The 57,671-nt window shown below is 42.6% G+C and carries 49 protein-coding genes and 2 pseudogenes (1 of these 51 running past the window's edge); 30 read left to right on the top strand and 21 right to left on the bottom strand.

What is annotated here, in order from left to right; genetic code table 11:
- Positions 1-173, bottom strand: partial view of a HetZ-related protein gene (locus AABK37_RS10845; protein WP_432551579.1) — the beginning only. It extends 1,048 nt beyond the left edge of the window; only the first 173 of its 1,221 coding nucleotides appear in the window; the start codon lies at positions 171-173; the stop codon falls past the left edge of the window.
- A 59-nt stretch (positions 174-232) separates the two neighbouring features.
- On the opposite strand from AABK37_RS10845, the gene AABK37_RS10840 reads away from it, so the two are divergent.
- Positions 233-457: a hypothetical protein gene (locus AABK37_RS10840; RefSeq protein ID WP_432551578.1), complete on the top strand. Its 225-nt coding sequence runs from the start codon at positions 233-235 to the stop codon at positions 455-457.
- Between the two features lie 62 nt (positions 458-519).
- On the opposite strand, the gene AABK37_RS10835 is transcribed toward AABK37_RS10840, so the two are convergent.
- Complete coding sequence (locus AABK37_RS10835; protein ID WP_432551577.1) at positions 520-1,176, bottom strand: L-threonylcarbamoyladenylate synthase; 657 nt, start codon at positions 1,174-1,176, stop codon at positions 520-522.
- A gap of 249 nt (positions 1,177-1,425) precedes the next feature.
- On the opposite strand from AABK37_RS10835, the gene larC reads away from it, so the two are divergent.
- The gene (gene larC, locus AABK37_RS10830) at positions 1,426-2,697 is read left to right on the top strand and encodes a nickel pincer cofactor biosynthesis protein LarC (protein WP_432551576.1); all 1,272 of its coding nucleotides are present in this window, start codon (positions 1,426-1,428) and stop codon (positions 2,695-2,697) included.
- A gap of 79 nt (positions 2,698-2,776) precedes the next feature.
- Here the strand turns inward: larC and AABK37_RS10825 are convergent, their stop codons facing one another.
- Together AABK37_RS10825 and AABK37_RS10820 are read right to left on the bottom strand one after the other, a co-directional pair.
- The gene (locus AABK37_RS10825) at positions 2,777-3,325 is read right to left on the bottom strand and encodes a DUF6658 family protein (protein ID WP_432551575.1); all 549 of its coding nucleotides are present in this window, start codon (positions 3,323-3,325) and stop codon (positions 2,777-2,779) included.
- Between the two features lie 116 nt (positions 3,326-3,441).
- Positions 3,442-4,002, bottom strand: a complete 561-nt coding sequence (locus AABK37_RS10820) for a DUF6658 family protein (protein ID WP_432551574.1) — start codon at positions 4,000-4,002, stop codon at positions 3,442-3,444.
- A gap of 577 nt (positions 4,003-4,579) precedes the next feature.
- Here AABK37_RS10820 and AABK37_RS10815 point away from each other — a divergent pair.
- Positions 4,580-5,503 (top strand): lysylphosphatidylglycerol synthase domain-containing protein, encoded by a 924-nt coding sequence (locus tag AABK37_RS10815; protein WP_432551573.1) that lies wholly within the window; start codon positions 4,580-4,582, stop codon positions 5,501-5,503.
- A gap of 66 nt (positions 5,504-5,569) precedes the next feature.
- On the opposite strand, the gene AABK37_RS10810 is transcribed toward AABK37_RS10815, so the two are convergent.
- Positions 5,570-7,003 carry a hypothetical protein gene (locus AABK37_RS10810; RefSeq protein ID WP_432551572.1) on the bottom strand — a complete coding sequence of 478 codons (1,434 nt, stop codon included), beginning with the start codon at positions 7,001-7,003 and terminating at the stop codon, positions 5,570-5,572.
- A gap of 1,136 nt (positions 7,004-8,139) precedes the next feature.
- On the opposite strand from AABK37_RS10810, the gene AABK37_RS10805 reads away from it, so the two are divergent.
- The 7 genes and pseudogenes from AABK37_RS10805 (at position 8,140) to AABK37_RS10775 (ending at position 14,671) form a co-directional block, all read left to right on the top strand.
- Positions 8,140-11,610 carry a GAF domain-containing protein gene (locus AABK37_RS10805; protein ID WP_432551571.1) on the top strand — a complete coding sequence of 1,157 codons (3,471 nt, stop codon included), beginning with the start codon at positions 8,140-8,142 and terminating at the stop codon, positions 11,608-11,610.
- Positions 11,607-11,867: a hypothetical protein gene (locus AABK37_RS10800; protein ID WP_432551570.1), complete on the top strand. Its 261-nt coding sequence runs from the start codon at positions 11,607-11,609 to the stop codon at positions 11,865-11,867. The genes AABK37_RS10805 and AABK37_RS10800 overlap by 4 nt, the downstream gene beginning before the upstream one ends.
- A complete protein-coding gene (gene ndhL, locus AABK37_RS10795; RefSeq protein WP_039754797.1) occupies positions 11,858-12,070 on the top strand; it encodes an NAD(P)H-quinone oxidoreductase subunit L in 213 nt (70 codons plus the stop codon). The genes AABK37_RS10800 and ndhL overlap by 10 nt, the downstream gene beginning before the upstream one ends.
- A 29-nt stretch (positions 12,071-12,099) precedes the next feature.
- Complete coding sequence (locus AABK37_RS10790; RefSeq protein WP_432551569.1) at positions 12,100-12,399, top strand: DUF3007 family protein; 300 nt, start codon at positions 12,100-12,102, stop codon at positions 12,397-12,399.
- Positions 12,400-12,629: 230 nt separating this feature from the next.
- A pseudogene (locus AABK37_RS10785) lies at positions 12,630-12,710 on the top strand (tryptophan synthase subunit alpha); the annotation flags it as partial.
- A gap of 432 nt (positions 12,711-13,142) precedes the next feature.
- Positions 13,143-13,760: pseudogene (trpA, locus tag AABK37_RS10780) on the top strand (tryptophan synthase subunit alpha); the annotation flags it as partial.
- 260 nt (positions 13,761-14,020) lie between these two features.
- On the top strand, positions 14,021-14,671 hold the full coding sequence (locus tag AABK37_RS10775) for a heterocyst differentiation related protein (protein ID WP_432551568.1): 651 nt from the start codon (positions 14,021-14,023) through the stop codon (positions 14,669-14,671).
- Positions 14,672-14,815: 144 nt separating this feature from the next.
- Here AABK37_RS10775 and AABK37_RS10770 read toward each other — a convergent pair whose 3' ends face one another.
- Positions 14,816-15,070 (bottom strand): hypothetical protein, encoded by a 255-nt coding sequence (locus tag AABK37_RS10770; protein ID WP_432551567.1) that lies wholly within the window; start codon positions 15,068-15,070, stop codon positions 14,816-14,818.
- A gap of 1,424 nt (positions 15,071-16,494) precedes the next feature.
- Here AABK37_RS10770 and AABK37_RS10765 point away from each other — a divergent pair.
- The 6 genes from AABK37_RS10765 (at position 16,495) to AABK37_RS10740 (ending at position 29,558) form a co-directional block, all read left to right on the top strand.
- Entirely contained in the window at positions 16,495-17,415 is a 921-nt protein-coding gene (locus tag AABK37_RS10765; RefSeq protein WP_432551566.1) for a DUF11 domain-containing protein, read from the top strand.
- Positions 17,412-21,320, top strand: coding sequence for a hypothetical protein (locus tag AABK37_RS10760; protein WP_432551565.1), 3,909 nt, complete (start codon positions 17,412-17,414; stop codon positions 21,318-21,320). The genes AABK37_RS10765 and AABK37_RS10760 overlap by 4 nt, the downstream gene beginning before the upstream one ends.
- A gap of 261 nt (positions 21,321-21,581) precedes the next feature.
- Entirely contained in the window at positions 21,582-23,852 is a 2,271-nt protein-coding gene (locus AABK37_RS10755) for an OmpA family protein (protein ID WP_432551564.1), read from the top strand.
- A 678-nt stretch (positions 23,853-24,530) separates the two neighbouring features.
- A complete protein-coding gene (locus AABK37_RS10750) occupies positions 24,531-28,148 on the top strand; it encodes an SdrD B-like domain-containing protein (RefSeq protein WP_432551563.1) in 3,618 nt (1,205 codons plus the stop codon).
- 281 nt (positions 28,149-28,429) lie between these two features.
- On the top strand, positions 28,430-28,900 hold the full coding sequence (locus tag AABK37_RS10745) for a nuclear transport factor 2 family protein (protein ID WP_432551562.1): 471 nt from the start codon (positions 28,430-28,432) through the stop codon (positions 28,898-28,900).
- A 118-nt stretch (positions 28,901-29,018) separates the two neighbouring features.
- On the top strand, positions 29,019-29,558 hold the full coding sequence (locus AABK37_RS10740; RefSeq protein ID WP_432551561.1) for a hypothetical protein: 540 nt from the start codon (positions 29,019-29,021) through the stop codon (positions 29,556-29,558).
- A gap of 194 nt (positions 29,559-29,752) precedes the next feature.
- Here the strand turns inward: AABK37_RS10740 and AABK37_RS10735 are convergent, their stop codons facing one another.
- Positions 29,753-31,726: a protein kinase domain-containing protein gene (locus AABK37_RS10735; protein WP_432551560.1), complete on the bottom strand. Its 1,974-nt coding sequence runs from the start codon at positions 31,724-31,726 to the stop codon at positions 29,753-29,755.
- A gap of 160 nt (positions 31,727-31,886) precedes the next feature.
- Between AABK37_RS10735 and AABK37_RS10730 the strand changes: the two genes are divergently transcribed.
- Entirely contained in the window at positions 31,887-32,372 is a 486-nt protein-coding gene (locus tag AABK37_RS10730) for a hypothetical protein (RefSeq protein ID WP_432551559.1), read from the top strand.
- A gap of 243 nt (positions 32,373-32,615) precedes the next feature.
- Here AABK37_RS10730 and AABK37_RS10725 read toward each other — a convergent pair whose 3' ends face one another.
- Positions 32,616-33,629, bottom strand: coding sequence for a DNA cytosine methyltransferase (locus AABK37_RS10725; protein WP_432551558.1), 1,014 nt, complete (start codon positions 33,627-33,629; stop codon positions 32,616-32,618).
- Positions 33,630-33,848: 219 nt separating this feature from the next.
- Between AABK37_RS10725 and AABK37_RS10720 the strand changes: the two genes are divergently transcribed.
- The 5 genes from AABK37_RS10720 to AABK37_RS10700 all read left to right on the top strand — a co-directional run bounded on the left by AABK37_RS10720 (position 33,849) and on the right by AABK37_RS10700 (position 36,152).
- Complete coding sequence (locus tag AABK37_RS10720; RefSeq protein WP_432551557.1) at positions 33,849-34,244, top strand: BrnT family toxin; 396 nt, start codon at positions 33,849-33,851, stop codon at positions 34,242-34,244.
- A gap of 184 nt (positions 34,245-34,428) precedes the next feature.
- Complete coding sequence (locus AABK37_RS10715; protein ID WP_432551556.1) at positions 34,429-34,638, top strand: hypothetical protein; 210 nt, start codon at positions 34,429-34,431, stop codon at positions 34,636-34,638.
- Positions 34,635-34,814, top strand: coding sequence for a type II toxin-antitoxin system RelE family toxin (locus AABK37_RS10710; protein ID WP_432551555.1), 180 nt, complete (start codon positions 34,635-34,637; stop codon positions 34,812-34,814). The genes AABK37_RS10715 and AABK37_RS10710 overlap by 4 nt, the downstream gene beginning before the upstream one ends.
- 200 nt (positions 34,815-35,014) lie before the next feature.
- Positions 35,015-36,001, top strand: a complete 987-nt coding sequence (locus tag AABK37_RS10705; protein ID WP_432551554.1) for a YgfZ/GcvT domain-containing protein — start codon at positions 35,015-35,017, stop codon at positions 35,999-36,001.
- A gap of 1 nt (position 36,002) precedes the next feature.
- On the top strand, positions 36,003-36,152 hold the full coding sequence (locus AABK37_RS10700) for a hypothetical protein (RefSeq protein ID WP_432551553.1): 150 nt from the start codon (positions 36,003-36,005) through the stop codon (positions 36,150-36,152).
- A gap of 6 nt (positions 36,153-36,158) precedes the next feature.
- Here AABK37_RS10700 and AABK37_RS10695 read toward each other — a convergent pair whose 3' ends face one another.
- Both AABK37_RS10695 and AABK37_RS10690 read right to left on the bottom strand, forming a co-directional pair.
- Positions 36,159-36,965 (bottom strand): DUF5331 domain-containing protein, encoded by an 807-nt coding sequence (locus AABK37_RS10695; RefSeq protein WP_432551552.1) that lies wholly within the window; start codon positions 36,963-36,965, stop codon positions 36,159-36,161.
- A gap of 45 nt (positions 36,966-37,010) precedes the next feature.
- Positions 37,011-37,325 (bottom strand): (2Fe-2S) ferredoxin domain-containing protein, encoded by a 315-nt coding sequence (locus AABK37_RS10690; protein ID WP_432551551.1) that lies wholly within the window; start codon positions 37,323-37,325, stop codon positions 37,011-37,013.
- A 313-nt stretch (positions 37,326-37,638) separates the two neighbouring features.
- On the opposite strand from AABK37_RS10690, the gene AABK37_RS10685 reads away from it, so the two are divergent.
- Together AABK37_RS10685 and AABK37_RS10680 are read left to right on the top strand one after the other, a co-directional pair.
- Positions 37,639-37,848 carry an FHA domain-containing protein gene (locus tag AABK37_RS10685; RefSeq protein WP_432551550.1) on the top strand — a complete coding sequence of 70 codons (210 nt, stop codon included), beginning with the start codon at positions 37,639-37,641 and terminating at the stop codon, positions 37,846-37,848.
- Positions 37,849-38,009: 161 nt separating this feature from the next.
- On the top strand, positions 38,010-39,818 hold the full coding sequence (locus tag AABK37_RS10680) for an ABC transporter substrate-binding protein (protein ID WP_432551549.1): 1,809 nt from the start codon (positions 38,010-38,012) through the stop codon (positions 39,816-39,818).
- A 30-nt stretch (positions 39,819-39,848) separates the two neighbouring features.
- On the opposite strand, the gene AABK37_RS10675 is transcribed toward AABK37_RS10680, so the two are convergent.
- The 3 genes from AABK37_RS10675 to AABK37_RS10665 form a co-directional block, all read right to left on the bottom strand.
- Complete coding sequence (locus AABK37_RS10675; protein WP_432551548.1) at positions 39,849-40,823, bottom strand: cysteine synthase A; 975 nt, start codon at positions 40,821-40,823, stop codon at positions 39,849-39,851.
- Between the two features lie 125 nt (positions 40,824-40,948).
- A complete protein-coding gene (locus AABK37_RS10670) occupies positions 40,949-41,170 on the bottom strand; it encodes a type II toxin-antitoxin system HicA family toxin (RefSeq protein ID WP_432551547.1) in 222 nt (73 codons plus the stop codon).
- On the bottom strand, positions 41,167-41,370 hold the full coding sequence (locus AABK37_RS10665; protein ID WP_432551546.1) for a type II toxin-antitoxin system HicB family antitoxin: 204 nt from the start codon (positions 41,368-41,370) through the stop codon (positions 41,167-41,169). Before AABK37_RS10665 ends, AABK37_RS10670 begins: the two co-directional genes overlap by 4 nt.
- A gap of 202 nt (positions 41,371-41,572) precedes the next feature.
- On the opposite strand from AABK37_RS10665, the gene AABK37_RS10660 reads away from it, so the two are divergent.
- On the top strand, positions 41,573-42,643 hold the full coding sequence (locus AABK37_RS10660; RefSeq protein ID WP_432551545.1) for an HlyD family secretion protein: 1,071 nt from the start codon (positions 41,573-41,575) through the stop codon (positions 42,641-42,643).
- A 54-nt stretch (positions 42,644-42,697) separates the two neighbouring features.
- On the opposite strand, the gene AABK37_RS10655 is transcribed toward AABK37_RS10660, so the two are convergent.
- Complete coding sequence (locus AABK37_RS10655) at positions 42,698-43,285, bottom strand: Uma2 family endonuclease (RefSeq protein ID WP_432551544.1); 588 nt, start codon at positions 43,283-43,285, stop codon at positions 42,698-42,700.
- 287 nt (positions 43,286-43,572) lie between these two features.
- Here AABK37_RS10655 and AABK37_RS10650 point away from each other — a divergent pair, with 287 nt between their 5' ends.
- The 3 genes from AABK37_RS10650 to AABK37_RS10640 all read left to right on the top strand — a co-directional run bounded on the left by AABK37_RS10650 (position 43,573) and on the right by AABK37_RS10640 (position 48,318).
- Positions 43,573-43,920, top strand: coding sequence for a hypothetical protein (locus tag AABK37_RS10650; protein ID WP_432551543.1), 348 nt, complete (start codon positions 43,573-43,575; stop codon positions 43,918-43,920).
- An 18-nt stretch (positions 43,921-43,938) separates the two neighbouring features.
- Entirely contained in the window at positions 43,939-46,014 is a 2,076-nt protein-coding gene (locus AABK37_RS10645) for a dynamin family protein (RefSeq protein WP_432551542.1), read from the top strand.
- A gap of 126 nt (positions 46,015-46,140) precedes the next feature.
- Positions 46,141-48,318, top strand: coding sequence for a dynamin family protein (locus tag AABK37_RS10640; protein ID WP_432551541.1), 2,178 nt, complete (start codon positions 46,141-46,143; stop codon positions 48,316-48,318).
- Positions 48,319-48,321: 3 nt separating this feature from the next.
- On the opposite strand, the gene AABK37_RS10635 is transcribed toward AABK37_RS10640, so the two are convergent.
- Complete coding sequence (locus tag AABK37_RS10635; protein WP_432551540.1) at positions 48,322-48,954, bottom strand: Uma2 family endonuclease; 633 nt, start codon at positions 48,952-48,954, stop codon at positions 48,322-48,324.
- Between the two features lie 220 nt (positions 48,955-49,174).
- Between AABK37_RS10635 and AABK37_RS10630 the strand changes: the two genes are divergently transcribed.
- Complete coding sequence (locus AABK37_RS10630) at positions 49,175-49,327, top strand: hypothetical protein (RefSeq protein ID WP_432551539.1); 153 nt, start codon at positions 49,175-49,177, stop codon at positions 49,325-49,327.
- Here AABK37_RS10630 and AABK37_RS10625 read toward each other — a convergent pair.
- The 5 genes from AABK37_RS10625 to hpsL all read right to left on the bottom strand — a co-directional run bounded on the left by AABK37_RS10625 (position 49,287) and on the right by hpsL (position 55,497).
- A complete protein-coding gene (locus AABK37_RS10625; RefSeq protein WP_432551538.1) occupies positions 49,287-49,925 on the bottom strand; it encodes a peroxiredoxin in 639 nt (212 codons plus the stop codon). The genes AABK37_RS10630 and AABK37_RS10625 overlap by 41 nt on opposite strands.
- A gap of 116 nt (positions 49,926-50,041) precedes the next feature.
- Positions 50,042-51,262 (bottom strand): hormogonium polysaccharide biosynthesis glycosyltransferase HpsP, encoded by a 1,221-nt coding sequence (gene hpsP / locus AABK37_RS10620; RefSeq protein WP_432551537.1) that lies wholly within the window; start codon positions 51,260-51,262, stop codon positions 50,042-50,044.
- 114 nt (positions 51,263-51,376) lie between these two features.
- Entirely contained in the window at positions 51,377-52,561 is a 1,185-nt protein-coding gene (gene hpsO / locus AABK37_RS10615) for a hormogonium polysaccharide biosynthesis glycosyltransferase HpsO (protein ID WP_432551536.1), read from the bottom strand.
- Positions 52,562-52,694: 133 nt separating this feature from the next.
- Positions 52,695-53,720 (bottom strand): hormogonium polysaccharide biosynthesis glycosyltransferase HpsN, encoded by a 1,026-nt coding sequence (hpsN, locus tag AABK37_RS10610; RefSeq protein ID WP_432551535.1) that lies wholly within the window; start codon positions 53,718-53,720, stop codon positions 52,695-52,697.
- Between the two features lie 133 nt (positions 53,721-53,853).
- Positions 53,854-55,497 (bottom strand): hormogonium polysaccharide biosynthesis protein HpsL, encoded by a 1,644-nt coding sequence (hpsL, locus tag AABK37_RS10605; RefSeq protein WP_432551593.1) that lies wholly within the window; start codon positions 55,495-55,497, stop codon positions 53,854-53,856.
- A 41-nt stretch (positions 55,498-55,538) separates the two neighbouring features.
- Here hpsL and AABK37_RS10600 point away from each other — a divergent pair, with 41 nt between their 5' ends.
- On the top strand, positions 55,539-55,760 hold the full coding sequence (locus AABK37_RS10600; protein WP_432551534.1) for a hypothetical protein: 222 nt from the start codon (positions 55,539-55,541) through the stop codon (positions 55,758-55,760).
- Here AABK37_RS10600 and glmM read toward each other — a convergent pair.
- Positions 55,749-57,221 carry a phosphoglucosamine mutase gene (gene glmM, locus AABK37_RS10595; RefSeq protein ID WP_432551533.1) on the bottom strand — a complete coding sequence of 491 codons (1,473 nt, stop codon included), beginning with the start codon at positions 57,219-57,221 and terminating at the stop codon, positions 55,749-55,751. The genes AABK37_RS10600 and glmM overlap by 12 nt on opposite strands.
- Positions 57,222-57,671 lie beyond the last annotated feature (450 nt).

Genomic DNA, 57,671 nt, shown 5'->3' with positions numbered 1-57,671 from the left:
ATGCGTTTGACTACAGATTCTACACTCGCAGGTGTAGCTTTCACAGCCGCTTGCATTTCCTTGCATAGTAGCTTTATCAAAGCATCGGCGTTGCTTGCAGACAATTCTTCGGAGGATACGTAGCTGTCTAAAGATGGCTCAGAAATTGGTAGATTGGCGAGGTTAAATTTCATGACTTTTCCTAGGAGGGGTATAGCACCGTAACTTCAAGCAGACACAGCATTTAAAGCAAGTGCTTCATAATTCGCCGCAAGCGCTGCTCACATATATGTATGACTCTAAAGAATATGCAAAAGTTACGGGGATGCCGGTGTGTCGGTTTTTTCATCAGCAACCGGATAGCGACTGGCACAAGGCTATGTGCCAATGCCTAAAATCGGTTAGAACCGTTGCTGTGCCGACTTTTGCCGCCATCCCGATTGTAGCCGCTCCTAGCTTGATCGGTATGACAATATGAAAACTGGAGCATCTTTTTTGTCATTTTCCGAAATTACCGGGGCAGTATGTGAAGTAAACTTATTACACCCAAGCTACTGCTTCCTCCCAGCCTAAACCCCGTCTAGTAATCGTTGGTTCCTCTCCCGTCAAATCCAAAATAGTAGACACTTCATATGTAGGTTCCTCGCCAGTATCCACAATAACATCTACCAAATTGTCCAAACGATCAAATAAATCTGCTCGCGACAGGATATCTTCTATATCTACCTCAATTTCCTCATCTTCTTTATCTGCGGGCAAATGTGCCGAAGTCGAAATAATCGGATTTTCTAAAGCTGCCAATAACGCCAAACACACTGGATGATTTGGTACGCGAATCCCGGTAGTTTTCCGCTTGGGACTTTGCACCAGTCGCGGTACTAACTTGGTCGCAGGTAACAAAAATGTGTAAGGTCCAGGAATCAAGCGCTTCATAATTCGATAAGCTGTGTCACTCACCAAAGCATAAGTTGCCACATTTGAAAGGGAAGGACACAAAAACGTCAGTGGTTTATCATTTGCTAGCTGTTTAATTTGCCGCACTCGTTCCACCGCCGATTTAGCATTCAAGTCACAACCGATCGCGTAAACTGTATCGGTAGGGTAAAGCATTACTGCTCCACCAGCAAGTGCTTCCTTTATTTCTTGTATTCGACGGCTTTGGGGATTATCAGGATGGACAGAGAAAATTGTTGCCATAGGGGAGGGGAAGGGGGAGGGGGGTGTTTGAAAACATCTAAAACCCTCAGGCTGAAGCCTGGGGCTATACGAACAAAGCCTGCCTTCGCAGGCTAAGAAAAAAGAGTTTTTAGCCTGCCTTCGCAGGCTTCGGTCGTGTAGCCAAAGCACCGCCGTGGGCGGGTTTCCCGACTTGAGGCGTGTGCGCGCACCCTTCCAGGGTGTCGGTGGAAAGCGAAAACGCTAATAATTAAATTATCAGGAAAAAATATGAGTAAATTCGCTTATATTCAATGTCCGACGGGTATTTCTGGTGATATGTGTCTGGGAGCGTTGGTAAGTCTAGGTGTTCCGGAAGAATATTTAATTGAAAAACTGAATAAGTTGGGAATTGAGCATGAGTATAAATTAAGAACAGAACTTGTTCATCGCAACGGTCAGCAGGCAACTAAAGTTCATGTAGATTTAACTCACCACCATCATCATGAGGATGAACACCATCACCATCACGGACGCCATCTGCCAGAAATTGAGCAGATGATTCTCTCTTCAGAGTTGCCATCACGAGCATCAGCTTGGAGTTTGGCGGTATTCCGGCAGCTAGCAGTGGCAGAAGGAGCGGTGCATGGTATTGCACCGGAAAAAGTTCATTTTCATGAAGTGGGTGCGGTGGACGCGATCGCTGATATTGTCGGTACAAGTCTTGGTTTGGATTGGTTGGGCATTGACACCAACGATAAAGGAATGCCCTTACTATACTGCTCGGCGTTACCGACTGGTGGGGGAACAATTCGCGCTGCACACGGTCTGATGGCAGTACCAGTACCCGCTGTGTTGAAGTTATGGGAAATGCGGAGTTGTCCGGTTTATAGTAATGGCATTGACAAGGAATTGGTGACACCCACAGGAGCGGCGATCGCCACTACTTTAGCTGCTGATTTTGGTGCCCCACCCCCAATGACAATTAAACAAGTCGGATTGGGAGCGGGTTCGTTGAATTTACCGATTCCCAATATTTTACAACTTTGGCTGGGTGAAAGTACAATTTCTACTGTTGATGATAGGTTGATTGAAACGATATCAATATTAGAAACTCAAATTGATGACTTAAATCCGCAGGCGATCGGTTATGTTTTTGAAGCGTTATTTGCCGCTGGTGCTGTGGATGTATTTACACAGGCGATCGGCATGAAAAAATCTCGTCCTGGGATTCTACTAACTGTAATTTGCCATCCGGAAAATTTACTTAAGTGTGAAGCCATTTTATTTCGTGAAACTACCACTTTAGGAATTCGTCGCTTTACTCAACAACGCGCCATCTTACAACGGCAAATTCAACAAGTAGAAACTCAATATGGTGTAGTGCGCGTAAAAGTTGCATGGATGGGGAAAGAAGTCATTGCCAACGTGCAGCCAGAATATGAAGATTGTGCAGAATTAGCGCGAAAAAACAATATTCCCTGGCGCGAAATTCAACAGATGGCATTACACAATTGGCATACAAAAAATAATATATACCAGTCCGATCAATCGAAGAAGTGAAAAGTTAGATTCCCAACTTCTTTAAGAAGTCGGGAATCAGTTCCACCGCCGTTTATAAAGCTGTTAGGAAGACCTTTATTTAATCAGCCTCTCTAACTGTTCTGTTCACAGCGCTGCTTGCATCTTGAGCTGTACGCTGAACATTTGTCTTGGCATCATCAGCCGCACCTTTAGCACCTTTTGTCAAGTCACCGGCAGCATTCTTAGTGTTGTCTTTGATATTTTCAATTCCTCGCTGAACTCCCTTGGCGAAATTATCAGCGGAATTGCCAACTTTCTGTTTTGTACCCTCAGCGGTTTGCTGAAGGTTTTTGCCAAGGGGGTTTTCGCCCGTAGGACTTGTTTTGTTAGTGAGGTGTTGTTCAGCGTTTTCCTTGAGATCTTCAGTTTTGCTTTTGACACCAGTTGATCTGGGGTCTGTATCGCTGAAGTTATTCATTCCACCTTCGTAGGAATTAAGAACTTTATCACCTTTGGGAACGGATAGCTCAGAATTAGCTCCTGCTTTTGGTTCTCCTGCTGTTACCGAACCACAAGCTTGTGTAACAATCAGTAAAACCCCCATACACAAAACCGTCAATATTTTGATTGGGCGAATGTTTTTTACCCAAGCAATTACTTTGCTCATGTTGTTACTCCTTGTGTTTGTGTGAATAAGTTAAACTTTAACTAAGATAACCGAATGATTTTAAGTTTGAGATTTGGGATTTCTGCACAATCTCAAACTTAAGGTAAAAAAGAGTTTTATTTGCTGCGTGCTGGATTTGGTTTTAATTCAGGTCTTGCACCCGCTTCATCTGCCTTATCTTTCAAAAAGCTTGAAGCTTCTTTAACTTCTTCTTGAACAGTGCCAAGTCGCTCTTTTAGTCTATCTCCAGCATCTGGGAGGCGTTGAATCAAAGCACCTTGTTTAGGACGAAAGTTTTTTTCAGTGATGATTGGTAATTCGGCTTCTTTTTTAGCTCTACCTTGTGGTGTTTCTGCACCTGGGTAAAGTATCCTTGGATCGTCATTTGTAGCAATCAATAGTTGTCCGCTTGGCTGTATACTAGCTTGATCGCCCTTATTGGCTTTGGTGTTATTAACTTTATTGTCTGTGGACAAATTGTAATTTGTGTATTTGTCTCCACCACTTTTATAAGGATTGTTTGCCCCACCAGCTTGCACAGCCGGATTTTGGGGATTTGCACCTTGAGCATTTGCCCCACTACAAGCAGTGCTAACTAACAATAAAAAAGAAGCAAAAAAAACTATTACAATCTGGCGCAGTTGTAATTTTTTCCAAAAAGCTCTCAAACCGTTCACGAAGTCCTCCTTTCAACTTGAACAAACCAATTTTTTTCAGTCAACAGATTTGTTTACCTTTAAGTTGATGAATATTTAATCAACGCTTGTCAAGCTTAAAGTAAAAAAGGCAACCTTTGCCTCTAGCGAAGGTCACATTTTCACTACTATATTCACGTCATCGTTCTCTAACTTAAGAGAGATATAAGCTACTATAATTAGCTTTGGATTCGATGCATGTTAATTTTGTTTTATTCTATCTTATATGAATATTTAGTTATCAATTTATGCTTGCTTATGTCAGCCTTGAGATTGAAGTTAATTAGTCTATGGGAAACTCTCAATGCGGCTTTACATAAAATTACACAAAATTTGTAGTTGTTCGCCGTTTTCAAAGAAGGAGAATGCCAACACTGATTTTTTCCTAAATGAAAAAATTGAATCAATGATGGTAAAGATACAAAAATTCGTTAAAACAGCTACACAAATATATATAGCATCTTCACAAAAGTTTTATAAAAGCTGGGTATATTTGGCTTATTTACCATAATATTTTAGGTGTTCAGCCATAGGAAAGTTTATCAGTTAAATTACCAAAATGATGAAGCAATTTTTACGCTGGCTAATTTTGGGGGGAACGCTATTTTTTTTAGCCAGAGCTTTTAAGGATCACTGGCTTGAGGTGACAGCCATCCGCATTGATGCAGTTGGATGGGCAATTATAGCGATCGCCACAGGCGTAACAATGCTAGCACACACTTGGGCAGGCTGGGTATGGACTTGGGTTCTGCAAGAGTTAAATCAACCTGTAGAATCTGTCCATTTTATTCAAGTTTACCTGAAAACAAACATCGCCAAGTATTTGCCAGGTAATATCTGGCATCACTACGGGCGAATTGTCGCCGCCAAAAATGCCAATGTTTCACCAAGCGCAGCCACCTTGAGCGTATTGCTAGAACCGTTACTGATGGCAGCAGCTGCTTTAATTATCATTGTCTCACTTGGTGGCACATTTGCAGCAGGCAATGTCAACTTGTTCGCGCAAATAACACAAATGCTGGCTTTGCTAGGAGTGCTTTGTGTAGTTCATCCCCGATTTTTAAATCCGGCTATTAGCTTTTTGCAACGTTTGAAGGGGAGAATGTCTAATACTACTACCGAGTCAAACCCTAGGGTGAGTATTAGACGCTATCCGGTGCGACCATTGTTAGGAGAACTCGGCTTTTTAGGACTGCGAAGCGTTGGGTTTATATTAACTATGTTCGCTTTAGGTCCGTTCAATTTCAGTCAAATTCCTTTATTAATCGGTGCTTTTAGTTTCGCTTGGTTAGTCGGGTTTGTTGTTCCTGGGGCACCTGGGGGTTTGGGTGTGTTTGAAGCCACAGCGATCGCCTTATTACAAAATCGCTTTCCGGCTGCTATAGTCATTAGTGCGATCGCTCTCTATCGTCTGATTAGCATTATCGCTGAAACCGCTGGTGCAGCATTAGCTTGGCTCGACGAACGTCAAACTCAATCATAAGTGCGATCGTGCGATCGTTAGGAATTAGGAGTTAGGAGTTAGGAGTTAGGAATTAAAAGTTAAAAGTCAAAAATCACCCTTGTCCCCCTTGTCCCCCTTGTCCCCCTTGTCCCCCTGTCTCCTTGTCTCCCTGTCCCCCCCATCCCCCCATCCCCCCATCCCCCCATCTCCCCTTTGAAGTGCATCTACTTTTAACTGAGAAAACACACGATAACCATCTAAATTCACCATTGGCTGAGAGGTTTGCTCATCTTGTTTTATGTTAATCAAGTTATATTCAACGTTTTCGGCATAAATTGCAAAAGTGATATTAAAAATTTCTATAAAATTAATAACCCATTGGCATTCCTCTTCGGGATATTTGTCGTAATAACCTATCAAATCAGCCATCCTAATTTCTAAATGACTGCGGGCGTTTTTACAAATCAAAATTACTTTTAGCAGTACAACCACCAATGTTAAAGGATGACCCTGAGAAAGTAATAAAACGAATAATTGTGAAGGTTCTCGTCCCTTTTCTGTTGTTAGACAATCAATCACTCGATTACAGGTTCTCAACAACAATTCTTTGCTGATAGTTTGTTCATCATATTCTTTCTTCCAAGGCGATAGTTTATCTGACAACTGCTGTTTCAACGTTTCTACAAAATCTTGACGTTCTACAGAAAAAATCAGATATTTTTGTAAGCTGTCTTTAAAGTCTTTAAAACTTTGATTTTGAGTTTGTCTGAGAAATATATTCGCCAGATTTTCGTGGCTGAATGCGCCTTTTTTTAAAACAATTGTCTTGATTAAATGCAAAACATTATCTCCCAAAATAGTGGGATTTCTGTAGCGTGTTTCGCTTGATTTAGCAGACTGAGAACGAGCAATATACATTGCTAGTTCAAACTTAAATTTGTCTTTCATCTGCTTGGAGAGCTTTAAAGCCGCTTCTTGTTGCTCTTTTGGATTGTTTTTATCAAAAGATTGAGCAACTAATAAATATGTTGTGTAGCGATTAGTCCAATGACCTTTGTTTTGTTCTTTATGTCTAAGAGCAAATAACTTTAATTCTTCATAGTCGTTGCTGTTAACAAAATTTATTAACCACTTTTGGTAAATGTTTATTTTATTTGAACCAGATTCAGCAGTCCATACCTTGATTTTGTAATTAACAAATAATTCTACTAATTCTTTGATGTATTTGTGTTTTCTCTGAGAATCCCAGTTATTAACTATAATGTAGCAACATCGCTTAAGTGTATGGCGAAACTCTTGTTCGTTATTCTCAGAAAACATTGCATATATACTTGGCGCGGAATTTAAATCAACTGAATCAAGACAGTCTATAAATAAAAGCTTAAATTCTTTTAAAACGTCTTCTGGCGACCATTTTTGCACAATTTCTACTAAAAAATTATAAGTTCTCTCTTGTGCAGTTTGCAGATTTATCTGTCTAGAGTTAGACTTAACAAAATGCTTATTTCCCTGACTTTTCTGTAATCTATTTGCGGTCATTGCAGTTCTCAAGACCAAAAAGTTTGCCGATATTATTATCAGCTTAACCTTGGCGAACAAGAGTATCAATCTATTATTCAAAGATTAAGTAATCTTTTTATATAAATTTGATAAACAGGATATGAAATTAGTTGATTTATTCTGTATTTATATATACCTACGTATTTATTTATACTATTTCTTGTTTTAAATTACGAAGTACCTGCAATTGCCATAATTACTAACAGGACAAAAGCTGCGTGTCACACATAAAACGTAAATTTAGGCTCGTAGTAAGCGCTTATAGCGCTTATTTTAGGCACTGAAGTGCCTACTACAGCAACTATAAAAACGACAATAGGCTTGCAGAACAAGCCTATTTGAACCTTGACTTTTTTTTAGTGGGGGTGGAGGGACTTGAACCCACACGACCTTTTACGGTCAACGGATTTTCATTCTCCCGCAGCTTTCGCTACTGCCTAATCGGTTTTACCTTCAGGTTTTGAGAATTGGACTCTCCCTTTACCCTCGACTTGACGTTAGGGTAGCTCCCGTCGGGTCTCTGCACCTTCCCTGAATTTTAAATTTGGGATTTTGGATTTTCGATTGAAGAGCAATCACAAATCTAAAATCTAGAATCTAAAATCGCTGGGCTTGGCTCAGGATTGCCATGTCTGTTGCCAGATTTAGGTTTCCCTGAGTTTGAGAGCGTTCACTTGAGGGATTTCTCCTTCAAGGCTCAGTTAGCTAAGTCCGTAGCGTCTACCATTCCGCCACACCCCCATTAGCTATTTGGGATTTGCTTATTTTATTGAGGCAGCAAATCCTCCTTATCTATTCCACCATCAATTGCGTCTTTTGTCCAACAGAATTAAAAAAATTTTTTTCTGGCTTAGGGTAACAGTGGTAAGTGGGAGACGATCGCTCTTCGAGGTAGCGAATCATCAAACTTATATCAGACAAAGGCTTTCACGCTTATAAGTAGATTTTACAAAGGTCGCCATTTTGTGCCAAAGCTACGCAATTGAAATTAGCCATAGTTTAATTTCAAATTTTATCTATACGTGTTTTTACGAGTGTTTAATATAACTATTTATAACGAAAATAGGACAATATCCAAACCAAAAATTTTTAGATATTCAATAAGAGTAGAACATATGGGAGATCCGCTTACTAAGCATGTAGGTCTTACTCAAGAGATTTTTTTACACCGCATTGCAAATCGCATTCGGCAATCTTTAGAACTTCAAGAAATTTTATCGGCGACGGTTGCGGAAGTACGTTCGTTTCTCGACACCGATCGCGTAAAAATTTACCAGTTTCAACCTGACAGTCATGGATTAGTAATTGCCGAATCAATTCAGTCAGGACGTTTACCTCCTTTGCTAGGGCTGAATTTTCCCGCAGATGACATTCCCCCCTATGCGCGTGAATTGTATGTTCGGGCACGCCAGCGAACAATAGTCGATTTGACAACACACGAAATTGGTATCAGTCCTCTTAATTGCCGAGAAACAGGCGAATTGTTAGACCAGCAAGATATTCGTTATCGCCCGGTCGATCCTTGCCATGTGGAATATTTAACGGCAATGGGTGTAAAGTCTTCGGTTGTAGTGCCGATTGTTCTAGAAAATAAGGAAACTGGTAAAGATTCTTTACCTTCTTTACAGCAATCATCTCAATTATGGGGGCTGTTGGTGTCTCACCATTCAGAACCACGGGTAGTAACAGAGCAGGAATTATTATTTATTCAGTCTGTAGTCGATCAAGTGGCGATCGCTATTTCTCAGTCGATATTGCTCAACCAAGTGCGACAGCAAGCCCGCCAAGAAGCCATTATTAACCAAGTTACCGAGCAATTGTATAGTACTCCCATTGTTCAGCTTGAAGCTGCCTTAGAAGAGACTGTGGCTGCCTTTGCTGGCTCTGGAGGACGGCTCTACTTGCTGCCAGATAACGAGCAAAGCGCAGAAATCTACATTTGTGGGGTGCAGCCTACCCAACTCGATGGCGGACAAGGTAGACACATTGAGGAGCATCGATTGTGGCAAAAATACCTTTATTCTGCCTCAATGTCGCCCGTCGGCAATCCAGAACAGCCCAGTACTAAATCTTGGTCGGTAAACTGGATGAGAGCCGTTTATGCTTTGACTACTCCACCCAACGAATTAACTTCAGACTCAAATGTGTGGGCGATCGCCGACGTTTATAAAGAACCTTTATTTCGCTCGCTCGCTCCCTGCTTCCAAGCAACCCAAATTCGCGGCTTGTTAATTGTACCGCTTCAGCATGGTTCTACCGTCGTTGGCTGCTTGACTATTTTTCGAGATGAAGTAGATATTGAAACGATTTGGGCTGGCAGTTTTTCTACTGATTCTCGCCAAATGATGGCGCGTCAGTCGTTTGAAGCGTGGCGCGAACTGAAAATCGGGCAAGCACAACAGTGGGGAGAATCAGAAGTCAAGCTGGCGCAAGCATTAGGTGAGCGCTTTTCCACTGCTGTGAGGCAATACCGACTTTACCAACAGGTACAAACTCTGAATACAAATTTAGAGCAACAAGTACGCGATCGCACTGCGGAACTGCAACAAACTAACACCGACTTGCAACGCTCAACTATTGAGTTAAAGCGATCGTTTGAACGGCAGCAAGCAATGGCTGGGATCATAGCCAAAATGCGCCAGTCGCTGGATGTGGAAAATATTTTTCAAACCACAACAGAGGAAGTTTGTCAACTACTCAAAAGCGATCGCGTCGCAGTTTATCGTTTTAATGCTGATTGGGGAGGTGAATTTGTCAGCGATTATGAATCTGCAAATCCCCGATGGCACAGAAGCGTCAAACTTGGAGTGGGCATGGTATGGGACGACACCCATTTACAACAAACCCAAGGGGGACGCTATCGCCATAATCAGCCGTTTGTGGTCGATGATGTCTACAGCATGGAATTTAGCCAGTGCCATTTAGATATACTCGAACAATTTCATGTGCAAGCGTTTATGATTGCGCCGATTTTTGTCGGGCAAGAGTTATGGGGTTTATTGGCAGCTTATCAACACTCAAGCAGTCGGCATTGGGAAGCTTTGGAAGTAGAGTTTTTCACGCAAATTGCAACTCAGCTGGGAGTAGCGGTGCAGCAAGCTGAATATCTAGAACAAATGCGATCGCAATCGATACAATTGGCTCATGTGGCAGAACAGCAGCAAACCCTAGCGAGTGTCATAACCAAAGTTCGGGAATCGCTGGACTTGAACGAGATTTTTCAAACCACCACGCAAGAACTCCGCCGAGTACTCAATAGCGATCGTGTTGTTGTTTTTCGCTTCTACTCCGACTCTGAATATGAGGGTGGCGAAGTTATTGCAGAAGATGTTGCCTCTGGTTTGCCATCAACCTTAACCGCAAAAGTGTACGATCGCTGCATAGGTGAGAAGTATACCGAGAAATTCCGTCAAGGTCACATTCATGCAGTTAATGATATTTATAACTCTGAGCTAGACGATTGTTATATATCAATGCTGTCTCGCTTCCGAATCAGGGCAAACTTGGTAGTTCCCATGATCAAGCAAGATAAGCTATGGGGCTTATTGTGTATTAATCAATGTGAAAAATCCCGTGAGTGGCAAGAGTTAGAAATTGAATTTGTCAGCCAAATTGCCTCTCAGTTAGGAGTTGCCCTCGAACACGCAGTACTGCTCAAACACACACAGCAGCAAGCCACACAACTTTCCCAAACACTCGACCATTTAAGGCAGACTCAAGCTCATTTAATTCACAGTGAAAAAATGTCGAGTTTAGGACAATTAGTCGCTGGGGTAGCACATGAAATTAACAATCCGGTCAACTTTATTTACGGCAATCTCGCCCATATTCAAGATTACACGCAAAACTTGATTGAGATGCTCAATCTCTATCAACACTACTATCCCGAACCCGACCCAGAAATTAAACGACAAGCAATAGTGGCAGATTTAGAGTTCATCGCAGAAGATTTGCCTAAACTATTTTCTTCACTGGAATTAGGTGCTGAACGCATTCGGGAAATTGTTCTTTCGTTAAGAAACTTCTCTCGTTTGGATCAAGCCGAAGTAAAACCCGTTAATATCCACGAGGGACTTGATAGCACCCTGTTAATATTGCAGCATCGTCTTAAGCCTAATTCATTGCATTCAGGCATTGAGTTGATCAAGCAGTATGGTGAGTTACCTTTAGTAGAGTGTTTTGCCGGACAACTCAATCAAGTCTTTATGAATCTGCTCTCCAATGCAATTGACGCATTAGAAGAGTCGTGCCGTCAGTCTCGTAAAGCGGGTAATAATAAATATCATCCGAGTGTCACTATGAAGACGCAGCTTTTAGAAAATGATTGGGTACAAATTTCCATCAAAGATAATGGAACCGGCATGAACCAAGAAGTACACGCGAAGCTATTTGACCCTTTTTTCACCACAAAAGAGGTGGGTAAGGGTACAGGTTTAGGACTCTCAATTAGTTACCAAATTGTCGAAAAGCACCAAGGCAAATTACAATGTGTGTCCCAACCACAAGAGGGGGCTGAGTTTTTGATCGACATCCCCGTAAAACAACCAGCAAAAAAAATTGCCAGACTTTCGTCAAGCGTCATGTGAGGAGTGGGGGAGTGGAAGAGTGGGAGAGTGGGAGAGTGGGGGAGTGGGGGAGTGGGGGAGATGAGGGAGATGAGGGAGATGAGGGAGATGAGGGAGATGAGGGAGATGAGGGAGGAATTACCCATTCCTCATTCCTCTTCCTCATTGCCCATTGCCCATTGCCCATTGCCCATTGCCCATACTTTAAAAATAATCGGCGTTCAGCCTATGATGGAAAACAGATGCACCTCTATATAGAGACACAATTATGGTTGTAGCCCTACTGTATTTGATTTTGGCTGGAGCTTATCTATTAGTCATACCAGCAGCAGCCTTGGTGTACCTCACACAGCGGTGGTATGTGGCTAGCTCCTTTGAGCGCGGTTTTATGTACTTTCTCGTGTTCTTTTTCTTACCGGGTTTGTTGCTTTTGTCACCTTTTGTGAATCTTCGACCCAAACGGCGACAAATTGAAGTTTAACGATATTTGATTGGTAGGTCATAAATCTCATGCGACGGATTGACGCTGTTGGAATTGTCTTTGGCGTTTTTGTAGCTGGCGGTTTGGCTTATGTATTATTTCTGCTAGTAGGCTTAGATAGCCAAAAAGCCGGTATTTGGAGCCAAGCCTTGCTAGTCTGTGGGTTGATTGGCTGGGTAGCAACCTATCTTTTTCGTGCGGTTGGGCAAAAAATGACCTACCATCAGCAACGGGAAGAATACGAAAAAGCTTTTTTGCAAAAGCGACTCGACGAACTCACCCCAGAAGAACTTGCAAAACTTCAAGCCGATATAGAGAGTAAGGACTAGGAGCATGGGGGAGGCAGTGCGGTCTTGGGGATCACCTGCGTGGAGCACCTGCCGTCATGGGGATTTAAAGAGGGGGAAAGGGAAAAGCGGAAAATCTGATCGGAGGAAACCTCCGATCAGACTTTTTCAAGACAGGGAAAAGGGAAAAAAAGAATTATTACCAATGCCCATTAAACAATTGCGATAGGCCCCAATGCCCATTGCCCAATTCGAGCGTGCCCAATGCCCAAATTGAATTGGGTGTTCCTTATTCAGATCTTCTGGCGGATAGACCAGTAATTCAAGCTGCTGCTACCCGCGCTTTACCAAAAAAAATGGGTCTAAAGCCTCCCCCTAGAAGGGGGACTTTATTGTATAATAGTAATGGTTGGAATCCCCACGGTGGTGGCATGGCGCACGGCTCCTAGAACCGGAAAGCTTGTTCAAAGCAGCATATTGGGTAGCGAGAACCAAGAAAAACATAGCTAGAATTTCTAACGAAATCAAACCAGAAAAACCAAACAATTTTTAAGTATGGTACCGTGGGGCGCACGGAAACCGGGGAAAAGAGGAGGAACAACTTCGCTCGTAGTACCCAAAGCCTGTGGAGATGATGCCCGATGGAACTATTTAAGTCAGGCTCGGTTCTTGGTTCTATTGAACGGGTTCATGGTCTGGGTACTGCTCGCAAGAGATAGATAGTTGCAAGGTATGTCAAAGAACCAGGAAACCCAAAAAGCAATTTTTGGAATCTCCGCCCTAAAAGTGCGGAGAGAACGTCAAAAAAAGGAACGAAATTTGATTCTGTGCATGGAAATGGTGAAAGCAACTATTCCAAGTTTGCGATCGCCTATTATCCTATTCACTTATTACAACCCGATTTTGTACCTGGGAATTGAAAAGTTTCTCACTCAGATTGTAGATGCTGGGGTGGCGGGATTGGTAGTTCCGGACTTACCTTTAGAAGAAGCTCAAGGTTTGTTGCAACCTGCTTATAAGATGGGAATTGATGTTACCTTATTGGTTGCTCCCACAAGTTCAACCGAAAGAATAGAAGCGATCGCTCGTTCTTCTCAAGGATTTATTTATTTGGGAGCGCGTCACCTTAGTGACGGTCAGGCGCGAAGCCCTCTTCAATCACGAGTGTCAGATTTACTTAAACAAATTCGTGGTGTTACTGACAAGCAAGCTCGGTGTTGGCTTTGGTATTTCCCAGCCAGAACAAGCTCCTTGATGTGCGCTCCTTGGGCGCGGATGCAGCAATTGTTGGTAGCGCTTTTGTCAAACGTCTGGCAGAAGGCAACTCAGAACAAGGATTAAAGGCGATCGCAAAGAGCGATCGTCAAACCCTCAAGCAAAGCCTTGAAACTTCTGACAAGTAGCACAAATACTCCGGCTTGCTCAAATCGGTAAACTAGATTAAAAAAATTAAAGTGCAAAGTTTTTTTGCCCTGACTTAGTAGACAATTTAAGCGATATGTTCTTGAATATTAACAGCAAATATCAAGCTGTAAAAAAAATAGCTGATACGTCGGCTTATAGTTTGAGTATTATGTAAACTTGAATAGGTTATAAATAATGAGTGTGAGAGTGAATAAGTCACAAATGGATATAATTAGGTCGCACTTGAGGGGGACAGGCGATGAGTGAAAGTATGGCATTTATCGGCGGAGTTGCTGTAGCTGGTCTAGCAGCGCTCGTATTGCTCAAAGGGACAGGTACTCCAAACCTACAACCTAATATTGCTGTTGCCCCGCAAATGCCAGGGACTGTAGTCGCACCGCAAATGATGCAGCCCGGACAATATCCTGCTTACGGGCAACCATACCCGAATCCAGCGCCGATCAATCCCAGCGGTACTGAAGAGTTCAGAATGCAAATGGAACGGCAGAAAAGTCAGCTAGACGTGCTACAGCGAGAAAACGATCAGCTTAAACAGCAAATTCCCCAACTTCAATATCAAGTCGAAAATTATAAAAACCAAGCTCAATTAAGCGTCAATAACCAAGCCGCTCAACAAGCAGCATTGAAGCAGCAGACCGAAACTCCTTGGTCGTCTTCACCCATAGTTTGGGCAGTGGCAGGTATGACTCTAACGATTGGCGGTGGTGTTGTTGTAGCTGGTGTGTTGGCTTTGTTCTCACCACGGCAGCGTTCTACCCGTACCGTACAAGTAATTCATCCTTATAACGGTCCTACACCGCCATTGGCTCCTGTACGCCGCGCTGAGTTTCTCCCCCCTCGTGTAGAAACCAGACGAGTTGAAGCCACAGAATACGACGAAATGCATTGAAGTTGAAGCAGTTGTAAGCACAGTTCAAAGCAATACCCTATGGTCAGCTCAGTTACGGGCATCTAGGGTGAGAATTATCTTGGGTAAAGCCAATAAATTCTCGCCTCGGAGTTTTGTATGTAAATTATTTCTTTACGCCTAAGTTTAATTGGGTAAGGTTTTGTCTATGATAAAAAAATTACCCATAGAAACTTTGTATAGATAAGTAGAGGGCATTGGGCATTGGGCAATGGGCAATGGGCATTGGGCAATGGGCATTGGGCAATGGGCAATGGGGATTTGAACAGGGGTAAAGGGTAAAGGGTAAAGGGTAAAGGACAAGAAAGAAGAAATATTTTCCCTTTCCCCCTTCCTCCTGCCCGATGCCCCATGCCCGATGCCCCATGCCCGATGCCCCATTACCAGTTTTCTACTTATGTCAAGAAAATTACTTTAAATATTAAACTATTAGTAAGAGAAATGCGCTATAAATGTAATCCTTGCAGTGTATGATTCATCATTGCAACCATACAAATCAAGACAAAAGTCGGATGGTTTTTGATAATTACCTTCTTACTAACTGATTGGTATCATCTTTTATAAACTTTATTTACTCAGCAGAGAATATACTGGTACGTACAAAAAAACTACTAAAAACGATAAGAAAAAATACTGTATAATTTTTTTTATCCCTGATGGCTTAAAGATGATTTGTGGGTATTATTACTTAAGTGTTACCTGAAGATAGTGATTCGGCAGATGATCGTATCCATTTTTTAATTTGCTCACTTTGCTTGATGTTCAAGTGAGCGGAAAATAAATACGCATACAGATGTTTAGTTGTTTGATGATACATCAATCACGACGCTTTATATTTTGCAGCTTGATTTTCATGCAATTGCTGCATCGAGGCACTGTCATACATGCGTTAAATAAACTAACCAGATTATCGGGTGGTGTTAACTTATTGGCAACAACCTGGTAGAATCGCAGAATCATCAGTTGTGTTCATCTGTTGGCAGCAATTGCCAATACTTTTTATTCTGCACATGAATTTGAAGTAGATATATTTATCTTGGCAGTTAGCGTAAAAGTAACAAGTTGTGTTTTTAAAATTGACACAGTTTTGATAACATGCTCTAATCACAAAAAAATAGAAATGTTTTTCAGGAGTAGTTAGCAAAGCGTAATTGTATTAGGGTGCAGTAGATACAAGCAGTTAGTAAACGGTAAGCTTTCTGCCTGCTTAGTCTTGGAGTTAATTGGGAGCAAAAAAGACATTTCATCTACCAAAAGGAGGAGATTTTATAATATTTTGCATCCTGAAGACTGAATTTAATTCCACTCAATCGACAGCATTACCCCGCAAGACAAAGGAAAAAAGAGCAAGCGGACTAAGGAAAGCTGTTTTTGGGAATTGATAAAAGCAAGTACAGTTCTGTAGGCTATTTTTCATGCGTTGCATTGAAATTTAGCTAATATTTCTGTGATTTAAGTTTCACAAGTATCAGTATTGCTAATATCATGGCAGCAATAATCGCAGTGATTTAATCATTAGAACTGAAAATAGAAACGGCATTCGCACGTCAAATCATCCATTATGTGTTGAACTGATTGACACATGTTGAAAAATATGCTCTCCTGCCAAAAAAAGTTAATTAAAGATTGTGTAAAAAAAATTGTGAAAAAACTGCAATTGTATCAAAGTTAAAACACCCCTTGTTAAGATTTAGTGATACGATGCTTGCGTCTAAAAAAATTTGAATTCATCCCAAAAAAGAATTAGGTTTTTCCACAAAAACCTAATTCGATAACAATCCTCTGCTATTGCTTGATGCCTTCCAATGACATCTATAAATTCATGGTTGAGGCATAAGAGCCTCTTTTTTACCTTTTTTTCATTTAGTATATTTACTTACGGAGTTATACCTGTTCTTGCTCAAACAGGAATAATCAGGAATACCGCAGGTGCAGGTGCCGATAATCTTCCACAAGTTCGCTCAAACGAGGTGACTTTAAGCGCCGGACAAGCAGCTTTAGAGATTATCAAAACAGCTGACAGGGCAGCAGCCGAACCGGGCGAAACAGTAGTTTACCGTCTTGCCATCAGAAATGCTGGTCGGGCAGCAACAAGCCAGATATCGGTTACAGACAGACTGCCCTTAGGAGTGCGATTAATCGACAGGTCGCTAAGAGGTACCATCGGCGATCGCCAAGTCGCCTTAACCGCTGACCGGGGTTCAAATCGGACAGTGACAATTAATGCTAGTTCCGGACTGCAACCGAACGAAACCTTAGTTGTGGTATATGCCGCTGAAGTAACACCCGATGCAATTCGAGGAGATGGTAGAAACCTAGCACAAGCCAGAGCCGGAAGTTTGACAAGTAACCAATCCAGCTATCGGATACGGATTAGACCTGGCATTCTTTCGGATTGCGGCACCTTGATTGGTCGCGTGTTTGTCGATAAAAACTTTGACGGCGAACAGCAACCGAACGAACCAGGAGTACCGAACGCCGTGATTTATATGGACGACGGCAATCGCATCGTCACCGATGCCAAAGGACTCTTTTCCTTGCCAGCTGTTATATCCGGTTATCGTTCGGCAACGTTGGACTTGAGTAGCTTACCAGGTTACGCTTTAGCACCTAACACGTACTTTATCGAAAAAAATAGCCAATCACGCATGGTGAAGTTAGCACCTGGTAGTATGGCACGAGTCAATTTTGGGGTTACGCCTGCGTTTTCAGGGGGTAAGCGATGAAAACTAGAAAACCTTGTGTAAATTTTGCCAAAAATTTGGGGATGAGGCAGAACAAAGTCGGACATCAGCTACAATCCTCGATTTCATTGCGCTTTGCCCTACTTCCCAAAGGTAGTGTCGGCATATTGCCTGTATTTTTAGCGATCGCCGCACCCTTTTTCTCCAGCAGTGTTTATGCTTCCACCTTAGGCGATCGCCTCCGGGGAGTTGCCGAAACATCGACCGCAGTAGGGGAGATGGGGGGACAAGGGGACAAGGAGATAGGGGGACAAGGGGACAAGGGAGACAAGGGAGACAAGGAGGACAAGGCAGATAAGGGAGACAAGGGAGATAAGGGAGAATTTACTTCCTCATCCCCCTCATCCCCCACTCCCCCCCTCTCCCCCTCCCCCACTCCTCGACTCCTCCCATCTCTCATCTCACAAATTTCCCAACTTAGCCCAGATCCAGGCGGATTTCCTGAAGATCCGGCAACTCAGTTTCAACAAAATCCGGCTTCGCCAATTCAACAACCCATTTCCCCACCGTCGCAACAAACACCGCTACAAGCACCACCGACGACTCAGGAAGTCTTACCCAACAGTACACCGCAGACCGTTGGCGATCGCAAAGCACGCATTGAATTTGCACCTGTAGGCGATCCGCGAGTTCAAGCTGATGGACGTTCTACCATCAAGCTTTCTGGGCAAATTACCGACGATAAAGGTCAACTCATCACCCAAGACGTGATGGTGACATTGACCACCACAGCAGGGAAATTTGTTGGGGCAGACCAGGATAAAGACCAACCCGGATTTCAAGTTCGGGCTATAGGTGGTGAGTTCGTCGCCACTTTGCAATCAGAAATTAAACCCCAACAAGTCAGGATTCGAGCCGGGGTAGACAAGATTAAGACACGGAACCGCTTTAGGCAACTACCACCGCGAGCGATCGGGCAACCATCAATCCCGTATATTGGGGAAACCGATACTACTGGCGAAAGCAAACCATTTCCGCAACAAAACGATACCTCTTTATTTGAATTAATTGGCAACAAGCCATTAGAAGCTTATACCCAAGTTGAATTCACAACTTACCTGCGCCCATCGTTGGTGACAGGGATAATTAATTTGCGGATTGGACAGCGGGGAACTGATTATTGGGGGAGTAGAAGCGATTTTCTCGTTCCTGGTGAAAGTGGCGGTACTCAAGTCGATTTTTATAGTGCTGTCTTTGCCACAGGTAAAGTCGGAGATTGGTTATTTACCGGCGCGTATAACAGCCAACGTCCGCTTAACCAAGATTGTGAAGATAGAAATCGCCTGTTTGGTGGAATTCAATTCTGCGAACAACAATATCCCGTCTACGGTGACAGTTCTACTTTCACATCAACCGCGCCCTCAATAGATAGCGTCTATGCTCGCTTTGAGCGCAGTTCTTCAGTACCTGGAGCAGAGACAGACTACTTGATGTGGGGGGACTACAACACCCAGGAATTCAACCGTTCCTCGCAGTTGTATACGGCAACCTCGCGCCAATTACACGGCTTTAAAGCTAACTACAACTTTGGCAACTTACAAGTAACTGGTTTGTATGCCAATAACATTGAAGGTTTCCAACGCGATACCTTCGTCCCCAACGGAACTAGTGGAAATTATTTCCTCTCCAAACGGTTGATTGTTCCAGGAAGTGAAATTGTTTATGTAGAAACAGAGGAAATTAATCGCCCGGGTACAGTGTTGAAGCGCGAACAGTTGTATCGCGGACAAAATTATGAAATAGATTACGATCGCGGCACATTACTCTTTCGCCGTGCCATCCTTGCCACAGACCTAAATCCCTTTGACAAAACTTTGGTTCGACGAGTCGTAGTCACCTACCAAAATGAAGGTGGTGAAGATTCAAACCTATACGGCGGACGACTGCAATATAATCTCTCCAACGATCTGGAAAACAAAACTTTCTTTGCCGGTTCTTATTTAAGAGAAGACCAAGGCGATCAAGATTTTGAATTGTATGGAGCAGATTTCTTAGTTTCCTTGGGGAATTCAGGTAGGATTGTTGGGGAATTTGCCCGTTCTAACAGCGATTTGCTGACTGGGGGAGAAGTCACAGGTAATGCCTATCGCTTAGAAGCATTTGGTAATATTGGTGACAGATTGAGCGCCAGTGCTTATTACCGGGGAGTTGAGCCAAACTTCGCGAACAACGCTACCTTTAGTTTTGCACCCGGACAAACACGCTACGGCGCGTCGTTATTGGCAAGGGTGACTGATACCACCAGCTTTACTGTTGGTTACGACTTGGAAGAAAACTATGGTAGATCTACAGGCAGGATTGTAGACTTTTTTGACTTATTCGATCCGCAGCCACAAACGCGAGTTGGGGACAGAGTTAATAATGAGTTGAGAACCTTCCGCGTCGGCATTTTGCAAAGAATAGGAAATGCAGATGCGAGTTTAGAGTATGTGAACCGATCGCGTGATGATAGAGTAAGCGATCGCTTTAGTGGTAATGCTAATCAGTTAGTATCTCGCCTCAAATTGCCTCTAACTCAATCATTGACCTTTCAGGCGCAAAATGAACTGAATATAAATGGCTCTGACCCACTTTATCCCAACCGCACCACCTTCGGCTTAGATTGGAAAGCTTTACAAGGCGTGACAGTACGACTCGCTCACCAATTCTATGATGATAGCGAGTTACTTCGCGGCAATTCCTTCACCACCTTGGATACGATTTTCGATCGCAAGTTAGCCGAAGATACTGCGATTACAGGTCGCTATTCGGTGCTATCCGGTTTCAATGGCTTGCAAGGTCAAGGCGCTGTAGGATTGGATCAAGGTTTTCGGGTTGCCCCAGGATTAAAGGTGAATGTTGGATACCAGTATATATTTAGAAATATCTTTAACGCCACCGCTGCTGGAAACCGCAACGAACAATATTACGCTGTTGGTCAAACCGCTTCCTCACTCGGACTGTTTGCTGGTTCAGTGTATAGTGTAGGGCTGGAATATACTGATAATCCGGATTTCAAAGCAAGCACTCGCTTTGAATATCGTGATGGCGACGAAGGCAATAATTTAGTTATTTCCGCCGCCGCTTCCGGTAAACTCTCTCCCGCTTTAACCGCACTGGTTCGCTTTCAACAAGCAGGTGAGGCAAACGTCTTTCTGCCAACTTCTGCGGGTATTGTCAGCGATGGAGTCAGATTTCAAGAACTCGGCGACACCTCCAACTTGAGATTTGGTATAGCTTACCGCGACCCCAGCAACGATAAATTCAACGCTTTGCTGAAATATGAGTGGCGGCAAAACTTTGACTCAATTCCGGAAGCGCAATTGACCGGCACCACCGCCACCGGACATGTCTTTTCTGCTGAAGCGATTTATGCCCCAAACTGGCGCTGGGAATTTTATGGCAAGTACGCTTTGCGTAATGGGGTCACTTTTTACAGTGGCGATAGATACGACGGTACAGTTAACTTGGCGCAACTGCGGGCAAGTTACAGACTCGGTTATCGCACTGATTTGGCAGTAGAAGGACGCTGGATTGGGCAAAACTCTAACAGCGGCACTGATTACGATGAATTTGGCATCGCTGTTGAATCTGGGTATTATTTAACGCCTGATTTGCGCGTGGGTTTGGGCTACAGCTTTGGTAGCGTCGATGACCGGGACTTCACCGGCTATAGGTCTGAGGGCGGTTTTTATGTGAATATCAGCTTGAAGTTGAATGAACTTTTGGGCGGCTTTGGATTGCAAAAACCCGTACCCAGACAGCAACAAGAGTCAGAAGTGCAACCAGTAGTTAGCAGAAATAATAATTCTCAAAGCAACTTGATTAACCGTCTGCGGCTTCCGAGAGCGCAAAATTCATCGGATAAGTTGGTTAGCCGTCTCAAAGGACTGGGGACTGGGGACTAGGGAGCCAGTCGCGTGCGGTGAGTCCACTCGGCGGTGTCGGTTTCCGGAGCCAGCCGCGTGCGCGGGTTCCCCGCGTTGAGCGGACTGGCGTTCCCGTCGAAGTGGCGAACCCGAAGGGAGGTGTCCTCCGTTGAGCGAACTGGCGTGACTGAAGAATAGGAAAAGAATTATTACCAATGCCCAATGCCCAATGCCCAATGCCCAATGCCCAATGCCCAATGCCGGAGAATGCGAGGTGTACAGGAGTGAGTAATGTCTGTTATGAAATTTCGTTTATTGTTGCTGGTTAGTGGTATAGCTTTCGTTGTGAGTAAAAAATTCTCGCAACAACTATCAACTAACAAATATCAATTAACAATTCTTTACCTTTTGCCTTTTGCCTTTTGCCTTTTACCTTCAAAAGTTGCATTTAGTCAAACACCTACTCCCCCAGCTTTGCGGGTGGTGGTGAACAGTAACTCTGATGGTAATATTCAAGCTGATTCAGTACTGACATTGCGAGAAGCGATCGCTCTGGTCAATGGTACGCTAACAGTTGAACAACTCAGCAGTAGCGAAAAAGCTTTAGTCCAACCACAAACCGGCGGGGGTTCGCGCATTGAGTTTAATTTGCCCAATGGCGCAACCACGATTCAATTGCAGCAACAATTACCCGATTTGTCAAGTCCGGGATTGGTGATTGATGGTGCGACGCAACCGGGATATGATGCAGCTACTTCAGCTACAGCAGAAATTGCCATTCCGGTGCCGGTAGTGACAATAACTCCAGCGACAGATAAAGAAATATTTCGCGGCTTGACTATTGTCGCCGATGGTGTAACTATCCGCGGCTTAAGTATTTATGGTTTTAATGCCAGTCCGCTTAAGCAGCAGCTAGGCAACTTATTAATTTATGATGGGATTCCCAAGCCGGTGACGCTGACCACACCACCGGGAGATATTGTTATTTCTCATCGCTTTCCGCCTCCCAACACCAAACGACAGCAACCGCCTAACGATGATTTTCCTTTTTATAACCGAGATGTCCCACCGAAGAATGTTGTTATTGAAAACAACTGGTTGGGACTGACGACTGATGAAAGGATGCCACCAACGACATCAGCTTTTGGGGTTTATGTTTTCAATTCCCAAGGAACGACAATTCGCAACAACCGAATTTATTATCATGATGGTAGCGCCATTATTACCTCAGTTAGGGGTGAAAATACGGTAGTACAACAAAACATCATCGTCGGGAATGGTATCGAAGGTATGCCCGATGCCTTGCGGATTGAGGGTGTAGTTACCAAGTCGCAGATTTTGGGTAACTTGATTTGCGCCAACGATGGGGCAGGCGTGTATTTATTTAAACCTCAAGGTGACGTGTTATTACAAAATAACAAAATCACTTATAACGGTAGACGATTGCGACGGGCAGCGGTTTATGTGATGGGTAGCAATCATCAAATAATTGGTAACGAGATTGACCATCAAACAGGACCTGGGGTAGTAGTGTCAGCGTTTCCTGATACTGAACGCAACATCATCCAAAATAACTTATTTGCGGCTTTGGAAGGTTTGAGTATTGACCTCAACACCCAGCGCAATCTTGATGTCAGCGACTTTCAACGGGGAGATGGTCCCAATCCCAAGCGCGATTCAGGCAATCGTCGTCGGGATACAGGAAATGGAGCGATTAATGCACCAGAATTTACCGCGAGGGCGTTTGTACCCAGTGGTAACGGTGTCACTTTACAAGGGAAAGCTGACCCAGGTTCGCAAGTAACAATATATCGTTTAGGAGATTATCAAAGAGGAAAACAAGCACTTTATGAACCAGGTTATGGAGCGCTGAGTCAAGTGTTGGCGACTGCGCCTGTAGACAGCAAAGGCAATTTTAGCATCACGGCGACAAACTTGCAGACCGGAGAAATGGTGAGTGCGATCGCCACCGATCCGAAATATGGGACATCGGAACCAGCGATCGCCGCCGTAATTGGCACTCCTGGGACACCAACCAACCTCACGCCATCTTCTCAAGTGACGCCCATACAGCCACCGCAGTGTACTTCAAGACCTGCGCCACCCCCGCCACCAGAACCACCAGCACCACCCCCACCACCAGCACCACCAGAACCACTGCGGATACGCGTACCGCGTAACGTTCACTTTGCCTTAGATAAATCTTTTATCAGTCCAGCGAGTGCCCTGGTTTTGGATCGGATAGCGCAGGTGTTGAAGCAATATCCGGTGATTGTCATTGAAATAGTTGGTCACACTGACCCCCGCGCTAGCGACGCCTATAACCAAGCGTTGGGTCAACGACGGGCATTATCTACGAGACGTTACTTATTACAGCAAGGTATCGCTCCCGAAAGAATGACCATTCGTTCTCAGGGTGAAAGGCAGCGTGTAAGTGAAGGTTCGGGTCGAGTAGATTATGCACGCGATCGCCGTGCGGAAATTATTTTCAAAGACATTAGAGGCATCGACATCATTATCGAAGGACAAGAACAAGACTTACAAATCGAACCACCAAGAGGTAGAAGGTAGCCCAAAAGAATTAAGTATGAAGTATGAAATTACATCATTAGTAAGCGCGATCGTGCGTCAAGTCTGACGGGGAAAATTTCCCTGTCAGACTTGACATGAATATCGATTCGCTGAGTATACCAGCGAGGTATGTAGCGATTTTTGATTTCAGATTTAGGTAAGACTTAGGCAAAGTTATGGAAAAACGAACCACAGAGGAAGCAGCGAAAAGTCGAGCCAGTCGCTTGGTGAGGCAGCGCGGTCTTGGGGGTTCCCCCCATGAGCGACTGCCGAAAGGGTTTCCCGACTTGGGCGAACTGGCGTTGAGCGGAGGTTTCCTCCGATCAGACCTTTTCAAGAGAGAGTCACAGAGGAATGAGAAAGAGAGAGAATTTTTATGTAAGTTCTATTACACTCATAAATCAACATCTTCTGCGGCAATAAATGCAATGTCAACTACTAAGTTTTTTAGTAAATGTACTTAATTTATTTTTCTTTAAATGACTTGATGGCAAGACAAAATGACTTTGAGTTTAAAGGAGTAGAGAAATAAAACGTAAGAGACTGAGAAAAAAATCCTTTCTCATTCCTCTTCCTTCGTGTGCTTCGTGTCTTTGCGGTTCGTTTTTTCATTACTTTGCGTTCGTTTCCCTAGGAAGGGCTAAAGCCTCGCTCGTTTCCCACTTACCGAGTTATTTTATGAAACCTTTATTTAAGCGTTTACCAGAAATCACCCACACTCAGGTATTTCAACCTTTAAAACGTACACTTTTGACACTGCTGTTTACAGTGCCGCAAGTTCCCATACAATATCCATTGCTAGGAAGCATTTCATCCGGTGGGAAAGCTTTGGCACAAACAACAAGCTGTCCGGCTGGGACATCACCCGGAACTATAGAGTGGACTCCCACCGAGAACCTCCAAGGTTTTTTAAGTCAAAATTTGAGCGTTGGCGGCATTAGTACCACCTTCCGCTTTACTGAAAGCAGCCCTGGAGTTATCGACCAAGGGGAAACACGTATTGAAACACAAGAATACGGTGGTTTTAACGAACCTAATTTAAGGTTTAATATCGGAGGAAATTCGCCACCCAACCCACCTCGAGATAGCAGTCCGGTAGCACCTGGCAGTAGTGCCACACTTACTATCACCTTCGCACAACCAGTCACCCTAGCATCCCCCCTGACTTTTTTAGACATTGACAGAAATGGTCCGCCGCCACGAGACCCTGCGGGAAGAATTTTCCAAGATAGAGTGACAATTAGAGCACTCAATGGAACTACACCAGTTGGTGTGACAGGTACGGCATTAGGTACAAATACTAGAGTCACCAATCAAGGTAATAGTGTTCTGGCAGAGGGTATAAACAACAATGCCAATAACAATGAAAACGCTGGCAATATTCAAGTTACGCCAGCTGGGGCAATTACCCAAATTCAAGTTTTATATGAGCCAGGAACAGAATTTGGTGCTCCTGTGCAGGATGAAACTATCGGTCTTGCTAGGATAGATATTTGTGCGCCTGTTCCTGGCGGCACACTTGGCGATACTGTTTATAATGATACCAACGGTAACAGCATTCAAGACACAGGCGAAACCGGCATCAGCGGCGTTACTGTGAATTTAGCAGGGGCGGGACCTGATGGTGTATTTGGCACGCCAGACGACATCAGCCGCACCACTACCACCGATGCCAATGGGATATACAGCTTCCCTGGTTTGCCTGCGGGTAGTTACAGAGTTTCGGTTAATAATCCTGCTGGTTTAACACCCACTCAAACTCAACCGAATGCGGTCGGTTTAGGTGCTGGTCAAACTATTAATACACTTGATTTTGGCTTTACGCGGCAACAAGGCTCGATTGGCGATACTGTTTATAATGACACCAACGGCAACAGCACCCAAAACTCAGGCGAAACCGGCATCAGTGGCGTTACTGTCACCTTAGCAGGGGCAGGACCTGATGGGCAATTTGGCACAACTGACGATTTTAGCCGCACCACTACCACCGATAGTAATGGTAGATACAGCTTTACTGGATTGCCTGGGGGTAATTACAGAGTCACAGTTAATAATCCTGCTGGTTTAACAGCAACTCAAACTCAACCGAATGCGATCGCCCTCGGCAACGGTCAAAATATCGATACTGTTGATTTTGGCTTCACTCAGCAAGCATCAGGTGTATCCTCGATTGGCGATACTGTTTTCAATGACACCAACGGCAACGGTGTCCAAGACCAAGGCGAACCGGGAATCGGCGGCGTTACCATCAACCTGAGAGATAGTAGCGGTAACGTTGTTGCTACCACCACTACTAACAGCAACGGTAATTACAGTTTCCCCAATCTCGCACCAGGTAACTACACAGTATCTGTTCCCAACCCTCCTGCCGGCTTCACCCCAACTCTCGTACCGTCAGCCATCAGCTTACAACCCGGTCAAAATGTTGACACGGCTGATTTTGGCTTTACTCAGCAGCCACGCGGCACAATTGGGGATACTGTATTCAGCGATACTAACGGCAACAGCACTCAAGAACCGGGCGAACCGGGAATTCCCGGTCTGACTGTGTTGGTCAGAGATAGCAGCGGTAACACAGTTGCCACCACTAACACTGATGCTAACGGCAGATATAGTGTTAACGTGCCACCTGGTACTTACACAGTAGCTGTTACCAATCCGCCTTCTGGCTTCACCCCGACTTTAACCCAGCCGAATCCGATCAACGTCGGCAACGGTCAGAATATCGATACAGTTGATTTTGGCTTCCGTCCGACCTCCCAAAGTTCAATTGGGGATACGGTTTTCCAAGACCTGAACGGCAACGGCGTACAAGATTCTAATGATGTCGGAATCAGCGGCGTGAGGGTGAGATTGTTTGGTCCTGGACCAGATGGTATTATTAACACTGCCGACGACAACCAAATCGCGGAACAATTCACTGATAACACCCCAAATATAGCTATTGGTGGTAGGGGTAATTATACCTTTAATAATTTACCGCCAGGAGTTTACAGAGTAGAATCTGACACTCCCCCAGGCAACCCACCCAACGATCGCACTACTCTGACTACCGGTCGAAATCCGATCATTGTCAATCTCGCAGCTAATCAAAACTTCCTGAACGCCGATTTTGGCTTTAACATGACAGGATTTAGCGGTAATAATCCTGGTTCAATTGGCGACACAGTATTTAACGATCGCAATAATAACGGCGTTCAAGACTCTGGCGAACCGGGAATTCCTAATGTCCCCTTAACTCTGACTCTTCCCGGACCCGATGGTAGATTAGACACTCCTGGTGACAACACCACGCAAACGACTACCACCAACAGCAACGGTAACTACGGCTTTAATAATTTGCCGCCAGGACCTTACAGAGTTACAATTACCCAGCCATTCGACTTTCCCCAAATTACCACTGGTAGTCCGCAAATAGATGTAAATCTCCAATCAGGTCAGACCTTAAATAACGTTGATTTTGGCTTGCGGCGTCCACCTGGAGGTACTATCGGTGATTTTGTCTTTAATGATAGAAATGGCGATCGCACTCCTAACCCAGGCGAAACCGGAATTCCCAATGCTACCGTAACTCTGAGAAACTCTAGCAATCAGATAGTTGCTACCACTACAACTAATAACAACGGTAACTACATCTTCACCGGCTTGCCACTAGGCAATTACACTGTAGACGTAACCAGACCAGGTAGCGGTTTAAACCCAACCACTAACACAACCTTGACAGCTAACTTAACTGAGGCAAATCCAGATAACCTCAACATTGACTTCGGTTTCCGTGGTGGTACTGTCGGTCAAACAAATACTGGTCTGCGCTTGGTAAAACGAATTACCAACGTCTTTAGAAATGGTCAGCCTGTCAACATTACCAACTTCAACACCTTTGTCGATGACCCCAACGATAATAACGACAATCTTTTACAGCAAGCCGGACGTCCACCTCTCGGCGTTAGCCAACTAGAAACAGCTTTGCAAAGCGGTGATGAAGTAGAATACACAATTTATTACCTTGCTGAAGGCACTCAAGACTTGCAAAACGTCAGCTTCTGCGATTTAATTCCACCGGAAACAAGCTATAGTTCCGGGGAAATTTCAGTCAATCGAGCCGGTGCAAATAGTTTGCTAACTAACGCTCAAGATAGCGACCAAGGAGCATTTTTCACTCCCTTACAACCGTTACCTCAGCCCAATCAATGTCTGAGTCAAACAAATACTAAAGGTGCAGTGATTGTCAACTTGGGCACTATCACCCCCGATCGAAACTTCGGTTTCCTGCGCTTCCGCGTCCAAATCGATTAGAACTGGCGATTTACGGGTGGTGAGAATCTCGACTTCTTTAAGGTCAGAAACCCGACTTCTTTAAGAAGTCGGGTTTCTCTGTTGATAAAATTTAATTATGAATGCAGAAGTTGTCGTTACCAAAACTAATCGCTTCGTGACCAACGTTAAAGCGTTGGTTATGAATGCAGAAGTTGTCGTGACCAAAACTAATCGCTTCGTGACCAACGTTGAAGCTGTTGAAACTTCGTATCCTAATAAATTACGTTTGTGCTAAATTAACTATCGCTTCGGTGATTGCCGTGAACACTATTGATATTCAACGAATCGTTGACCAAACCGAAATCATTAACCTACTCAATCGCTTTGTGCTGAGTATTGATACACGCGATTACACTACCATGCGTGCTTGTTTAACCAACGAAGTTAATTTTGACTATTCAGCTTTGTTTGGGACTATCATGCCTTCGGCTGCTGATGAGTTGATAGAAGACGTTCGCCAAAACCATGCAGGGTTTCGAGGATTACAACACCTGACTGCTAACCACTTTGTTATCGTTGACGGGGATAGTGCAACATGCACCGCTAACTTCATCGCTCACCACTTTCTGCCAAACGATCGCGGTGGTAACTCGTGGACGCTAGGTGGTCGATATGACTATCAACTAACACAAACTGAAACTGGTTGGAAAATTTCTGGATGCACCATTCACGTTTCGTGGACAGATGGTAATCTTCAGTTATTCGATTTGGCGCGTCAGTACCTAAGTTGATTCAACTTGCTAATAAATTCGGGGTAATCTTACATCAGATGTATTAACGTAACACTGTATTAGGTATTATTATTGAGGCTTTTACTTATCGCCTTAAATATTACAGTTCCCAGCCCCAATGCAAAAAACTAAATTTATTAGCTTAATTACCACCAGTGCTGTGCTATTATCTACCTTCATCATCGGGGGAAAATTTGCCCTAGCACAGCAGCGTCCCGTTCCCCTTTTGAGAGCGAAATGTGTTAGCAGTGGACTTGGCACTTACCGCGAGCAAAATCTTGATGTTTCTATCGGCAAAGCAGTTTATACAAGTCAGTTTTATTTAGGAGCAGGCAGCCGCTCGGCTTCGTTGACTTGTAAAATTAAACCAGATAATCGCCCAGAATCTCCTTTTCAAACTTTCAATTTAGGATTTGGAATGCGTGACAATGACACAACAACTCCAAATGTGGTAGTTAAGGTTTACTTAGATGGTCAGCAGGCTGAAAGCCGAACTGTAATTGCAACACAGCCAATTTCATTATCACTTGATGTCAGCAATGTTAGTAACGTTGCTATAGAAGCTGTTTGCTCTCGCTCAAACCAATATTGCGATAGAGTTTACTTTTATAAGGCTGATTTAGAGCGCAAAATTGTCTCTCCACAACCGAAAAAGTAAATTTGTTATTTGTTGGTGGATAGTTGATAGTTGATAGTTGATAACTGTTAACCGTCAACTACAGCAGATTGCAACGGGCGTGAGGTACAGATTATTGTAAGGGCACAACATTGTTGTGCCCCTACCTGTGTACCTCATTTACCTGAAAAACGCTGTAACAACCAACAACCAACCACTAACAACCAACAATTAACCTAAAAACCATTTTCATCAGTTTCCGTTGTAGTTTCACTATCTATATCATTGTCGGATTCTTCAGTAGAGACGTTTTGCCGGAATGTCTCTACTTGATGCCGACGATGATTTAGATGATGGGGATTACCGATTTTTGGCAATTCCTGTTTTGCTAAATTTTCGGCTGCTTGCTTAAATAAGGGTTCCATTTTATCTCGCCAATATTGAATATTCGGCAACTTTTCTGGATGGTCTTTATAAGCTAAAACTTTATCCCATTGACCGTTATCAAGTGCTTTATTGATTTCATTAGATAAAGCTTCCGCTTTTGCCCAATCTTGCTGCCATTGAGAAACTGTTCCGGCTGTATCTTTCCAAGTTGAAGAAGCTGAAGCAGGCAGAGATTTGAGGAGTGCGATCGCTCCCGCTAAATCTCCATTATCATACTTCTCTCTTGCTTGTTCCACAACCTGAGAATTGTTCTCACTAGAAGTTGATTTATCTGTTTCATCAGTAAATGGTTCAGCACGAAATGGATCTGATTTTTCTAACTTTAGCGATTCTGGTTTTTCTAGCTTTGGCAATGAAATAGCAGCAGGTGGTTTTGGTATCGGTTGGGGAATCGGTCGAGCTGCAATTAAGTCACTATCATTTACTGTCTTAATAGCAATACCTTTATCTCGCAAACAAGATACCCATTGTTCTGGATTGGCTATTACATGAGAGTTCGCCCAAGCAGATTTTCTCGAATCAAGTTTAACTTCTACCCAACCGAGTTTTGTCCGCTTGCCAGTCACCTCAAAAGCAGTGTTATCGCTAAGTGTTTGTACAATATTATCAGAATTAATTGCACTTGGCTCAGAACGGATATTAGAATTACCTGTAACAACAGCCTCGCAGATATTTGCTGAAGCTGCGCCATTACTAGCAAAATTAAAACCGAGATTTTTCGCACTTCCAACTAAATTGGTGGCAACAGCAGCCGCACCACCTGCCAATAATGCGGCAATGACTAGCGGCAATAAGTCGGGTCTGTTAGACTCTTTACGGGCAGGTTTGGCAGCATGATTTGCTGGTGCAACGGCGATGGTTTGCTGCCGAGACATTTGAGAAGTTGGTTTGGTTGCTTGGTAGCTGCTGGGAGTTCTCGCGTATTCTTGAGATGCCGGTACAGAAGAAAGCAATTGCAATGATAGCAGTGCTTGCATGACGCTGTTATAGCGGTCTTTGAAGTGATAGCGCACCATCTTGCTTAACACCGCCGCCAATTCTGGACTTACAGGTGCTAAATGCTGCCAGATAATTTCGCCTGTATCGGGGTCTTCTTGAAAATCGATTGGCGCTACTCCCGTCAGCGCTTGAATGGCGATGATACCTAGAGAGTAAATATCGCTGTTGGGACGGGGTTTGCCTTGTCCTTGTTCTGTGGGCATATAACCGGGAGTGCCAATCGCTACAGTAGCGGTGGTTTGCCCAGCAAAAGTAAGATTAGGCGATCGCAGTTGTTTAACAGCTCCAAAGTCTACTAAAACTAATTTCTGATCGCAAGTACGACGAATAATATTATCTGGCTTGATATCGCGGTGAATTACGCCTTCGCGGTGGACAAATTCTAAGATATTCAGAACTTCTAGCAACATCTGAATGACTTCGCTTTCACTCCAACGCTGATTTGGTACAAGTTCTTCGTTGAGGGTATGTCCTTCAATAAATTCTTGGACTAAATAAAATTCTTTATTTTCGTCAAAATAAGCTAAAAGTCTGGGTATTTGGTCATGATTACCCAGTTTTTCTAAAGTTTCCGCTTCTGATTGAAACAAGCGCTTGGCGGTTTCAAAAACTTTCGGATCTGAGTTTGCCCCTTTGAGGTGCTTGACAACGCAGATGGGGTTGCCCGGACGCCTGGTATCTTGGGCAATGTATGTTTCTCCAAATCCCCCCGTCGCAAGGACTCTCACTACCTGATAACGATGGTCTAACAGCTTGCCGATCATATTCCCTCCCCAGTTTTAACACCCATTTTCCGGATGGTAATAAATATCTCCAGGTTTTCTTTGATGAAATCCGCTATCTTGAGAAAAGATTTAGGCGGAAAACACAATTTTTTCACAAAAACGTTGTTAATTTTTATTTCAATCTTGCTTTGAATTTACCATGCCACCGAAAATAACCAATTCAGTCACCTGGCAGCAGGCTGAACTGCTGATGCAACCTGCTTTCATTCGCGTCGTTGATAACATTCGCAAGCAACTGGATGAATCTGCTTGGAAGGGAACTTACCAAGATGTATTGGTTTGGGCTGCTGACACAAGTGATGAAACTAAAGCGATCGTTACCCAGCTGTTGCAAGAAATGGAAGGGGCAACACCGGAACAAAGCGATTTAATCAGACAATCACTTGCTAATTTACCAACGCCCCATCCAGGATATCATCTATGTTTGCAGCGTCAAGATCGACAAGTGACGGTTGATTTGTGGGAACTGTGTTACAAAGTGTGTTTTCTTGACTACGGCACAGGTGATCAAGCGGTAAAAATCGACACTGATTTGATTGATGAAACCGGTGATGTAGATTGGCTGCGTTTGGAAGCGAAGACTAAAAAGTTAGTTGAGCAAGTGTTTGCAAGTTTACCAGAGTAGGGGCGGGGTTTCCCCGTCCTTATTGGGGGTTATTCATCAAAATGTAATATAATGCCCACAGAATAGAATTCTGGGGCTATACGAACGTTCGCCCTTGGCGTTCCCGTTCGCGCAGCGTCTCCGAAAGGAGAAGGGTAGCCCACCTGCGTGGGCTAAAAGGCGATCGCTTTGTGTCTTATGTGGTAAGGGCTTCAGCCCTTAATTTGAGCGGTAAACCGCTCACCCTCCGGGTTCGCCAGTCGCTCATGGGGGAGACCCCCAAGACCGCGCTGGCTCACTACGAACCAGGACAGTATTTTGCTGCATATACTGTTTCAGGCATTTAGCAACATACTCAGCTAATTTGACCGGAACTGCATTACCTATCATTTGTTCTAAGTCAGTTTTGGAACTTTCAAAAATAAAATTAGGTGGAAATGTTTGTATATAACTGCGTTCAATAGTAGTTAAAGGTCGTAATTGCGGCGTAACGGGTGCAGCATCACCAGGATGAATTTTATAATTTTTAGGAATCGGTCTATTAACACCTCTAATTGTCGGACTTGGTTCGTCAATACTAAATATTGCTCTTCTTTTATAGCTTCTCGGATGTCGATAATAATACTCAATGCCTAAACTATCGCCCAAATATTCTCTAATTGTGGTTGGTCGGGTTGCTAAATTAGCTTGTAAATAAGATTCTAAAACTTTATCTTCACCGTTAAATTCACCTATACAAAAAAATCTTTTACGCTTTTGCGGTACACCACATAAACTCGCATCTAATATCTTTTCGGTGAGTCCGTATCCAGCTTGTTGAAAAATATCTCTAGCTATTTTATATTTGGCACTTTTGGCTAATCTATCTACATTTTCCATGACAAACCATTTAGGTTTGACACTAGCGACTATTTTCGCAAACACAATAGTTAAATCACCTCTTCCTAAGTTTTCATCACGCTTACCAGCGCTAGAAAAATCTTGACAAGGTGGACCGCCAATAATTATATCTGGATTGAGATTTTTGATAAGTTCCAAATTATCTAAAGCGGCAATGTCACATAATATGACATCGTGATTAAAGTTTTTTTGATAAACTTTGATAGCGGTTTCCCAGTTATCAAAGGCTGCGGCTATTTGAAAACCTGCATTTTGAAATCCGAGAGATAAACCGCCACATCCGGCGAATAAGTCTATGACTTTTAAGGATGAATGAAATTCTAATTTATGATTTTCTTTCACAATATAGTGTAAAATTACATGTGATAGAAATAGCATAACTTGTAAGCCGTCAGGTTGAAACCTGCGGCTATACGAACAAAGCCCACCTGCGTGGGCTAAGAGGAGGCGTTTTTAGCTAGTCTGGGTTAGGGGAGTTGTATAGCCGGCTACTTGATTGTTTGCATTGGCTTCCAAGTAGACAATGATGCTTGAATTGTGGTCAATTCGTGTAAGTATTGATTTAATTGGACTTTTTGGATTTCCAGCATTTCACGAATGCGATCGCCAGAGCGCGAAAAACATGATGTTACATTTGAAAAAGCCGCAGAAGTTTTTTTTGACCCTTTCTACCAAGTGGGTGATGCTACTGCGAATAACGAACAGCGTGATTTCATCATTGGGTATTCTCTCTCCCAACGCTTATTACTTGTAGTTTATGTAGAACGTGTCAAGCGATCGCGCATAATTTCCCCCCAACAAAGTTATATGAAGAATCCTGAAGAACTTGAACTAAATTTGCGACCTCGTGCAACAGAAACAGTATCGATAAAGATACCAACCGATACATTACAATATCTGAAAAAAGTTGCCGCTAGTCGAGATATGTCTGTTGAAGCTTTACTCAAATTGTATATTGGGCAGAATTTGCGGCAAGATTTAGCTAAATTATGAGCGCGATCGCACTTTTTGAGTCAACCGCTCAAGTTTTAGCACGGCACATGCAATCTGAAGACGAAATTGCAACGATTATTCAAGAAATTCAAACATAAATAACTCGTTAGGTAAATTTCAAATAAAATGGAAGATTAGAGAAAGTGCGTCCTAGTATCAATAAAAACTGAGATATAGAGTATATATGGCTGAAATGAATTTAGATGAAATAAAACTTAAAGAACTGCTGAAAGCTGCAATAGTAGAGGTACTTCAAGAGCAAAAAGAGGTATTTTCTGATTTATTGGCAGAAATAATAGAAGACATAGCTTTAGAAAAAGCTATCAAGGAAGGTGAAAAAACTGAGCTTGTCAGTCGAGAAGCTATCTTCAAAATTTGGGAAACTAAAAAATGAACGTATTCAGAAAAAGCTTTGAGAAAGATTTAGGCAATATTTTAGACGAAACATTACTTCAAAGAATTAAGGCAGTAATTGAAGAAGTAGAAAACGCTGAAAATTTAGGTAATGTGAGTAGTATAAAAAAACTTAAAGCTGATGGTGACTATTATCGGATCGGGGTTGGAGACTAGAGAATTGATATTACAGTATCTGAGAGTGTAGTGATTTTTGTCAGAGTCTTGCACAGAAAAGATGTTTACAGGTACTTTCCGTAATTTGAGCAGTTGATCGGAACGATCGCTCGAAAGCAAACCCTTACTTAATAATATTTTCATCGTGTAAGTTGATTTAGACTGGGTTTTACAATCTAAAATCAAAAACTGCTATCACCATGTCCAAATCTGCAATTGACGCCAACGACGCAGTAGCTATCCAAGCAGCACAAGATTCTGTTGCTGTATGCGATCGCTCTCACTCAGGCATCACCCGTGTTTCTGACGATGACCGCATCCGCTTTTTACACAATCAAACTACTAACGATTTCCAAAGTCTCAAACCAGGACAAGGCTGTGATACTGTAATGGTGACATCCACAGCTCGGACTATTGACTTAGCAACAGCTTACGTTTTAGAAGATGCGGTGCTGTTACTAGTTTCGCCGAATCGCCGAGAATTTCTCATGCAATGGCTGGATAAATACATCTTTTTCGCTGATAAGGTGCAATTAGCCGATGTGACAAATGACACTGCAACCTTCAAGATCATCGGTTCGCAAAGCGACACGATTATAGAAAAATTGGGTGCTGAAGCTATTATCGGTCAACCTTACGGCACTCATCAACTATTTGAGGGTGGGGTGCGTGTAGCTGTGGGTAGCGGTTTGGCTTTGCCGGGATATACTCTGATTTTACCAGCTTCTCTTAAGGCGACGGTATGGGAGAAAATTGTCGAAGCTGGAGCGCAAGAAATGAGCGATCGCGCTTTTGATGTGTTGCGAATATTACAAGGTCGTCCAGCCCCAGAGCATGAATTGACTGATGATTACAATCCTCTAGAAGCTGGTTTATGGCATACCATTTCTTTTAACAAAGGTTGTTATATCGGACAAGAAACCATCGCCCGTTTAAATACATACAAAGGTGTAAAACAACACCTTTGGGGTATTCGTCTCAACGCGCCGGCGGAAATCCAAAGTGCGATCGCTGTCGGGGATGAAAAAGTCGGCAAACTGACAAGTTATACCGAAACCGCTGATGGTTACTTTGGGCTAGGTTACATCCGCACTAAAGCAGGTGGTGTCGGCTTGAAAGTTAAAGTCGGAGAAACTGAGGGGGAAATAGTAGAAATCCCCTTCGTTACTCACGAATACCCACAGTAGGATGGGGAGACAAGGAGACAAGGAGATGGGGAGACAAGGAGATGGGGAGGACAAGGGAGAGGGGGAGGACAAGGGAGAGATAGGAATTTGTTTCTTACCCCAAGTCGTCCCCCTTGTCTCCTTGTCCCCTTGTCTCCAAAAAATCCCCTAACTTCTACTAATTGGCGCCTTCACAAAACTCATCTATCCAAGAAGGTAGACTACTGGCATTAGTGGTAGGTGATGAATTAACTTCACTCTGAACATCTTTGCGTTGCATTTTTACACGCATGTCTTGGCTTTCAATTGTAGCCACAGCAAGCGGTTTGCCATTGCTAGGTAACAAAGTGGTAACTGAGTGCGATCGCTCACAAGTTCCATTCATCCGGATTACATCACCCGGAAGTGCAGCAACGCTTTTTTTCTTTTCTCCTCTGAAAGGAGAAAGGTTAGGGGGTGAAGTTTTGCTGTGTTTATTATCAGGTTTGCCCTTGGTTTCAACTTTAGTTGTAAATCCCAACGGCTTAGATTTTCCCTTGCTTTCAACTTTGCTGGTAGATTGGGGCGATCGCTCATTGTTATCATTGTTGACTTGGGTTGTCACAGCAAGCGGCGCAGGTTTGATGCTAATTTCAACGTCGTTTTTTACAGCATCTCTAACCTCATGTTGGCTTACGCTAATCACCTCTGTGGTAACTATTGGCTTTTCCGATTTAATTAAATCTAAATGTCGGTCGGGATTGAAGTTAAGACCTAATGCGGCAACAATGCGATCGGGATTATTATTTAGATCCAAAATAAAGGGAAAAATCTCATCAAGTTGCGGTTCTAAAACAGATAAAGTCGCCAATATAAAACCGCTGCTTGGACGCCGTTCACCATCATACGTCCCCCAAATTTGCATCTTGACTAACCAGGGACGATTTTCAAAGTAGTAATTTAGCCACTTTATTTTCAGTGATTCACGCAGATGCTGAATATTCATAGGATGCCTCGTAAACAGTAAAAAAGAGTGCAGTCCTTTATATTTTTAATCGTCTTGGGACTCAGAATGAAACCGAGAGTACAGCATCTTTTCAACTTCTTGACCGCCGAGTAAATGCTGTTCTACTACCAAAGGCACTTCATTAGGGCGGACACCACTATACCAGACGCGATCGGGCAACACCAACACCATCGGACCATTACCGCATTGTCCCAAACAGCCGGTAGCCGTCACCGTCACCCCAGGAACTACTGAAGCCTTAAAAGCAGCTAATACCTTCGCCGCACCTTGCTTTTTACAAGCACGATTTTGACATACCCGCACGCATCTAGAAGAAGCGGATGGTTGATTGTTTGACATTTTTTTAGGAACCGTCTTTGCAGGAGAATCGCACTATATGTAATTATTACACGCCTCTGTTTACCCCGTATGAATTTTGCGGCTTTTATTCTCTGAATGTAAAAAATAATCAAGTCTCCGATTTGTCTGCATTTGTATCAATAACTCTAATTAGAAAAGCAAAACTGTGTGAAGACCAATTAAGTTTTAGTATCATCAAAAAGGAAAATATGTGATAATAGCAGCAATAATACTGATTATGAAGAATAAATTTCACAAGTATCAATCCGGCATTGAAATTAATAAAAGTGACCTCACCAATTAGGAGAGATGTATGCATTCGGTGTCGCCGTTCCTAGAAATTCAGTCACCAGATGGCGAAATTCAGTGTAAATTAATAGAAAGCGATCGCCTGACTGTAGGGCGCGATAGTCAAAACGATATTGAGCTTTCTAACCCCCAAAAGACGATTTCCCGCAAACATTGCATCTGTTGCATTAGTTGTTGTTGTCGTAGGCATTCCACAATTAATTTCGCGAGTTAGTCCCATGCCAACGGCAACACAAAGTCCAACGCATAAAACGCTTCAATGTGGAGTCCGGTATCAGGATCGCGACGGGGTAATTCAGGCAAAAGTGTATTGGTGCGGTTAAGCAAGTAATCAAGAAAGTTGAAGAAGGTGTTTCGGAAAGTGCAACCGTGATTATGACTCCTGGGTTTTCACCTCCAGAACAGGTAAATGCTGGGATTGTTTATTTTGCTTCGGATTTATATTCCTTAGCAGCCACTTGTATCTACTTATTTACAGGTGAAAACCCGATGAATTTAGATATTCCGTATAATTTAGAACGCTGGCAAAATTCTGTGAAAGTACGTCCAGAATTGGCGAAAATTATTAATAAGATGTTGGAACCTAGCCCGAAATATCGGTATCAGTCTGCGGATGAAGTAATGGCAGCACTTTATGATGCTAGATTAATTCAAAATCCAGACCCTACAGTTAAAAAACCTTGGTTATATGCTGGATTTGGAATTTTTGGTGTGTTGGCGATCGCATTCATCACATACATCATTCATCTTGTTACCCAACCACCTCCACTACCCGATAATTATTTCACCCGTGGTGAAGAATCTTTGCTGACTCAAGGTATAACATCAACTAATCCTGATTGTCTGGCTGCATATGCAAAAAAACAAGCCGGAATGAATGACTTTTCTCAAGGAAACTTCAAAAAAGCCCAGCAAAATTTTCAAGAGGCAATCAATTTATTTAAAAAAGCTGCATTGGATAACACCACTGCTGTCAAATGTTCTGTAGACCCAGAAACATTAATATTATTAAATAATGCCAAAGCAAATGATAGCACTCAACCACCACTAACTATTGCTGTCGTTAACCCAATTAACGGTACATCTGTAGAGTTCAGCAGACTCAGCGAACAAATATTACGAGGAGTTGCACATCTTCAGAATAAAATTAATGAAAGAAAAGGTATAAATGAACAATTCTTACAGGTAATAATCGCCCGCGATGATAACAGTCCAAAGATTGCTACTCGTGTTGCTAAATATATTGCTGAGAATAAAATACCTGGGGATGAAGCTTTTAATGGCAACATCTTAGCAGTAATTGGTAATTTTACTAGTGATGCAATTTTAGGCGGTGATAAAGTTTATGAAAGTGAGAAATTAGTGGCAATTTCGCCAACTAGTACAGCGGTTAGACAAAAGACAATTACATCTTCAGGCTATCAATTTAAATTGAGTAAAAACGTCTTTCGCATTGCCCCTAGTGATGCAGTTGCTACCAGCGATTTATTTGAGTACATTCAGAAGAATTTTCCTGGTGAGAAAGCTGGTACTTTCTATAATTCTGAGAAAATATACAGTAAGTCGCTCAAAGAGGCATTTGAGAAAAATTTTACACCGAAAAATGTAGCTTCATGCGATTTAGGAAAAATCACAATCGATAAATGCGATAGTCAGATTAAAAATGCAAATTTACTGATGCTATCGCTAGGTTTGGGGGAAGCAACAAATAAAGGATTATTTGCTATCCAGTTAAATAATAATAAACATCTATTTGCTGGAGATTCATTCTACAGTGAGGATAAATTAACACCTGGTTTTGCAGAGAAGGCAAAAAATATGATTCTTGCTATACCTTTTGATATTGAACTAACTCCTCAATGGTATAAAGACGAATCAATTCAACTTTGGGAAACACGATATGTTGGTTGGCGTAGTGCTACTGCACACGATGCAGCACAGGTAATTGCAGACGCTTTGCAAAAAGTAGGAAATAACCCCACCCGGCAGGGATTATACGATGTTCTAAGTAACAAAGATTTTAAATCAACGCCAGGTGCAACGGGTATAGTTGAGTTTGATGAATTGAGCGATCGCAAAGTTAAATCTGAGGACAATAATCGACTCGGTGTCTTAGTCCAAGTCAAAAACCAATGTAAACCTGAAGATCAAGTACATTATAGATTTTGCCGTATTGATCCATAGTTGATTCTATGTTAGTTGAGAGGTGAATAACTAATCTATTGAAAGTCCTTTTGACGCCAGCCATTCAGGGTTGAATATCCGTGATTGATAACGAGAACCGCTATCACATAAAATAGTTACAATGGTGTGTCCGGGTCCCATTTGTTTGGCTAGTGCGATCGCACCACCAACATTAATTCCTGTGGAACCGCCCATTAATAGCCCATCTTTTCTTAATAGCTGGTAAACTACTCGCAAAGCTTCTTTGTCATCAATTTGAATCGCATCATCAGCCGGCGCCCCTTCCATGTTTGCAGTGATGCGACTGTTACCAATACCTTCGGTAATCGAATTACCTTCTAATTTGATTTCGCCTGTTTTAATATAACTGTAAAGTCCGCTACCCATCGGATCGGCAACTACGCATTTAATCGCCGGATTTTTCTCTTTCAGGTACATCGCCACACCCGCAAATGTTCCGCCTGTGCCGGTTGCAGCTACCCAACCATCTACTTTACCATTTGTTTGCGCCCAAATTTCTGCTGCTGTGGTTTCGTAATGAGCGCGACGATTTGCTAAGTTATCAAATTGATTCGCCCAAATTGCGTTTTCCATCTCTGCGGCGATTGTGCCAGATAGTCTAACGTAGTTATTCGGGTCTTTATATGGTACAGCGGGGACGGGACGAACTTCAGCACCCAAAGCCCTCATCGCGTCCATCTTTTCTTGCGATTGAGTATCGGGAATAATAATTAAACATTTGTAACCTTTGGCATTGCAAATATGTGCTAGTCCGATACCTGTGTTACCGGCTGTTCCTTCAACGACGGTGCCACCGGGTTTGAGTAAACCTTTCTTTTCGGCATCTTCAATAATATAAAGTGCGGCGCGGTCTTTGACGGAACCTCCAGGATTGAGAAATTCTGCTTTACCAAGGATTTCGCAACCAGTTTCTTCGCTAAAGCTGGTTAAGCGAATTAGCGGTGTGTTACCTACAGTTCCGACAAAGCCGTTTTTGATATCCATGTTAAATTTACCTGAGTTCTTACCTATAAAAATTTTGGCTTATATTAGTGGTCGTATTCAGGATAAACTTAGGCAATACAAAATTACCACTGACCACAGCAGGATTTTTTAGATATTTATAAGATTTACGCTTTCCATTCGGATTCTGGAATATCTGCACCGAGCATGATGTTACGTTGCGTTCCTATAGGTAAATCACGACCTTTGTGATATGGTACAATTACCTGAAGTTGTCGGTCAATATTTCGCCATTTACGATGACTACCTTTTTGAGAGACTAACTCAAAGCCGTAACGTTGCAAGATGCTTTCAACTTCCAATGCATTCATTCTTCGGGTACGGCTCATCCAATAGTAACCTCGCGTGTAACCGCTCCGGGTGCTAGTTTAATGAAGTCGGGTTCAAGATATAATGCGATCGCTTCACGAATATTTTCTAAAGCTTCTTGCTCGGTTTCTCCGGCGGAAACGCAACCTGGTAACTCTGGACACCATACTGCCCATTCACCTGTTTCTAAATCTGGTTCAAGAATTACACGCCATTTCATTGTCATACCTCCTTGCTTTGATTTTAAACAAAGCTAGGATTAATTGATTGATGCTATTCGCTCCGGCTCAGTATATACTTAGCTAGAATTTGTATAGGCAACAACATTATTCCAAAAATCTGGCGCTGGAGGTATTGACTAGTTTACCGTTAATCTTGTTTACTAACTCCAGCCCTAATTGTTGCCGAAACTAAGGTTACTGATGGAACGTCTAGAGTCATCAAAACAGACTGAGCAAATTACACAAATGGATGCACAAAAAACTTCAGTTTCGGAGCATGAGGTGACAGCGATCGCTCCGATAGAATCTCCTAGAGATGAAAAACCTGTATCGCGACCTCGCAACCGCAAACTGTTACCCTTTTTGATCGTAGGAGTAACGTTAGGTGCTGGGGCGATCGCTGCGGGAATTTATGCTTACCGCTACATGCAGTTTGCTAAATATCACCAGGTAACAGATAATGCTTATGTTTCCGCAGATATTTATCCTGTGAATTCCCGCATTGCTGGGGTAGTTATGGCAGTTGCCAGCAAAGATAACCAATCGGTAAAACCAGGGGAAGTATTAGTACAACTCGATCCCCGCGAATACCAAGTATCTTTAGCACAAGCAAAAGCCGATTTAGAACTAGCCAAGCAACAAGCAGAAGTGGCACGGCAAAATATCAATAATGTCGTTACAATTGATACGGCGAGCGTGCGTCCACCTGCGGGAAATGCGGCTGCTCAAGCCAAAATCGCAGCTAGCAAATCACAAAGTATTAATCAGCAAGTCGAGTTAAATCGGCAACAATACAAAGCCGCACAAGCAGCGATCGCGCAAAAACAAGCACAATTAAAACAAGCTGAACTCCAGCTATCCTACACCAAAATTACTGCCATGCTCGGCGGTCAAGTTGGTAACAAAGATGTCCGAGTAGGTCAGCAGGTGCAACCAGGACAAACTCTGATGTCAGTTGTGCAGCCCAATCCTTGGGTTGTTGCTAACTTTAAGGAAACTCAGTTAGAAAAGATACGTCCGGGACAAAAAGCCGAAATCAAAATTGCTGCTTTCCCCAGTCGCAAATTTATCGGCAAGGTAGATAGTATATCACCTGCCTCTTTTAGCAGGTTTGCCCCCACGCCCCAAAATAGCCCCTCGGCTAATTCTAATAATAATAATACGGTGCAACGAGTTCCGGTGAAGATAATGCTTGAACCTGAGAGTATTCGCGGTTATGAATCTCGAATTGGTCCGGGAATTAGCGCAGATGTGACAGTGGAAACTCGATAAATCACAATTCATGTGCAGGCGATGTCTAGCGACAAGCCGCTTTGCGTCTACGCTTTACCAAACTTTACTTGTATTCAAAACAAATCCAGGTAAAATGCGATCGTCGCCACTTATTTTATCTGGATTTTCTAAACATTCCTCTGGTTGACCCGGACGATAAATATAGACTCTCCGATTCTTGCGGTCAATCAACCAACCTAGCTGTATTCCCGGTTCCCTCATATATTCTTCCATTTTTTCTTTCAAAGGTTGCAGGTTATCAGAAGCTGACCTGAGTTCAATGACAAAATCAGGACAAATTGGTGCAAACCTTTGCTGCTGTTCGCTTGAGAGAGTATTCCAACGTTCTAATTTAATCCAGGAAACATCAGGAGAACGATCCGCACCTGTTGACAGCTTAAACCCCGTACTAGAGTCAAAACAAATACCTGTACCATCCTGTTCTGCCCAAATTCCTACCTGTAAAGCAATATTAAAGTTACGATTTCCTGTTTCTGAACCAGTTGGGGGCATAATTGAGATTTCTCCAAGTTTATTCCGCTCAATGCGTAAGTCACGATTCACCTGACAGAACTCGAAAAACTGCTCGTCTGTCATTTGCATTGATGGCGGAATTAGCACGACAATAGGGGATGAAAGCATAATTTACTCCCTTTTTTATTTTTTATTTTCACTTTCTTTTAGCTTTTTTGGTAAATCTCAGGTAGGTTTACGCGAAATTTTTACTATAAATTTCTGGAACTCAAGTTGTTCTTGTGGAATCTAATATCTAAGTAATTTTACTTTTTCTTTTTTTAGCTTAATAAGCAATTTAAACTTTATTTTCGTAATATTACTGGTTTTATTTATTTGCATGTCAATTAGGATACAGTATTGTTGAATTGAAGAATGCTGTGATTATTTTATTGTCCTAGATGGGGTGGACACCAATGAAATCAGAAGGCGTAGACGCAAAGCGGCTTGTCGCTAGACATCGCTATAATGAACTCGAACGTCGAGAACGCGAACTGCGACAACGAGAAGTTGAAATACGACTCCGGGAAATGGAAGCTGATATCTATGCTGACAATACACCGATTTATAAAACTGTTAAACATCAGCCAGAAAATTCTCAAAAACTTTTGACGAAAAAAGTTATTCTCGCTGGGAAGCTTCTCGCTATCGGTGTAGCAGCGCTGGTTGCTGTGAAAATAGCTTCAATTGTCGCAGGGATTATAATTGTCACTGCGCTGACGTGGATATCTTACAAACTATTTTTTGATTCTAAAAAGCCTTAAATTAGGGATGCAATCATCATGAATCGTCAAGTTGATACTGACAAATTCATCAACGATTTAGAGCGCGTTGCTCAAGTGCGCTCAGAAATTTCCGTTTGTTTGAGCAATATTGCAGAGACAATTACTAAAGCTGAATTAGACGGAAATACATCAGGAAAGCTTAGTTTAGAACGAGATATTGAAGATATTACGATAGCGAGTAAAAATCTCAAAAACGGTGTATTTCGGCTTTTAGTTTTAGGCGATATGAAACGCGGAAAAAGCACCTTTCTCAACGCTTTGATTGGGGAAAATCTATTACCGAGTGATGTGAATCCCTGTACCGCAGTCTTAACAGTGTTGCGATATGGTTCAGAGAAGAAAGTTACTGTTCATTTCAATGATGGCAAAAGTCCTCAAGAACTTGATTTCGCCAGCTTTAAATATAAATATACTATCGACCCAACGGAAGCGAAGAAATTAGAACAAGAGAAAAAACAAGCATTTCCCGATGTTGATTATGCAGTTGTAGAGTATCCTTTACCGTTGTTAGAAAAGGGAATTGAAATTGTTGATAGTCCGGGTTTGAATGATACAGAAGCGCGAAACGAATTATCGTTAGGTTATGTAAATAATTGTCATGCAATTCTCTTTGTGATGAGAGCGTCGCAACCTTGCACTTTGGGTGAGCGTCGCTATTTAGAAAATTATATTAAAGGTAGAGGATTGACTGTTTTCTTCTTAATCAATGCTTGGGATCAGGTGAAAGAATCATTGATCGATCCGGATGATGAAGAAGAATTAAAAGCTTCTGAAGACAGATTGCGGCAAGTATTCAGCGCAAACCTGGCAGAATATTGTTATGTAGATGGACAAAATGTTTACGAAGAGCGTGTATTTGAGGTTTCGTCAATTCAAGCATTAAGACGACGCTTAAAAAATCCCCAAGCTGGGTTAGAAAAAACTGGCTTTGGAGAGTTTATGCAAGCGCTGAATACTTTTTTGACTAGAGAACGTGCGATCGCCGAATTGCGTCAAGTTAGAACTTTAGCTAGAGGTGCTTGCAATCATACCCGCGAAGCAATTGAAAGGAGGATACCATTACTTGACCAAGATGTCAACGAATTGAAAAAAAGAATTGATTCAGTTGAACCGGAATTTAGTAAGCTGACAAATATTCGCGATGAATTTCAAGCAGAAATTATCAAAACTAGAGATAATCAGGCAAGAGCGATCGCAGATTCTTTTCGCAGCTACGTTTTAAATTTAGGCAATACCTTTGAAACTGATTTCTTGCGCTATCAACCCGAATTAAATCTGTTTGATTTTCTCAGCAGCGGTAAGCGCGAAGCATTTAATTCGGCACTCCAAAAAGCCTTTGAACAGTATATCACCGATAAATTTGCCGCTTGGACTTTAACCGCTGAAAATGAAATAAATGCAGCTTTCAAACAACTTACTCGCAGCGCTTCCCAATATGGGGCATCTTACAGTCAAGTCACAGACCAAATAACCGAAAAGCTAACTGGAGAAAAGGTCAAACTCAATTCTACCACTACTGAAGATGATAACTCCCCGGAATGGGCAAAATGGGCAATGGGGTTATTATCTTTATCTAATGGAAACCTTGCCGGCTTTGCAATGGCAGGTGCCGGATTTGATTGGAAAAATATTTTGTTAAACTACTTTACTGTAATTGGTATTGGTGGGATAATTACAGCAGTCACAGGTATTTTTCTCGGACCAATTGGATTTGCTTTACTTGGATTGGGTGTAGGATTTTTGCAAGCAGATCAAGCGCGGAAAGAGTTAGTGAAAACAGCAAAAAAAGAGTTAGTAAAATATCTGCCGCAAGTAGCAGAGGAACAATCAAAAACTGTTCATGATGCAGTGAAAGAGTGTTTTGACTCTTATGAAAGAGAAGTGAGCAAGCGAATTAACGATGATATCGCTTCTCGCAAATCTGAGTTAGATAATTTGCTTCAGCAAAAAGAAACACGCGAGATAAATCGAGAAAGCGAGTTAAAGCGGTTGAAGAATTTACAGGAAGATGTAATATTTCAATTGCAGAAAATTGAAGCAGCGTATAGCAATTTGTTAGCTTATTACAGCTAACGGAAAACCTAACCCCCTAACCCCCTTCCCTACAAGGGAAGGGGGAAATCTTACTCCCCTCACCTTGTAGGGGAGAAGTTGGGGGAGAGGTTTCTGTGGTTATGAGAAAACTACTGAAACTGTCTTATGCAACAAAATGAAGTGTACAAAAAACTTTCTGATTCTCTCAAGTCTGCATCTGCATTACTCGATATAGACCGCAAATCACAACTTTATCAAGATATAATTGCTATTTCCAACCACTTAGCAAATCCTAGCTTTCGGATTGCGGTATTTGGTCCATTTAATCATGGTAAGTCAACTTTGCTAAATGCGATGTTGGGAAATCGCACTTTACCGATTGATTTAATTCCTACCACAGGTGCAGCGATTACTGTCAAGTATGGTACTGACTTGCAAACTCGCATCATTTTGGTAGATGGTACAGAAATCTATCGCAGTGGAACGGAAATTTTAAAAGAATTCGCAATTCTTGATAATAACAGACAGATGCGAAAAGATGTTGCATCTGTAGAAGTTTTCTGTCCTCATCCTTTTTTAGAAACGGGTGTAGAATTTATCGATTTACCGGGAACGAATGATAGAGAAGAACAAGATAATTTAGTGAAAGAGCAGCTATTAAGTGCAGATTTAGTAATACAATTACTGGATGCACGCAAGTTGATGACTTTAGGTGAGCGCGAAAATTTGCGAGATTGGCTATTAGATCGCAAGATTAAGACAGTTATTTTTGTTGCCAATTTTCTTAACTTACTCGAACCCGATGAACAAAAACAAGTCCAAAATCGCTTGTTGTTTGTTGCGGAAAGTTTTCGAGCGGAATTACCTGCGGGTTTTAGCAATTTATATCGCGTTGATGCTTTACCGGCTTTAAGAGCAAGATTAAAAGGTGATGTAACTCAAGCTAGCAGTAGCGGTTTAGTAGCTTTTGAATCAGCTTTGCAAAATATTGTAGGGATACTGCAACAAAATCGCGGTGGTGTGCGTTTACCAAGAGTGCAAGTAAGCGCTTCTCAAATTATACTATCATTAAAAGCGAAAATTGACCCCCTCGCTAGTGAAATTAAATCTCTTGATGAAAAAAACAAAGCCAAAATTGAAATTAAACAAAAAGCGGAAAAATTAATTCAAAAAGGCTTTAATACAAGCGTTGCTGAGTTACGCGGTTGGCTAGATTTACCGAATCTACTAACAAAATACCAAACTGAAGCAGCAGTTGCCTTAGCAGAAAATAACTTTAAATCTTGGCAAGCAAGCACTTTAAAAAAAGACTTGACAGAATTGCAATTAGCTGTAGTCAAATGGCTTTATCAAGCTTATGAATTCTTTCAAGAAGAAAGACCAGAAGATTTATTAATTAGCTTCCCAAACGTTCCCCAAATTACTTTACCTCCTAAACCGAGTAATGCCGATGATTTGAGTGAAACTGGTTCTATAGCCGTTGGTAGTGGTATTGGTTGGTTGTTAGGTGGTCCCGTCGGAGCGGCTGTAGTTGGCAGTATTTCCTATATATTAAATAAGAATATACAAAAACAAGATGAAAAATCAGCAACCGAATCTTATCATCAACAAGTTGCCCAAATTTGTATAACAGCGGCTGAAGATTATTTATCTCGCTTCAGCAGTCAAGGTTTATCAATATTAACTGAATATGAAAAAAAAGCTGATAAAGTAATTAGATTTGAAGTTGGCAAATCAGTTGAAATCACTAATAAACGTGAAGAATTGCAGCAGTTACAAAATGTATTTAATCAGTTGCTGCAAGAGTTAGAAAAAGCGAATATATCTTCAAATTATCAACCGTATCCAGATAGGGTAGATGGGGGAGACAAGGGAGACAAGGCAGACAAGGCAGACAAGGGAGACAAGGAGACAAGGAGACAAGGAGACAAGGAGAATAATTCTTTCCCCCCCTCCCCCCCTCCCCCCATCTCCCCATCCTCCCCTCCCCCCATCCCCCCCTCATCCCCTTCATCCCCAGAACAAGTTGAAGCGCAATTTCGCACTTGGGAACTTGATGAGGAAATAGCGCAAATGAAAGCGGAAATGGGTTCAACAGGGAAACAGCAGAATAAAACTCAAAGCAATAAAACAGAAGCAGAAAAAGACAAAATTACTCGCGCTTATGCAACTTTAGAAGTGCAATCTAATGCTTCATTTGCTGAGATGAAACAAGCTTATCGAATTTTAGTAAAAAAATGGCATCCAGATTTATTTATTGATAAGCCGCAACTACAAAAAGAAGCGCAAGAGAAAATGCGGCTGATTAATGAAGCGTACACAATATTATCTAATCAAAAATAGCTATTACCAAACTTTACTCATATTAAGAATAAACCCAGGTAATACCGACTCGCCACTTATGTTATCAGGATTTTCTAGACATTGCTCTGGCATTCCCGGACGATAAATATAGACTCTACGATTCTTGCGGTCAATCAACCAGCCTAACTGTATTCCCGGTTCTCTCATGTATTCTTCCATTTTATCCTTCAAAGGTTGAAGGTTGTCGCTTGGCGATCGCAGTTCAATTACAAAATCAGGACTTAGGGGAGCAAACTTTTGCTGTTGTTCGCTGTCAAGAGTATTCCACCGTTCTAGTTTAATCCAGGAAGCATCAGGCGTTAGCGTTCGCGTAGCGTCTCCGTAAGGAGAAGCTCCTCCAAAGGAGGCTCGCTCTGCACCTGTTGATAACTTAAATCCCGTGCTGGAGTCAAAACAAATACCTGTGCCGTCTTTTTCTGCCCAAATATATAACTGTCCGGCTAAATTGAAGTTACGATTTCCTGTCTCTGACCCAGTTGGGGGCATAATTGATATTTCTTTAAGTTTATTCCGCTCAATGCGTAAGTCACGATTCACCTGACAAAACTCGAAAAATTGCTCGTCTGTCATTTGTATTGATGACGGAAGTTGCAATATCAAAGGAGATGAAAGCATAATTCTTAACCTTACTCACTTTTATTCTTTATTTTCACGCAAACACCCCATAAAAGTGAAAGGTAGGGCATATACCCTACCTTTGCAAGAGAAATTATTTCCGGATTAACAAAAAAAGGGTAATGGGTAATCGGGAATGGGGAATGGGGATTTAAAGAGGGGGAAAGGGAAAAGGGAAAAGGGAAAACGGAAAAAAAAGAATTATTACCAATGACGGCAGATGCTCCACGCAGGTGAACTCCAAGACCGCACTGCCTCCCCAATGCCCAATGCCCAATGCCCAATGCCCAATGCCCAATGCCCAATGCCCAATTACCTATTCCCCTTTGCTTCTACTTATTCGGCTGAGGAGTCATCCGCAGATAAGGCTTGACTTCCTCATAACCTTTGGGGAATTTCTGCTTCAGCACTTCTGGATCTTTCAGCGAGGGGACAATTACGACATCTTCGCCGTCTTTCCAGTCAGCTGGTGTGGCTACACTGTAGTTATCAGTCAGTTGCAGTGAATCAATTACTCGCAGAATTTCATCAAAGTTGCGTCCTGTGCTGGGGGGGTAGGTGAAGGTGAGACGCAGTTTTTTATCCGGATCGATAACGAAGACCGATCGCACTGTTACGGTATTAGCAGCGTTAGGGTGGATCATGTCGTAAAGGTCAGAAACTTTACGATCTGGATCTGCCAAAATTGGATAGTTAAGGGTGGTGTTTTGAGTTTCTTCGATATCTCCTACCCATCCTTTGTGGGAGTCAACATCATCAACGCTAAGGGCGATCGCTTTCACGTTGCGCTTGTCAAATTCTGGTTTCAGTTTGGCAACTGTACCTAATTCGGTGGTGCAAACAGGTGTAAAGTCTGCGGGGTGGGAAAATAGTATTACCCAGTTATCACCTGCCCAATCGTAAAAATTTATGTCGCCGTGTGTAGAGGCTTGCGTAAAGTTGGGTACTGTGTCACCTAGACGGAGAGTCATGTCAGAATCCCTGTGGTTATAAAGGCATAAAGTATTGTACTATGCGATCGCCACATATAACCCCGGTTGTCCAATCGGGGTTTGGCAGTTTGCAACAAAATTTTAAGTTATGTTGTTTACCGCAAAGTTGCTAAATTCGATGTCAAAATTTGATTGTATGCTTGGATCGTTTGACGAGCGATCGCTTCCCAACTGAAATTTTGCAATGCATATTCTTGGGCACGCAATCCCCGACGCCGACATTCTGCGGGGTTTTGCAAAGCTTCTCTTAACAATTCTACAAGCGATTCCACATCTGTTGTACCCACCCACCCAGACTCGCTATCGCGCACCTGATGCCAAATATGCACTTGGTCTGAGATAATTACAGGTACTTGCGCTACCATCGCCTCAGCGACAGCAATCCCGAAATTTTCATAATACGATGGCAAGACGAATAAATCTGCCGCTTGCAGCAAAGCTGATTTTAATTCACCCGTAACAAAACCTGTAATCGTGGTGTGCGATCGCAAAGGTGAATTTTCTATCTGCAATCTTATCTTTTCTTCATAATCTGGATCTTGAGGATTCGTTCCCGCCAAGACAAAATAAAAATTCCCACCTTCGGCTAACAGCTTTTCCAAAGCCGGAATCAGTAAATTTAACCCCTTTTTCGGGTCAATTCGCGACATAAAAAGCACCAAAGCCACATTAGACGGGATACCAAACTGATTCCGAATTGTATTTTCTTTCCCCCTCTCTCCCCCTCCCCCTCTCCCCCCCTCTCCTCCTGGGGGAATAACACCCAAAGGAATCACCAAATCATGCGTAGAAACTCCAAATCGTTCTGATATTTTTGCTTCCTGATCGCTGGTAAAATGAATTGCAGCTGCACCCGCTAAATTTGCCCGTTCTAAAAATGTGGCGTAAAGCTGTTTTAATTGCTTTTTCTTGCGTAAATCAGCCGGATCGAGAGTACCCAAAGGACGCAAAATGTAAGGTAAATTTTTCTGCCGGCACACAGTCGCAGCCGCACTACTTATAGGAGAGAATAAAGCATGAATATGTGCTAAGTCAAATTCATGAGCGTGATTATTTAACCACTTTAATAAATCAAGAGAAAACTTATAGCGACGAAACGGCGAACAACGAAAGTAAATTATTTCATAACCATCCTGTTTCACCGGGCAATTTAAGGGAACATCCAAAGGTTTTTGACCAGAATCACCATTACTATCTGTAGTGAGAATAGTAACTTTTACATTTTCTTGTGCCAATGCCGAAGATAGTCCTAATACCATTTGACTGGGACCACCGTAAATCAAAGAAATTGAAGGGACAATTTGCAAAATTCGCATCTTAATAGTTAGGAGTTAGGAGTTAGGAGTTATTAGCAAAAGTCAAATTAAATTTGTAGGGTGCGTTACGGACGATAGTCCTAACGCACCGTTTGAAATTGGTGCGTTACTTCGTTAACGCACCCTACGACTACTAAGCAATTCTTTGTAGAATTCTAATTGCTGTTTTGCTAAAGCTTTATTCGTATATTGAACCATCGCTTTTTGATAACCCATTTCTCCCAACTTTTCCGCAAATTCTGGCTTTTCCATTAATTGCGATAAGCAATCAGCCAAAGCTTTAACATCGCTTTCCGGAAAGACTAACCCAGCATCACCAATTACATGAGGAATTTCGCCAGAATTGGAACCAATCACCGGAACTTGACAAGCCATTGCTTCAATTAACACATGACCAAATTGTTCTTTCCAACCCGCAGAAGTTAAAGTTTTAAATTTATAAGTTGTTTCTGAAGGCAACACCAAAGTACTCATTAAATTGATATATTTGGCAACTTCATCGTGGGGTACACTTTCCACCAAGATAATTCTGTCTTTAAAGTTGTTTTCTGCGGCTTTGTTCATTAATTCTGATTGCAACGCACCCCGCCCAATTAAAAGTAACTTCCAAGATTTATCTTTTAAAGTAGCTAAGGCATCTACAAGCGTCAGCAAGCCCTTTTCTGGAACAAAACGTCCGACAAAGCCAACTACAAATTCATCTGGTTTAATACCCAATTTAGCCGCTAATTCTGGTTGAGGCTTGCGAGTAAATAAAGTTTCATCCACACCTAATTGCGGCATGACTTTAATTGAATCTTTATATCCTCGTTGTCTGAGAATTTCTGCCCCATCCTGATTTCCGGAAATGATACCGTGGCTATTATTCAGGTTGTATTTTTCTAATAAAGCTGCGGGTAATTTGAGTTCGTATGGCAGATTCCACCAAGTAAAAAAGATATTTTTTGCTTTTAGTCCCAATAGCTTATTTAAAGTAATCATTTGAGCGTAAGACAGTCCGCGAGAACCTTGTTCTACTTGGATGATTTGGGGGCGAAACTGTCGCAACAAAGATATTAAATCAGCGCCAAAGGTGAGAAGTCCTTGATGATTTTGACTGAAGTTAGAAATCGGAACTATTTTAAATGCGCCTTCATCGCGGTATTGCGTTTCAATAATTTTGTTTTGTACGCCTCCGGGTTTCCAGCGTTTGGGAACTACAACTGTTACTTCAATTCCCGGTTCTAGTTGAGATAAAGCGCGTAATTTTTCGCAATTAAGGTCTACAATATAAGTGTGACTGGCAACTAAAATTTTCATTAATGTTGTTGGTTGATAATTGTTGGTTGTTGATTGATGGTTGTAAGTTGTTAGTTGTTGGTTATGGTTGTTAGCTGGGAATGGAGAATTTTCTAGTGCCCAGTCCCCAGTCCCTAGTCCTTAGTCCCTAGTTTTATTTGGAAGCTAAAATTTGCTCTTGTCCGGTTACAGGCAAATCGTTATAATCTTGGCGATCGCGTTGAGTGTAAATTTGACCATCATTCCAAGCTGATTGAATGACTGTACCCACGGCTTTGAGAAAACCCAAAGAGTAGAAAACTAAGCGGGTAACAATTTTAATCGGGGAACCGCTTTTGTGACAAGGAGGACGTCCCAGGACGTGACAATCAAATAAACGTGCGTATAAGCGTAAAGCTTGGGTAGCGGTGAGGTTTTTCAGTCCTAATAAAAAATGGTTGTGGTAAAAGGTCATTTGATATTTGAGCGATCGCATACTAATATCATGACAACCCCCCGTCTCTTCCCCTAAATGCACTAAATCAGCTTCTGGGTCATACCAAATCTTATATCCCGTCTGCCGCACGCGCAAACAAAAGTCAGATTCCTCCCGCACTGCACTACCGCGAAACCTCTCATCAAACCTCAGTCCGTACTTGGTAAAAATCTCGCGACGGAAAGACATATTACAACCCCTCGCTGTCAGCACTTGCTGGGGTTTAACTGTATGCACCAAATCAATATGATACCAAGCGATTCCTGGGTCCATTGCTTCGGGAGGCAAATATTCAATCTCCAAGTCCCCTCCAGAATCACCCAGTTTCATTCTGTCAAATACTCGCCCCGCAACGGCTCCTATTTCTGGTTTTTCTAGATAATTTTTGGCATGAGCCGCTAAAAATCCACTTGGTAACTGTACATCATCATCAATAAACAAAATTATCTCACCTGATGAGCGCCGCACAGCATAATTACGCGCTCCAGGTAAACTTGCCCAATCCAAGCGGAACCATTTAATTTTATCTGCTGCTGAGAGTTCTTCTAAATAAGCTTGAATTTCTGGTTGATGTTTGGGGGTTTGGTCTACAACCAAAACTTCAAAATTCGGGTAATCCTGTTTGAGGACATCCACAAGGCTATCACGCAGCGGTTCCTCACGACCATAGGTCGGTATAATCACGGAAATTAAAGGTAAATCCATATGAATTTTAGATTTTAGATTTTAGATTTTAGATTTTAGGAGTCAAAAGTCAAAAGTCAGAAGTCAGAAGTCAGAAGTCAGAAGTCATAAAAATTCTTCCCCCACTCCCCCTCTCCCCCACTCCCCCACTCCCCTACTTCCGACGCTTTCCCTGATTTCCTTCTGCTTGTGCCTCTTTGAGTCTTTCTTGTTTGTCAATTTCTGGCAACTTTAAAAGAATTCCAGCGGCAAACCAGTAATAAACAGCAACAGGATCGACATCTAGAGGGTAGTAGTAGGTGTTGTAACTAATAAACAATATAAACACCCATAAAGCAGCTGCGTAACTGCGGAAATTACGGTTTTTTATCAAACGGTATGTCCGGAAGCAGACGACTGTTAAAGTTGTCACCAAAGCTAAAAATCCTAGTACTCCGAAAATGCCAATTTCATAAAGCAGTTTCGGGTAGTAGGTTTCTACCAACTTTGTTTGACCTAAAGCACGGGCAGAGTTAGTCGCTCGACCTAAACCACTTCCGAAGGGTCCTTTTGAGTTTTTCCAATTCTCCTCGAATTGATCGACGATAAATTGTTGAGGAGGTGACGCATTCCAACGACTGACAAAGCTATCCGTCCTTTCTTGTACAACTGTGGGATTGCTGACTATGGCAATTGTCAGAATTAGGGCAAGTCCCATTCCTAAGGGGATAAAGCGTTTGAGGTTTCCCAGTTGACCGGTAAGCAATAGTAAAAGTACGAAACAGGTGGGGACTAAGGCTAAGGCAATTCTTTGTCCAGAAATAACTGCATTAACAAACACTGTGACTAAAGAACCTAAACCTACAATTCGCCAAAGAATTGAGGGATCGCTAAAGCCAGTGCCAAAGGTAAAAAAGGTACTAGAAATGAGGAACCATGCCCACTGCCAAGGAGCAACAAAGGTTCCTGGTAAGCGAATCATCCCTTGACTCGGACTATAAACTAGAGAACCGCCAATATAACATCTAGCTTCAAGTGTGGCTTTAAATAAATCAGCACCTACTGCATTTCTAGTACCTTGACATATACCTGTCAGTAGCAAAAAATACTGGAGAAAACCCAAGATACAGGAGACAAGTATTAGGACAACTTGTAAGCGCGACAAAATGAGAAAATCCCGCTTGTCACGAATCAGGTAGTAATAACAAGTAATCAGGGGTAAGTAGCCTAATAATACTTTCAGCCCGAGAATACCCATTCCTAAGGGTACTTCTTTAGGTGCGTCTTGCAGTAATCCAGCTGGAGGAGGACTTAACTGTTGAGCGCCATTGACAAATAGTAAAGTTATGGTGCAGGAGGCTAATAAAATATATAGTGGCGTTTTCAGGGCTTGGGGAATTAGCAGAGGTAGTCGCCGCTTTTTAGAAAGTTGCCAAATTGAAATCAACGCTGGAATGTAGAAAGCGTCTTTGGCTAATTGAAGTATAGGGCTGTTACCGATGTAGTAAGTAATAGTACCACCCAAAGGTACGTAAATAAGAAAGGCAAAAAGCGCTTGTCGGGGGTATTTAAAACAAAGAGCGATAATGATGATTCCGGCTACACCCGGAACTGCGGCTTTAATTCCGCCGACTACAGCCAGCAAAATGCCGACGACGATCGCCACAGAAACAGCTTTGGTAAGTAAGCCGATGAATTCTTTACGCGCTTTGGTTGCTTTGCGTTTTTGGGCTAACCTTTCTTGCAGGCTAAGAGGAGGAGTTTCTGGTTGGAAGTGCTTTTTTTTTGAGCGCTTGGATTTTTTCTTAAGTTTTAGCATCGCGGAATGGGTAATGGGTAATGGGTAATGGGGAATGGGTAATGGGGCATGGGGCATGGGGCATGGGGCATGGGGCTTTTTTAAGAGGGGGAAAGGGGAAAGGGGAAAGGAAAAGAATTATTACCAATGCCCATTGCCCAATGCCCAATGCCCCATGCCCCATGCCCAATGCCCAATTCCCAATGCCCAATGCCCCATGCCCAATTCCCAATGCCCAATGCCCATTGCCCATTGCCCTATGCCCAAATCGCTTATTCTGCTAGGTGTTGCTGGACTTGTGAGACTAATTCTTTTGTCCAGTAATGAGCAACTTTTTCATTGGCAGCTTCTACCATAACTCTGATGACCGGTTCTGTACCAGAAGCGCGAACTAGTATTCTACCGGAATCGCCCATTGCGGTTTCGGCTAAAGCGATCGCTTGTTGTATGGGTTCGCAATTCTTCCATCCCAATCGGCGATCGCGATCTACAACGCGCACGTTCTGCAATAATTGCGGATAAGTTTCAAAGCTTCGATCTACCAGTTCTCTCAAGGAAACATTGGCTTCTTTGACTAAAGCGGCTATGTGTAAAGCTGTTAATAAACCATCGCCCGTGATACCATAATGACGGCACAATATGTGACCGGATTGTTCGCCACCTAGCATTGCGCCTGTTTGCAACATTTCCGCTTGAACGTATTGATCGCCAACTGCTGTGCGAGTTAGCTTACCACCAATTTGTTTCCAAGCTTTCTCGAAGCCTAAGTTCGCCATGACGGTGGAAATTATTAAGTTATCTGGCAGTTGTTGTTTTTGTTGCAAGCTGCGTCCCCAGAGATAGAGGATGTAATCGCCGTTAACTTGTCTGCCGATATTATCTACTGCTAAGACGCGATCGGCATCCCCATCAAAAGCAAAGCCGATGTCAGCATTATGTTCTTTGACTGTTTGGGCGAGAATATCTAGGTGAGTGGAACCGCAGTTAACGTTAATGCGAGATCCATCCGCTTCGTTATGCAAACAGATTACTTCTGCCCCCATTTCTCTAAATACTGCTGGTGCCAACTTAACTGCTGCACCCCAAGCCAAATCTAAAACAATCTTCATTCCCTGAAGACTTACAGCATTCTCCAAAGGTTGTTGCAATGCCGAGGCATAATTTTTTATTAACTCCGGGCGCGAGTAATGCCGTCCACAATTACTAACAATAGCAGGTAATATCGCCTTGCCGCGCAGCCCCGCTTCAATTGCTGCCTGTAACAGTTGCGGTAACTTAGCACCGTTTGCCCCAAAAATTTTAATGCCGTTGTCTTCTGGTGGGTTGTGACTGGCAGAAATCATCACTCCACCAATCGCATCACTGAGGCTGACCAGATAAGCTACGGTAGGAGTTGGGCACAATCCTAAATACCAAACCTCTATCCCCGCTGCGGTTAACCCAGCACTCAAAGCCATTGCCAGCATATCGCTGGAGTTTCTCGAATCTTGCCCCAGAATCACTGGTCCTGGATTGGCAGCATGGTTACGTAAAACAATACCCGTCCAAAAACCTACTTGCAATGCTAAAGGCGCACTCAGCAATTCTCCCACTTTTCCGCGAATGCCGTCTGTACCAAATAGGGGATTTGCTGGTAGTGCGATTAAATTAGATGCAAAACTGTCTTCTATACCTTTTGTCGCTTCAGATTCAGTTGCTGAACCACCACGAAAGCCGTTTTCAGTTTGAGTTATATATGAAACCATTGATTTAAACACTCCACACACTCACACAGGAGAATAGCACTTTACAATTTCTTCAACAATTCTGACAGAATATCTTTTCATCAGGACAATATACTAGTTCCCTTGCGCCTTAAATTTCTTTTGAACCAAATGTTATTACGCAATAATACTGAAATTTATTTTAGAATAGTATATGTGATTATCAATATTTCATGAAGATTTTTCTTTACTTAAGTAGCGATCGCCAAAATATCTTTTTTCCTTTATCCTTTTTTCAAGTCAGTCTGTATTTGGGAAAAAATGTATTAAATAATTCATATTATCTTCATTAATCTCAGTCTTTACCATGATGTAAATTTGCCGATATTTGAAAAAAGACAGATAAAAATATCAAAAAAATTACTTTTCAAAAGGGACAGGGGGACAGGGGGAAAGGGGAAGCAGGGGGACAGTGGGACAGGGGGACAGGGG

It is taken from the genome of Tolypothrix sp. VBCCA 56010, assembly GCF_050875635.1.
Lineage (GTDB): Bacteria > Cyanobacteriota > Cyanobacteriia > Cyanobacteriales > Nostocaceae > Hassallia.
This window is presented reverse-complemented; position numbering and strand designations above follow the sequence as displayed.

Excerpts from the sequence above, each read along its gene's own strand:
- AABK37_RS10835 (WP_432551577.1), bottom strand. The coding sequence starts at position 1,176 with ATGGCAACAATTTTCTCTGTCCATCCTGATAATCCCCAAAGCCGTCGA.
- larC (WP_432551576.1), top strand. The coding sequence starts at position 1,426 with ATGAGTAAATTCGCTTATATTCAATGTCCGACGGGTATTTCTGGTGAT.
- AABK37_RS10825 (WP_432551575.1), bottom strand. The coding sequence starts at position 3,325 with ATGAGCAAAGTAATTGCTTGGGTAAAAAACATTCGCCCAATCAAAATA.
- AABK37_RS10815 (WP_432551573.1), top strand. The coding sequence starts at position 4,580 with ATGATGAAGCAATTTTTACGCTGGCTAATTTTGGGGGGAACGCTATTT.
- AABK37_RS10810 (WP_432551572.1), bottom strand. The coding sequence starts at position 7,003 with ATGACCGCAAATAGATTACAGAAAAGTCAGGGAAATAAGCATTTTGTT.
- AABK37_RS10805 (WP_432551571.1), top strand. The coding sequence starts at position 8,140 with ATGGGAGATCCGCTTACTAAGCATGTAGGTCTTACTCAAGAGATTTTT.
- ndhL (WP_039754797.1), top strand. The coding sequence starts at position 11,858 with ATGGTTGTAGCCCTACTGTATTTGATTTTGGCTGGAGCTTATCTATTA.
- AABK37_RS10790 (WP_432551569.1), top strand. The coding sequence starts at position 12,100 with ATGCGACGGATTGACGCTGTTGGAATTGTCTTTGGCGTTTTTGTAGCT.
- AABK37_RS10775 (WP_432551568.1), top strand. The coding sequence starts at position 14,021 with ATGAGTGAAAGTATGGCATTTATCGGCGGAGTTGCTGTAGCTGGTCTA.
- AABK37_RS10770 (WP_432551567.1), bottom strand. The coding sequence starts at position 15,070 with ATGGGGCATCGGGCATGGGGCATCGGGCATGGGGCATCGGGCAGGAGG.
- AABK37_RS10765 (WP_432551566.1), top strand. The coding sequence starts at position 16,495 with ATGACATCTATAAATTCATGGTTGAGGCATAAGAGCCTCTTTTTTACC.
- AABK37_RS10760 (WP_432551565.1), top strand. The coding sequence starts at position 17,412 with ATGAAAACTAGAAAACCTTGTGTAAATTTTGCCAAAAATTTGGGGATG.
- AABK37_RS10755 (WP_432551564.1), top strand. The coding sequence starts at position 21,582 with ATGAAATTTCGTTTATTGTTGCTGGTTAGTGGTATAGCTTTCGTTGTG.
- AABK37_RS10750 (WP_432551563.1), top strand. The coding sequence starts at position 24,531 with ATGAAACCTTTATTTAAGCGTTTACCAGAAATCACCCACACTCAGGTA.
- AABK37_RS10740 (WP_432551561.1), top strand. The coding sequence starts at position 29,019 with ATGCAAAAAACTAAATTTATTAGCTTAATTACCACCAGTGCTGTGCTA.
- AABK37_RS10735 (WP_432551560.1), bottom strand. The coding sequence starts at position 31,726 with ATGATCGGCAAGCTGTTAGACCATCGTTATCAGGTAGTGAGAGTCCTT.
- AABK37_RS10730 (WP_432551559.1), top strand. The coding sequence starts at position 31,887 with ATGCCACCGAAAATAACCAATTCAGTCACCTGGCAGCAGGCTGAACTG.
- AABK37_RS10725 (WP_432551558.1), bottom strand. The coding sequence starts at position 33,629 with ATGCTATTTCTATCACATGTAATTTTACACTATATTGTGAAAGAAAAT.
- AABK37_RS10720 (WP_432551557.1), top strand. The coding sequence starts at position 33,849 with ATGCGATCGCCAGAGCGCGAAAAACATGATGTTACATTTGAAAAAGCC.
- AABK37_RS10715 (WP_432551556.1), top strand. The coding sequence starts at position 34,429 with ATGGCTGAAATGAATTTAGATGAAATAAAACTTAAAGAACTGCTGAAA.
- AABK37_RS10710 (WP_432551555.1), top strand. The coding sequence starts at position 34,635 with ATGAACGTATTCAGAAAAAGCTTTGAGAAAGATTTAGGCAATATTTTA.
- AABK37_RS10705 (WP_432551554.1), top strand. The coding sequence starts at position 35,015 with ATGTCCAAATCTGCAATTGACGCCAACGACGCAGTAGCTATCCAAGCA.
- AABK37_RS10700 (WP_432551553.1), top strand. The coding sequence starts at position 36,003 with ATGGGGAGACAAGGAGACAAGGAGATGGGGAGACAAGGAGATGGGGAG.
- AABK37_RS10695 (WP_432551552.1), bottom strand. The coding sequence starts at position 36,965 with ATGAATATTCAGCATCTGCGTGAATCACTGAAAATAAAGTGGCTAAAT.
- AABK37_RS10690 (WP_432551551.1), bottom strand. The coding sequence starts at position 37,325 with ATGTCAAACAATCAACCATCCGCTTCTTCTAGATGCGTGCGGGTATGT.
- AABK37_RS10685 (WP_432551550.1), top strand. The coding sequence starts at position 37,639 with ATGCATTCGGTGTCGCCGTTCCTAGAAATTCAGTCACCAGATGGCGAA.
- AABK37_RS10680 (WP_432551549.1), top strand. The coding sequence starts at position 38,010 with ATGACTCCTGGGTTTTCACCTCCAGAACAGGTAAATGCTGGGATTGTT.
- AABK37_RS10675 (WP_432551548.1), bottom strand. The coding sequence starts at position 40,823 with ATGGATATCAAAAACGGCTTTGTCGGAACTGTAGGTAACACACCGCTA.
- AABK37_RS10670 (WP_432551547.1), bottom strand. The coding sequence starts at position 41,170 with ATGAGCCGTACCCGAAGAATGAATGCATTGGAAGTTGAAAGCATCTTG.
- AABK37_RS10665 (WP_432551546.1), bottom strand. The coding sequence starts at position 41,370 with ATGAAATGGCGTGTAATTCTTGAACCAGATTTAGAAACAGGTGAATGG.
- AABK37_RS10660 (WP_432551545.1), top strand. The coding sequence starts at position 41,573 with ATGGAACGTCTAGAGTCATCAAAACAGACTGAGCAAATTACACAAATG.
- AABK37_RS10655 (WP_432551544.1), bottom strand. The coding sequence starts at position 43,285 with ATGCTTTCATCCCCTATTGTCGTGCTAATTCCGCCATCAATGCAAATG.
- AABK37_RS10650 (WP_432551543.1), top strand. The coding sequence starts at position 43,573 with ATGAAATCAGAAGGCGTAGACGCAAAGCGGCTTGTCGCTAGACATCGC.
- AABK37_RS10645 (WP_432551542.1), top strand. The coding sequence starts at position 43,939 with ATGAATCGTCAAGTTGATACTGACAAATTCATCAACGATTTAGAGCGC.
- AABK37_RS10640 (WP_432551541.1), top strand. The coding sequence starts at position 46,141 with ATGCAACAAAATGAAGTGTACAAAAAACTTTCTGATTCTCTCAAGTCT.
- AABK37_RS10635 (WP_432551540.1), bottom strand. The coding sequence starts at position 48,954 with ATGCTTTCATCTCCTTTGATATTGCAACTTCCGTCATCAATACAAATG.
- AABK37_RS10630 (WP_432551539.1), top strand. The coding sequence starts at position 49,175 with ATGCTCCACGCAGGTGAACTCCAAGACCGCACTGCCTCCCCAATGCCC.
- AABK37_RS10625 (WP_432551538.1), bottom strand. The coding sequence starts at position 49,925 with ATGACTCTCCGTCTAGGTGACACAGTACCCAACTTTACGCAAGCCTCT.
- hpsP (WP_432551537.1), bottom strand. The coding sequence starts at position 51,262 with ATGCGAATTTTGCAAATTGTCCCTTCAATTTCTTTGATTTACGGTGGT.
- hpsO (WP_432551536.1), bottom strand. The coding sequence starts at position 52,561 with ATGAAAATTTTAGTTGCCAGTCACACTTATATTGTAGACCTTAATTGC.
- hpsN (WP_432551535.1), bottom strand. The coding sequence starts at position 53,720 with ATGGATTTACCTTTAATTTCCGTGATTATACCGACCTATGGTCGTGAG.
- hpsL (WP_432551593.1), bottom strand. The coding sequence starts at position 55,497 with ATGCTAAAACTTAAGAAAAAATCCAAGCGCTCAAAAAAAAAGCACTTC.
- AABK37_RS10600 (WP_432551534.1), top strand. The coding sequence starts at position 55,539 with ATGGGGCATGGGGCATGGGGCATGGGGCATGGGGCTTTTTTAAGAGGG.
- glmM (WP_432551533.1), bottom strand. The coding sequence starts at position 57,221 with ATGGTTTCATATATAACTCAAACTGAAAACGGCTTTCGTGGTGGTTCA.